50 protein-coding genes and 3 pseudogenes (1 of these 53 running past the window's edge) are annotated in these 57671 nt (G+C 41.3%); 27 read left to right on the plus strand and 26 right to left on the minus strand.

Annotation, left to right across the window (positions count from 1 at the left end; all coding sequences use genetic code 11):
* The first annotated feature begins 166 nt into the window (after window positions 1-166).
* The 5 genes from AC1F2U_RS24745 (at window position 167) to AC1F2U_RS24765 (ending at window position 6074) form a co-directional block, all read left to right on the plus strand.
* The gene (locus AC1F2U_RS24745) at window positions 167-1408 is read left to right on the plus strand and encodes a GAF domain-containing sensor histidine kinase (RefSeq protein ID WP_480263493.1); all 1242 of its coding nucleotides are present in this window, start codon (window positions 167-169) and stop codon (window positions 1406-1408) included.
* 167 nt (window positions 1409-1575) lie between these two features.
* Complete coding sequence (locus AC1F2U_RS24750; protein WP_480263494.1) at window positions 1576-2841, plus strand: M16 family metallopeptidase; 1266 nt, start codon at window positions 1576-1578, stop codon at window positions 2839-2841.
* Between the two features lie 87 nt (window positions 2842-2928).
* Window positions 2929-4200 (plus strand): M16 family metallopeptidase, encoded by a 1272-nt coding sequence (locus AC1F2U_RS24755; protein WP_480263495.1) that lies wholly within the window; start codon window positions 2929-2931, stop codon window positions 4198-4200.
* A gap of 110 nt (window positions 4201-4310) precedes the next feature.
* Complete coding sequence (locus tag AC1F2U_RS24760) at window positions 4311-5306, plus strand: peptidoglycan-binding domain-containing protein (RefSeq protein ID WP_480263496.1); 996 nt, start codon at window positions 4311-4313, stop codon at window positions 5304-5306.
* 414 nt (window positions 5307-5720) lie between these two features.
* Window positions 5721-6074: a phage holin family protein gene (locus AC1F2U_RS24765; RefSeq protein ID WP_094347683.1), complete on the plus strand. Its 354-nt coding sequence runs from the start codon at window positions 5721-5723 to the stop codon at window positions 6072-6074.
* A 4-nt stretch (window positions 6075-6078) separates the two neighbouring features.
* Here the strand turns inward: AC1F2U_RS24765 and AC1F2U_RS24770 are convergent, their stop codons facing one another.
* The 3 genes from AC1F2U_RS24770 to argS form a co-directional block, all read right to left on the minus strand.
* On the minus strand, window positions 6079-6549 hold the full coding sequence (locus AC1F2U_RS24770; RefSeq protein ID WP_480263497.1) for a cobalamin biosynthesis protein: 471 nt from the start codon (window positions 6547-6549) through the stop codon (window positions 6079-6081).
* 37 nt (window positions 6550-6586) lie between these two features.
* On the minus strand, window positions 6587-7150 hold the full coding sequence (locus tag AC1F2U_RS24775) for a Uma2 family endonuclease (RefSeq protein WP_412979695.1): 564 nt from the start codon (window positions 7148-7150) through the stop codon (window positions 6587-6589).
* Between the two features lie 126 nt (window positions 7151-7276).
* A complete protein-coding gene (gene argS / locus AC1F2U_RS24780) occupies window positions 7277-9040 on the minus strand; it encodes an arginine--tRNA ligase (RefSeq protein ID WP_480263498.1) in 1764 nt (587 codons plus the stop codon).
* 725 nt (window positions 9041-9765) lie between these two features.
* Here argS and AC1F2U_RS24785 point away from each other — a divergent pair.
* Entirely contained in the window at window positions 9766-10599 is an 834-nt protein-coding gene (locus AC1F2U_RS24785; RefSeq protein WP_480263499.1) for a DUF4114 domain-containing protein, read from the plus strand.
* A gap of 124 nt (window positions 10600-10723) precedes the next feature.
* Here the strand turns inward: AC1F2U_RS24785 and AC1F2U_RS24790 are convergent, their stop codons facing one another.
* The gene (locus AC1F2U_RS24790; protein ID WP_480263500.1) at window positions 10724-11992 is read right to left on the minus strand and encodes a tetratricopeptide repeat protein; all 1269 of its coding nucleotides are present in this window, start codon (window positions 11990-11992) and stop codon (window positions 10724-10726) included.
* A gap of 527 nt (window positions 11993-12519) precedes the next feature.
* On the minus strand, window positions 12520-13188 hold the full coding sequence (locus AC1F2U_RS24795) for a 2OG-Fe dioxygenase family protein (protein ID WP_480263501.1): 669 nt from the start codon (window positions 13186-13188) through the stop codon (window positions 12520-12522).
* Between the two features lie 239 nt (window positions 13189-13427).
* Here AC1F2U_RS24795 and sfsA point away from each other — a divergent pair, with 239 nt between their 5' ends.
* The gene (sfsA, locus tag AC1F2U_RS24800; RefSeq protein WP_480263541.1) at window positions 13428-14153 is read left to right on the plus strand and encodes a DNA/RNA nuclease SfsA; all 726 of its coding nucleotides are present in this window, start codon (window positions 13428-13430) and stop codon (window positions 14151-14153) included.
* A 192-nt stretch (window positions 14154-14345) separates the two neighbouring features.
* Here sfsA and AC1F2U_RS24805 read toward each other — a convergent pair whose 3' ends face one another.
* Window positions 14346-14747, minus strand: coding sequence for a fasciclin domain-containing protein (locus AC1F2U_RS24805; protein ID WP_480263502.1), 402 nt, complete (start codon window positions 14745-14747; stop codon window positions 14346-14348).
* A 340-nt stretch (window positions 14748-15087) separates the two neighbouring features.
* On the opposite strand from AC1F2U_RS24805, the gene AC1F2U_RS24810 reads away from it, so the two are divergent.
* Window positions 15088-15189 carry a PEP-CTERM sorting domain-containing protein gene (locus tag AC1F2U_RS24810; protein ID WP_480263503.1) on the plus strand — a complete coding sequence of 34 codons (102 nt, stop codon included), beginning with the start codon at window positions 15088-15090 and terminating at the stop codon, window positions 15187-15189.
* 50 nt (window positions 15190-15239) lie between these two features.
* Here AC1F2U_RS24810 and AC1F2U_RS24815 read toward each other — a convergent pair whose 3' ends face one another.
* The gene (locus AC1F2U_RS24815) at window positions 15240-15386 is read right to left on the minus strand and encodes a hypothetical protein (protein WP_480263504.1); all 147 of its coding nucleotides are present in this window, start codon (window positions 15384-15386) and stop codon (window positions 15240-15242) included.
* A gap of 332 nt (window positions 15387-15718) precedes the next feature.
* On the opposite strand from AC1F2U_RS24815, the gene AC1F2U_RS24820 reads away from it, so the two are divergent.
* From AC1F2U_RS24820 to AC1F2U_RS24835, 4 genes and pseudogenes are all read left to right on the plus strand, one after another.
* Window positions 15719-15931: a hypothetical protein gene (locus tag AC1F2U_RS24820; protein WP_480263505.1), complete on the plus strand. Its 213-nt coding sequence runs from the start codon at window positions 15719-15721 to the stop codon at window positions 15929-15931.
* 143 nt (window positions 15932-16074) lie between these two features.
* The gene (locus AC1F2U_RS24825; protein WP_480263506.1) at window positions 16075-18201 is read left to right on the plus strand and encodes an acylase; all 2127 of its coding nucleotides are present in this window, start codon (window positions 16075-16077) and stop codon (window positions 18199-18201) included.
* Window positions 18202-18434: 233 nt separating this feature from the next.
* Window positions 18435-18586, plus strand: a pseudogene (locus AC1F2U_RS24830) (iron chelate uptake ABC transporter family permease subunit); the annotation flags it as partial.
* Between the two features lie 337 nt (window positions 18587-18923).
* On the plus strand, window positions 18924-19745 hold the full coding sequence (locus AC1F2U_RS24835) for an ABC transporter ATP-binding protein (protein ID WP_480263507.1): 822 nt from the start codon (window positions 18924-18926) through the stop codon (window positions 19743-19745).
* A gap of 256 nt (window positions 19746-20001) precedes the next feature.
* Here AC1F2U_RS24835 and AC1F2U_RS24840 read toward each other — a convergent pair whose 3' ends face one another.
* Complete coding sequence (locus AC1F2U_RS24840; protein WP_480263508.1) at window positions 20002-22062, minus strand: vWA domain-containing protein; 2061 nt, start codon at window positions 22060-22062, stop codon at window positions 20002-20004.
* Between the two features lie 464 nt (window positions 22063-22526).
* Here AC1F2U_RS24840 and AC1F2U_RS24845 point away from each other — a divergent pair, with 464 nt between their 5' ends.
* Both AC1F2U_RS24845 and AC1F2U_RS24850 read left to right on the plus strand, forming a co-directional pair.
* Window positions 22527-23375, plus strand: coding sequence for an alpha/beta hydrolase (locus tag AC1F2U_RS24845; RefSeq protein WP_480263509.1), 849 nt, complete (start codon window positions 22527-22529; stop codon window positions 23373-23375).
* Between the two features lie 315 nt (window positions 23376-23690).
* The gene (locus tag AC1F2U_RS24850; RefSeq protein ID WP_480263510.1) at window positions 23691-23825 is read left to right on the plus strand and encodes a hypothetical protein; all 135 of its coding nucleotides are present in this window, start codon (window positions 23691-23693) and stop codon (window positions 23823-23825) included.
* Between the two features lie 188 nt (window positions 23826-24013).
* On the opposite strand, the gene AC1F2U_RS24855 is transcribed toward AC1F2U_RS24850, so the two are convergent.
* Window positions 24014-25411 carry an ATP-binding protein gene (locus AC1F2U_RS24855; RefSeq protein ID WP_480263511.1) on the minus strand — a complete coding sequence of 466 codons (1398 nt, stop codon included), beginning with the start codon at window positions 25409-25411 and terminating at the stop codon, window positions 24014-24016.
* Between the two features lie 215 nt (window positions 25412-25626).
* Entirely contained in the window at window positions 25627-26643 is a 1017-nt protein-coding gene (locus AC1F2U_RS24860) for a FecCD family ABC transporter permease (protein WP_480263512.1), read from the minus strand.
* Window positions 26644-26750: 107 nt separating this feature from the next.
* Between AC1F2U_RS24860 and AC1F2U_RS24865 the strand changes: the two genes are divergently transcribed.
* Window positions 26751-26993 (plus strand): hypothetical protein, encoded by a 243-nt coding sequence (locus tag AC1F2U_RS24865; RefSeq protein ID WP_480263513.1) that lies wholly within the window; start codon window positions 26751-26753, stop codon window positions 26991-26993.
* Window positions 26994-27066: 73 nt separating this feature from the next.
* Here the strand turns inward: AC1F2U_RS24865 and AC1F2U_RS24870 are convergent, their stop codons facing one another.
* Window positions 27067-27690, minus strand: a complete 624-nt coding sequence (locus AC1F2U_RS24870) for a 4Fe-4S single cluster domain-containing protein (RefSeq protein WP_480263514.1) — start codon at window positions 27688-27690, stop codon at window positions 27067-27069.
* A 92-nt stretch (window positions 27691-27782) separates the two neighbouring features.
* On the opposite strand from AC1F2U_RS24870, the gene AC1F2U_RS24875 reads away from it, so the two are divergent.
* The 3 genes from AC1F2U_RS24875 to AC1F2U_RS24885 all read left to right on the plus strand — a co-directional run bounded on the left by AC1F2U_RS24875 (window position 27783) and on the right by AC1F2U_RS24885 (window position 29674).
* Complete coding sequence (locus AC1F2U_RS24875) at window positions 27783-28073, plus strand: hypothetical protein (protein WP_480263515.1); 291 nt, start codon at window positions 27783-27785, stop codon at window positions 28071-28073.
* Window positions 28052-28279, plus strand: coding sequence for a hypothetical protein (locus tag AC1F2U_RS24880; RefSeq protein ID WP_480263516.1), 228 nt, complete (start codon window positions 28052-28054; stop codon window positions 28277-28279). Before AC1F2U_RS24875 ends, AC1F2U_RS24880 begins: the two co-directional genes overlap by 22 nt.
* 207 nt (window positions 28280-28486) lie before the next feature.
* Complete coding sequence (locus AC1F2U_RS24885; protein WP_480263517.1) at window positions 28487-29674, plus strand: glycosyltransferase family protein; 1188 nt, start codon at window positions 28487-28489, stop codon at window positions 29672-29674.
* Between the two features lie 208 nt (window positions 29675-29882).
* On the opposite strand, the gene AC1F2U_RS24890 is transcribed toward AC1F2U_RS24885, so the two are convergent.
* A complete protein-coding gene (locus tag AC1F2U_RS24890; protein ID WP_480263518.1) occupies window positions 29883-31124 on the minus strand; it encodes a peptidase in 1242 nt (413 codons plus the stop codon).
* Window positions 31125-31670: 546 nt separating this feature from the next.
* Here AC1F2U_RS24890 and AC1F2U_RS24895 point away from each other — a divergent pair.
* From AC1F2U_RS24895 to AC1F2U_RS24920, 6 genes and pseudogenes are all read left to right on the plus strand, one after another.
* Window positions 31671-33743, plus strand: a complete 2073-nt coding sequence (locus AC1F2U_RS24895) for a protein kinase domain-containing protein (protein ID WP_480263519.1) — start codon at window positions 31671-31673, stop codon at window positions 33741-33743.
* 256 nt (window positions 33744-33999) lie between these two features.
* Window positions 34000-35247 carry an O-antigen ligase family protein gene (locus AC1F2U_RS24900; protein ID WP_480263520.1) on the plus strand — a complete coding sequence of 416 codons (1248 nt, stop codon included), beginning with the start codon at window positions 34000-34002 and terminating at the stop codon, window positions 35245-35247.
* A 15-nt stretch (window positions 35248-35262) separates the two neighbouring features.
* A complete protein-coding gene (locus AC1F2U_RS24905; RefSeq protein ID WP_480263521.1) occupies window positions 35263-35517 on the plus strand; it encodes a hypothetical protein in 255 nt (84 codons plus the stop codon).
* Between the two features lie 26 nt (window positions 35518-35543).
* Window positions 35544-35735: pseudogene (locus tag AC1F2U_RS24910) on the plus strand (glycosyltransferase); the annotation flags it as partial.
* Window positions 35736-35891: 156 nt separating this feature from the next.
* Window positions 35892-36407 carry a glycosyltransferase gene (locus AC1F2U_RS24915; RefSeq protein WP_480263522.1) on the plus strand — a complete coding sequence of 172 codons (516 nt, stop codon included), beginning with the start codon at window positions 35892-35894 and terminating at the stop codon, window positions 36405-36407.
* A gap of 27 nt (window positions 36408-36434) precedes the next feature.
* Window positions 36435-36626, plus strand: coding sequence for a hypothetical protein (locus AC1F2U_RS24920; protein WP_322730244.1), 192 nt, complete (start codon window positions 36435-36437; stop codon window positions 36624-36626).
* Window positions 36627-36650: 24 nt separating this feature from the next.
* Here the strand turns inward: AC1F2U_RS24920 and AC1F2U_RS24925 are convergent, their stop codons facing one another.
* The 7 genes from AC1F2U_RS24925 to AC1F2U_RS24955 form a co-directional block, all read right to left on the minus strand.
* The gene (locus tag AC1F2U_RS24925; protein ID WP_480263523.1) at window positions 36651-39272 is read right to left on the minus strand and encodes a chloride channel protein; all 2622 of its coding nucleotides are present in this window, start codon (window positions 39270-39272) and stop codon (window positions 36651-36653) included.
* A 278-nt stretch (window positions 39273-39550) separates the two neighbouring features.
* Complete coding sequence (locus AC1F2U_RS24930) at window positions 39551-40864, minus strand: TldD/PmbA family protein (protein WP_480263524.1); 1314 nt, start codon at window positions 40862-40864, stop codon at window positions 39551-39553.
* A 383-nt stretch (window positions 40865-41247) separates the two neighbouring features.
* Window positions 41248-42108 (minus strand): Tab2 family RNA-binding protein, encoded by an 861-nt coding sequence (locus tag AC1F2U_RS24935; protein WP_480263525.1) that lies wholly within the window; start codon window positions 42106-42108, stop codon window positions 41248-41250.
* Between the two features lie 122 nt (window positions 42109-42230).
* Window positions 42231-42425, minus strand: a complete 195-nt coding sequence (locus tag AC1F2U_RS24940) for a DUF6887 family protein (protein ID WP_334899995.1) — start codon at window positions 42423-42425, stop codon at window positions 42231-42233.
* Window positions 42422-42604 (minus strand): DUF6888 family protein, encoded by a 183-nt coding sequence (locus AC1F2U_RS24945; RefSeq protein WP_442942837.1) that lies wholly within the window; start codon window positions 42602-42604, stop codon window positions 42422-42424. Before AC1F2U_RS24945 ends, AC1F2U_RS24940 begins: the two co-directional genes overlap by 4 nt.
* 296 nt (window positions 42605-42900) lie before the next feature.
* Window positions 42901-43545 (minus strand): HAD-IA family hydrolase, encoded by a 645-nt coding sequence (locus AC1F2U_RS24950; RefSeq protein ID WP_480263526.1) that lies wholly within the window; start codon window positions 43543-43545, stop codon window positions 42901-42903.
* Between the two features lie 413 nt (window positions 43546-43958).
* Entirely contained in the window at window positions 43959-45152 is a 1194-nt protein-coding gene (locus tag AC1F2U_RS24955) for an NAD(P)/FAD-dependent oxidoreductase (RefSeq protein WP_480263527.1), read from the minus strand.
* A 196-nt stretch (window positions 45153-45348) separates the two neighbouring features.
* On the opposite strand from AC1F2U_RS24955, the gene AC1F2U_RS24960 reads away from it, so the two are divergent.
* Window positions 45349-46335 carry a methyltransferase domain-containing protein gene (locus AC1F2U_RS24960; RefSeq protein ID WP_480263528.1) on the plus strand — a complete coding sequence of 329 codons (987 nt, stop codon included), beginning with the start codon at window positions 45349-45351 and terminating at the stop codon, window positions 46333-46335.
* A 141-nt stretch (window positions 46336-46476) separates the two neighbouring features.
* Here AC1F2U_RS24960 and AC1F2U_RS24965 read toward each other — a convergent pair whose 3' ends face one another.
* The 7 genes and pseudogenes from AC1F2U_RS24965 to AC1F2U_RS24995 all read right to left on the minus strand — a co-directional run bounded on the left by AC1F2U_RS24965 (window position 46477) and on the right by AC1F2U_RS24995 (window position 56177).
* Window positions 46477-46611, minus strand: coding sequence for a hypothetical protein (locus AC1F2U_RS24965; RefSeq protein ID WP_480263529.1), 135 nt, complete (start codon window positions 46609-46611; stop codon window positions 46477-46479).
* A 181-nt stretch (window positions 46612-46792) separates the two neighbouring features.
* Window positions 46793-48817 carry a protein kinase domain-containing protein gene (locus tag AC1F2U_RS24970; RefSeq protein WP_480263530.1) on the minus strand — a complete coding sequence of 675 codons (2025 nt, stop codon included), beginning with the start codon at window positions 48815-48817 and terminating at the stop codon, window positions 46793-46795.
* Between the two features lie 531 nt (window positions 48818-49348).
* The gene (locus AC1F2U_RS24975) at window positions 49349-50458 is read right to left on the minus strand and encodes a protein kinase domain-containing protein (RefSeq protein WP_480263531.1); all 1110 of its coding nucleotides are present in this window, start codon (window positions 50456-50458) and stop codon (window positions 49349-49351) included.
* 473 nt (window positions 50459-50931) lie between these two features.
* A complete protein-coding gene (locus tag AC1F2U_RS24980; protein WP_480263532.1) occupies window positions 50932-51492 on the minus strand; it encodes a hypothetical protein in 561 nt (186 codons plus the stop codon).
* A gap of 121 nt (window positions 51493-51613) precedes the next feature.
* Window positions 51614-52837, minus strand: coding sequence for a type II secretion system F family protein (locus AC1F2U_RS24985; RefSeq protein WP_480263533.1), 1224 nt, complete (start codon window positions 52835-52837; stop codon window positions 51614-51616).
* A gap of 81 nt (window positions 52838-52918) precedes the next feature.
* Window positions 52919-54049: pseudogene (locus tag AC1F2U_RS24990) on the minus strand (type IV pilus twitching motility protein PilT); the annotation flags it as partial.
* Window positions 54050-54170: 121 nt separating this feature from the next.
* Window positions 54171-56177 (minus strand): GspE/PulE family protein, encoded by a 2007-nt coding sequence (locus tag AC1F2U_RS24995; RefSeq protein WP_480263534.1) that lies wholly within the window; start codon window positions 56175-56177, stop codon window positions 54171-54173.
* 369 nt (window positions 56178-56546) lie between these two features.
* Here AC1F2U_RS24995 and grpE point away from each other — a divergent pair, with 369 nt between their 5' ends.
* A complete protein-coding gene (gene grpE, locus AC1F2U_RS25000; RefSeq protein WP_480263535.1) occupies window positions 56547-57293 on the plus strand; it encodes a nucleotide exchange factor GrpE in 747 nt (248 codons plus the stop codon).
* A gap of 226 nt (window positions 57294-57519) precedes the next feature.
* On the plus strand, window positions 57520-57671 hold the beginning of the coding sequence (gene dnaK, locus AC1F2U_RS25005) for a molecular chaperone DnaK (protein ID WP_480263542.1). Its footprint extends 1807 nt past the window's final position; the window shows 152 of its 1959 coding nt (coding positions 1-152); the start codon lies at window positions 57520-57522; the stop codon falls past the right edge of the window.

A 57671-nucleotide genomic window follows, 5' to 3' on the forward strand; every position in this document is an offset into this window, starting at 1 on the left:
CTCGCCAACGCAAACATCGCCTTCACCATGATCCAATTACCGCAATACAAGGTTTGGTCAATCAACATACAGAAATTCTCTCTGTGCTTGAGTCTCAAGCCCTAAAATACCAATTAGATAGCTAGGGCAAAAAGCTGCATTACTTGTACTTCAAAAAGACAACTTGGTGGTTGAAGCTGTAGCCACCATCAATGAAGGAGTCAGTCTGGTATCTGTACCATTGTCAACCAGCGAAGGCATTCCTGTCACACTGATGAACTATGTCAAACGCAGCTTAAAAACTGTTGTACTGGATGATGCAACAGCACAAACTGATTTTATCGCCGACTCATATTTCATGCAGCAACAACCTAAGAGTGTGTTGTGTACGCCGATGTTAAATCAAGGTAAACTCATCGGGCTGCTATATCTAGAAAATCCGCTGACAATTGGTGCATTTACAAGCGATCGCACCGAAGTTATCCAACTGCTATGCACTCAAGCCGCCATCTCTCTAGAAAATGCCCGTCTTTATCAAGAATCTCAAAATTATGCCCAAGAATTAGAGCGATCGCTGCAAGAACTTGAGCATACCCAATTACAAATGGTGCAAAATGAAAAAATGGCAACCTTGGGTAACTTGGTTGCTGGGGTGGCACATGAAATTAATAATCCGATTGGATTTCTTAAAGGCAGCCTTAACAATGCCGAAGAGTATATTCAAGACTTACTTGCCCATATCCAATGCTACCAACAACATCATCCCAATCCGGCGATCGCAGTCATTGAGCATAGCGAAGAAATTGACCTCGAATTCCTGACTGAAGACTTACCAAAGCTAGTAGACTCGATGAAGGTAGCTTCAGAAAGGATCAAAGATATTAGCATCAGTCTCCGCACCTTCTCCAGAGCCGATACAACCGAAAAAGTTGCTTGTAACCTCCATGAAGGGATTGAGAGTACCCTGTTGATTCTGAAGTATCGCCTCAAAGCTAACGAAAAACGTCCAGCGATCGAAGTTCTCACTGAATACGGAAATTTACCGCCTGTAAAGTGCTTTTTAGGACAGTTAAATCAAGTATTTATGAACATCCTCGCTAACGCCATTGATGCCTTAGATACGTCCTGTGAGGGGCTTTCTTTTGCTCAATCCCAAGCCAATCATCACCAAATACTGATTCATACCGAAGTATCCAATGAACAAAATATGGTAGTAATTCGCATCAAAGATAACGGTCAAGGGATACCAGAGGAGGTTAGAGCTAGGATCTTCGACCACCTATTTACAACGAAAGAGGTTGGGAAAGGAACAGGATTAGGACTCGCGATCGCTCGTCAAATTGTCGAAGAAACCCATAATGGGCGGTTGAGTTGCAATTCTGTGCTTGGCGAAGGAACAGAATTTGTCATTGAGATTCCAGTATTTTAAGTAATTTGCGATTTTCCTCGCAATGCATAACGCTTCTAATTTTTCGGTAATGTGGAGAACAGGAATAGCATAATTCTACTAAATCTGTATACCTTGATTCTAAATGAGGTAGCGTTCAGAGTTAAAATGACACAATTGCGTTAAATTGTGGTTAAAACTACAAAAAATTGTTAAAACAACTAACTAATACCGTATTTCCAGCCTCGGTCTTCCGACTAGAGAGTGGTTTAACTTTTATTCATCAAGAAATTCCCACTACTCCTGTAGTTGTGGCGGATGTTTGGGTGCGTGCTGGAGCCAGCTTAGAGCCAAAACCGTGGTTTGGCATGGCGCACTTTTTAGAACACATGATTTTTAAAGGTACGGCGACGCTACCCCCTGGAATGTTCGATTCCAAAGTTGAAAACCGGGGTGGCGTCAGTAATGCAGCGACAAGCTATGATTATGCTCATTATTCACTCACCACAGCTGCTCCTTATTTAAAAGATACTCTGCCCTACTTGGGAGAACTACTACTCAATGCGGCAATTCCAGAAGATGAATTTAGCCGCGAACGGGATGTAGTGCTAGAAGAAATTCGCTCTTGTCAAGACGATTCCGACTGGATAGGATTTCAAGCGCTGATTCAAAGCATCTATCCCCATCACCCTTACGGACGTTCGGTGTTGGGTACAGAGCAAGAACTGATGCAGCAATCACCAGAAGCAATGCGCTGTTTTCACCGCACTCACTATCAGCCGGAAAACATGACGGTGGTAATTGCAGGAGGTATAGCCCAGCAACCAGCTTGGGAAATGGTAAATAATTCATTTGCTGATTTTGCCGAACGCTCAAATTGTCCGCAGTTGGAGAAAGTGGCAAAGCCAGCGATCGCAGGAATTCATCGTCAAGAATTGTGTTTACCACGCATAGAGCAAGCGCGATTGTTGATGGCGTGGCTGGTACCCGGAGTAGAAGATATCCGTACTGGCTATGGTTTAGATTTCTTGTCAGTGTTATTGGCAGAAGGGCGGACTTCGCGTTTAGTGCGCGATTTGCGAGAAGATTTGCAATTGGTACAGGGAATTTGCAGTAGTTTTTCTCTACAACGAGAATCAAGTTTATTTACAATTACTGCTTGGTTAGAACCAGAAAATCTTGAGGAAGTTGAGTCTTTAATTTGCGTTCATTTGGATGATTTGCAAACTAAAGGAATTAGCGAACAAGAACTTGCTCGGACACGCAGGTTGCTATGTAACGAGTATGCGTTTTCTACCGAAACGCCAAATCAACTTACAGGGCTTTATGGATATTACAATACCATTGCCCAAGCTGAATTAGCTGTGACATATCCCCAGCAGATTCAGTCTTTTGATGCCAAAGAATTGCAAAAATTAGCTAAACAGTATCTCTCACCAGAGAATTACGCGGTTACTGTACTTAAACCGTGTTAGTCATTAGTCATTAGTCATTAACAAAAGACGAATGACAAAGGACAAATGACAAATGACAAATGACAAATGACAAAGGACAAATGATAAATGACAACCTTGCTGCAAAAATCGCCCATCCATCGCACTGTATTGAACAATGGCCTTGTCGTGCTGGTGGCGGAAAATCCAGCTGCGGACATTATTGCAGCGAGAATCTTTGTGCGTGCCGGTAGTTGTAACGAAAACCGGGAACAAGCAGGATTAGCACATTTGTTATCAGCAGTGATGACAAAGGGATGTGATGGACTTTCTAGCTTGGAAATTGCAGAAAAAGTCGAGTCTGTAGGGGCGAGTTTGAGTGCGGATGCTGGCACTGATTATTTTTTGCTATCTTTCAAGACGGTAACATCCGATTTTGGGGAAATATTAACATTGGCAGGACGGATTTTGCGATCGCCGACTTTTCCCGAAACTCAAGTGGAACTAGAACGACGTTTAGCACTCCAGGATATTCGTTCTCAAAAAGAGCAACCGTTTAATGTCGCCTTTGAACAAATGCGGCAGGTAATGTACCAAAATCATCCCTACTCCATGTCAGTGCTGGGAGATGAAACCACCATGAGCCGCTTAACTCGTGCAGATTTAGTGGAGTATCACCAAACTTATTTTCGTCCAGATAATGTAGTAATTAGTATTGCTGGTAGAGTCACACCCACAGATGCAGTAGCATTAGTGGAAGAAGTTTTTGCTGATTGGCAAGCGCCAGCCCAAGCACTGCCAATACTGAATTTACCTGAGATTAAGGTAGAACCGCAGGTAAGGCTAAAGCCAATACAGACACAACAATCAATCGTGATGCTGGGCTATTTGGGAACATCGGTGAGTTCTGTTGACTACGCCGCCTTGAAGTTATTGTGTACCTACTTGGGAAATGGGCTTTCTAGTCGCTTGTTTGTCGAATTGCGGGAAAAGCGCGGTTTAGCTTACGAAGTATCCGCCTTTTACTCCACAAGGCTATTTCCAGCGTCGTTTATAGTTTATATGGGTACAGCGCCAGAAAATACCAGCATCGCCCTAGAAGGACTGCGTACAGAAGTAGATTTGTTATGTACCACTGAAGTTTCCGAAAGCGCACTCCAAGCTGCTAAAAATAAGATCCTGGGGCAATACGCCTTGGGTAAACAAACCAACGGGCAAATTGCTCAGATATACGGTTGGTATGAAATTTTGGGCTTAGGAATTGATTTTGACACCAAGTTCCAAGAATTGATTGCAGCAGTGAGTGCCAAAGATGCGATCGCTTCAGCTTGTAAATATTTAAAAGAGCCTTACTTGTCTTTAGTTGGTCAAGAAGAAGCAATTAATCGCGCGATTGCGTAACTGAGAATGTGCCGCAACGACGCCCGTCGGAGATATTGTAAAATGCAGCAGCTGTTTTTTAGACCAAGCGGCTGTACCATTAGCATGAGAATATTCTGGGAGTGAATTCCATGCAAAGCAGCCTGACAGCAAGTATTTTGAGTTACTTAAAATTACTAGACCCAACTGTAAATCGCTGTAGAATGGAAAAACGGCAAAAAGATTGGTGGCCAAAGAGGTCTAAATCTTTATCAGCCATTAAAATACTCTTGTTTTCTGCTACGCCTCTGCTTATTACCTCAACAGCTGTAGTATCAATAGCAGCTCCACAAAAAATTGCCCAAGTAAATCCTGGAAATAGCATCAACCGTCCTAGCCTCAAAGTTGGCAGTCAAGGCGAACGTGTAGCTGAACTTCAGGCAGCTTTGAAACTTTTGGGTTTTTATTCTGGTGCAGTAGATGGTATTTATAGTGAAAATACAGCTAGTGCTGTTTCCCGATTTAAACAAGCAGCTGGCTTGAATCCAGATGGCATTGTTGATGCCAGCACTTGGCAACGACTTTTTCCTAATCAACCAGTAGCAGCATCAACCGCCCCTTCATCCCAGCCAAGATTTAACTCAGCTACAAATTTTCCTGTTCCAACCCAGGCTAGTAACCTCACCAACGTTGGAAATCCCAACCCCAACCCTCCCAGACAAGCTGTAACACAAGTTCCGACTAGACCAGAACCAAAACCTACTACCCCAAAAAAAGCTGTAACCCAAGTTACCAACAACCCTGAGCCAAGACCTGCTACTCCCAGAAAAACTACAACTTCTAGCACAAAGAAACCGCCTAAGCGTACTACATCAACTACTAGAACTCAGTCAAACACAACTACAAAACGAACTCCTGGTATTCAATACACCTCAGAAGGATTGCCAATTTTGCGTATAGGATTACGTGGTTCTGAAGTTGTTAAGTTGCAACAACAACTGAAAAAGCTTGGTTTCTTGAAAGGTGATGCCGATGGAGACTTTGGCGAGACAACCGAAGCAGCAGTGAAAGCTGCACAAAAGCGCTATGGTTTAGAACCTGACGGCGTAGTTGGTGGCTCTACTTGGGAGGTTCTTTTGCGGCGTTAGGCATAGTATGAGCATAGCCAGTATCTCCTTTGCGTGTAAGCAAAAGTTCTGAGAACCTATTTCTCCTTTGGAAATCCCCAAGTTACAGAGGTTTTTCAACTTCAATAAACCTCTGTAGGGGTTTTGCGCTTCACAGCATTTTTTATGAATTTAACTAAATCATCGTAAGTTACCCACTTAAATTGTACTCAGGTTGGTGTCGGTAGTTCACTGCGGTACATCCTGCAATACGATAAAGATATACCGATTAGAAGTATCTCTCTTTTCAGCACTGAAAAATTACATTGATTTTAGGCTGATAAAAGATGATGGCAACTTTAGGAGTCAAGCACAACAACACTCGATCGCGTTACAAATCACAACTGGCAATAGTGAAATTAATTAAACTTACTGCTAATTCCTCTAAAAAAACTTATGCAACACTTTTTATTAACTTGGCTCGGTACTGCGGTGGCGTTATTCATTACAGCTAATATCGTGCCGGGATTCTTTATCAAGAATTTTGTGACCGCCTTAATTGCTGCCTTTGTAATTGGTTTGGTTAATGCATTTATTAGACCAATTTTACAGATTTTGACGTTTCCAATTACCTTGCTTACCTTTGGTTTATTTACATTGGTGATTAACGCCTTAGCCCTTTGGCTGGCAAGTGTCCTAACTCCTGGTTCTGGTTTTGAGATTCAGGGATTTTTACCTGCTTTGTTAGGTTCAATTGTACTAGCAATTGTTTCTAGCATCATTAACTATTTTTTGAGAGTTGTTGACTAGAAAATTAAGGAACTTTTGTAATACTAATAATATTTAAAGCTTGGGCAACAGCAAGAGTTACCGCTCCTGGTTGCCCTTGTATTTGGAAAATTTGTTTAGGAACTAAAAACTTCACTCGCAATTCTTCTATGTTTGTAAAGGGGAAAACATTCAAAGATGTGAGTTGAGAGGCTGCAAGAATAGCAGCTGCCTCTGCTACGCTAGGTGTACCGACTTTATCGTTGGTAATTGTGGCAGGATTGGGGACACAGACAGAGCAAAGTATTTCCGCAGAAAAGGTTTTTAGGGGCAAATTGCGGAGGCGACAAAGTTTGACTAAGGCAACTTCCGAAGCTTTAGTATCAATGGTAGCAATACCTGCGATCGCACTTGGAAAAAGTTGATTTTCTCGAAAGACTTGCTCAATCGCCCCATCAATCAACTGCCATGATGTTCCCCGTTTACAACCGATTCCTACCCATAAAACCTGTTGCACTTGGTGTATTTCCTTACTCAATTCGTCAAAATTTGGTTTACTCCAACAGCCAACCAAATAAATCTCCTACTGTCAGCCTCAACTCACTTGCAAAATCTGGCACAGGGAGTAAAGCTTCTAGTTCATCCAACATGACTGGCTGTTGATTCCGGATGTACACAAATACCGTTTGTTCTTCTGGATCGATCAGCCAACCCATTTGTGTTTCATAATTCAAGCAATGCAGGATATTTTTTGTAACTTTCGTTTGCCTTTGGTCAGGCGATAGAATCTCAATAGTCCAATCAGGAGCTGCTTGGAATACGTTGGCAACTTCACCATTTTCATCACGAGGAATTCTTTGCCAAGTAAACACAGAAATATCTGGAACTATTGACCTTCCACCAAAAGTACACCGCAGTTCTGGAAAAGCACGAGCAATTCGCTTGGGCTTGACCGTTAAGTTAACAGTGCTAACCATTTCACCTTGAATTATACTGTGCTTTCCCTGTGGCATAGGTTTTTGAATAATTTGACCATCGATGTATTCACTAGCGGGCTTCGTTTCTGGTAGCATTAGAAACTCTGCCAAAGTTATGTTTTTTGATGGTGTCCGTACCATAAGCGATCGCCTCCAGTCCAGCAATTCTAATTAAAAAACCGCAAAGTACACAAAGAAAAAATCAGCTTCACTCTTACTCTGCGTACCTTTGCATTACCTTAGCGTACCTTTGCGTTAAAAAAAATATTACATCCTCTCCAATACCTGAATTCCCAACAAAGATAATCCCAGCTTCAGAGTTCTAGCAGTCAAATCACATAAAACTAAACGGGATGTGCGCTGCGGTTCTTCCGCCTCTAACACCTTAACTCCCTGATTGCGATCGTAAAACTGATTAAACTTTTTACTCAGTTCATACAAATACTCACATAAACGATTGGGCAGCAAGTCTTGCTCTACACTACTAATAACTTCATCCAGTTGAAGTAAATATTTTGCTAGCGCTAATTCTGTTTCATGCTCCAACAAAACAGCATTATTTCCCAACTCTTTAAAGTTAATATCACCCTTGCGGCTAATCCCCTGAATCCGCGCATAAGCGTACAGCATATAGGGCGCAGTATTACCTTTAAAATCCAGCATTTTGTCATAGCTGAAGATATAGTTACTAGTGCGATTTTGGCTTAAGTCTGCATACTTAACTGCGCTGATTCCAACTACCCTAGCAACTTCATTAATAAATTCTTCACTTTCTTGGCGTTCTTCTTCTTGTAATCTAGTTTTTAAGTCAGCATGGGCACGAGAAACAGCTTCATCTAATAAATCCCGCAACCGCACAGTATCCCCAGAACGGGTTTTGAATTTCTTACCATCTTCTCCTAACACCAACCCAAAGGGAACATGGACTAATTCCACATCGTCAGGAATCCATCTGGCTTTGCGTGCAACTTGAAAAAATTGGGCAAAGTGGTTTCCTTGTCCAGCATCTGTTACATAAATTATCCGCTTTGCTTCATCCTTCTGAATCCGATAACGGAGAGATGCTAAATCTGTTGTGGCATAGTTATAACCACCATCTGATTTCTGCACAATTAAAGGTAAGGGTTCACCTTCTCTATTTGTAAACCCTTCTAAGAAAACACATTTTGCCCCTTGGTTTTCTACCAGTAATCCAGATTTTTCTAAATCTTGCACAACACTTGGTAGTAAGGGATTGTAGAAAGATTCGCCTCGTTCAGTTAACTTGATATCCAGCAACTCATAAATTATTTGAAACTCCTGCCGCGACTGTTCGCACAGTAATCTCCAAGCATGGAGTGTATCTTCTGCACCTGCTTGTAATCTGACGACTTCTTGGCGTGCTGTTTCTTGAAAAATTTCATCTGTGTCAAACCGCAGTTTGGCTTTGCGATAAAAAGAGACTAAATCACCAATATCTAAAGCATTAGCGGTGGTAAGCGCGTCTGGGTAAACTTCCCGCAGATAGGCGATTAACATCCCAAACTGCGTACCCCAATCACCTACATGATTCAACCGCAGTACATCATGTCCAAGAAATTCTAAAATCCGGGCGATAGAATCACCAATAATCGTCGAACGCAAGTGTCCGACGTGCATTTCTTTGGCAATATTCGGACTGGAAAAATCCACAATTTCCCGCTTCGGCGTTTTCGCAGCTGGAACTCCTAGTCGGGAATCGGCTTGAATCGCGTTTAGTTGTCCTTCTAAGTATGCTGTTTTCAGTTTCAGATTGATAAATCCTGGCCCAGCGATTTCTGGTGGTTCGCAGATTTCGGATACATCTAGTTTCAGGGCGATCGCAGCTGCGATCGCTCTTGGTTGCAATCCTAACTTTTTACTCAGGGATAAAGCCACATTCGCCTGATAATCGCCAAATTTAGGATTGCTAGCAGGAACCAAAATTGGATCTACTCCAGCGAAGTCAGCGCCAAAAGCCGCGATTAAAGCCTGCTCTAAGAGAGCTTTTAGTTTTTCTTGTGTAGCGTTCATATATAGATTTTATTTGTGAAAGGGGGAATGTAGCTCTGGAAAAGCTTGATTATTTTAACCTTAAAGATATTCATCAAGTCTAAGCAAAGACTGTGATTTTAAGGTATAACCCCCTTAAATTGTCTTCCATCCTCGGCATAACTTCTAGATTCTGACGACACCGAAGTCGATTTTGACAGACTACTAGTTAATCAAGCCAACTAAAGCGTAGTACGTAGTAAACACTTTAGCGCTTAAAACAAAGACTAAACTTATTTACCCAAGTTTCATTGATTTGATAGATTACTACGTTTCCCAACGTAAGTACGGAGATCATCTCTATTTGTATAGCAGCGTATTAACTGAGCCAAGGCTTCGTTGATACGGATGACGGCACACGATTACTTATTTATCTCATTTAAATGAAAATTCTTATAGATTAAGCTTTTAGCATTTCACTATAGAAATTGCATATCTGATTTTCATAAAAAGTATATATTATTCATCAAGCTTTAATTATATATAATTTTAATTACTAAGTGCTAATAACAGTGTAATACCAGATTAAAAATATCTTTTTTCCGTAAAAACACTTTAGATAAAGCGCTATTTAAATATACTAGCAAAAGTAAATAGACAGATTGACGTTGCAGAAGTATAGCTGTTAGAAGTAAGACACAACTGAAGAGAGATAGCTGCTCAAAAAGCATTATCTAAATTGTCTTTCCTACTTAATGGCTCATAATATGAAACCTAATTTATTCACTGCCTTGATTGCCGCTACAGCTACATTAACCGGATTAGTTTCCAAAGTAGAAACTGCATCTGCTGCTGATTTTAATTGGAATAGTTCATGGACTCAACCAACTGTATATAATAAGTCTCAAACTGGTTTTAACGACGCTCCTTTTCAACAATTTGTCCAAGCAGAAAGTGCTGCCCTTCCAAACAGCGGACAATTTAAATTAGACCCCAGTAAATTAAACCTCAAATACGACCACGATGTTTCTGTTTACTTTATTAATGAGGGTGCAGGTTATAGAAACCAGTTAGCCTTTGAAGCTACAGGAACTACTAACAAGTCTGGGCTGCTTTTTAATGATATTTCTTGTGAAGGGACTGGATGTGTTGGCGGCTGGGGCGGTAACGCACTAAAACTAGGTGATGGGGTTAAAGTTGGTAATGTTACCGCAGGTACTCAACTAGATTTATGGTTGAGAGCTGATGGTTTGAACCGTGGTACCTCTGCCAATATCTTTGGTACTGACACTGCCTCTAACGCTGATGGACTACAGCACGCAGTTGCTTATGCTTACAACAACTACATCCTCCTAGCATTTGAGGATTTATACGGGGATTTATACGCTTCAGGGGTAGATTCTGCAACTGGTAAGTGGAATGAAAGTTCCGATCGCGACTTTAATGATGTTGTCGTCGTTCTTGATATCGGCGAGGCAAATGTTAAAGCGTTAATTGGTGCTACCGTTCCTGAACCATCTGTTACTCTATCAATGTTTGCGGTGGGAGCAGTTAGTATGTTTGGATTGCGCCGTCGCCGTCAAAGTCGCACTTCTAACTAAACTTTAAAACGATGCTAAATATAAGGTGCATTTAGTTTAATTACAAAATAACAAGCGCTCGATCGCATTTTCACCCGTATAAATAATGTACGGGTGATTTTACGTTTGTAGTGGCATTTATATTTTATCTATTGCGATCGCGTTCTAAATCATCAATCACTTTTTGCAAATACCACTCGTCTGACATCCCAGGATGATAATCTTTGTTTTGCTGAATCAATCGTTCGGCAATTTCCCAGTATCCCCCAACCATGCGTAAAAGTCGCTGACGTAGCAAGTGATATTTTTGCTTTTTTGACTCTGGACTAAATTTCTGAATTTTTTCTAGGCTATTTAAGACTTGTTGATAATTTTCCCAGTCTTCTTGTTCGCAAAAGATACTTCCCGCCCGTTGATAATCTTCCACGGCGTTTTGTATTTCTTCTAAGCAAGTATAGGCAATGCCGCGATTGTAGTAAGCTTGAGCCTCATCAGAATTGATTTGCAACGCTTGGGTGTAATCTTGAATTGCACCGAGATAATTGCCCATTGCCCGATAGACATTACCTCTGGCAATATAAACTAAGACATCTTCGGGTTGCATCTGGACTGCTTGGTTGAGATCCGCGATCGCCCCTTGATGATCTCCCAAGACAGAACGGGCTTTACCTCGGTTGCGGTAGACAATGGCATCTTGAAAATTTAGTCGTAATGCTTGATTAAAATCTGCGATCGCTTCTCGATAATTTCCCATTTTACAACGCACAACCCCACGACAGCAGTAAGCTTGGGCATCTTGCGGATCGGCTTTTAATACCCAGTTTAAATCGGCGAGTGCCTCTTGAGTATCTCCCTTTTCGGCTTTTTCTAATAATTGCGTGAAATAATCATTGGTAGATAAAATTGGCTTATTAGTGGAACGCGATTCCTCAAGGACAGGTAATTCTTTAGGTTGTAGCTGTTTAATTCGTTCCAAAGACAAACGACAATTCTCTTTATCTTGTTGCTCTAGATATAACCCAGCAGCTTTTTTAAAGTTAGCGATCGCATCTTGAATATAACCCTGTTTGCGCCGCACCATTCCCCGCAGATTATAAGCAGCAGCATAATTGAGATTGAGACGAATTGCGCGTTCAACATCATCTAGCGCCCCCGGTAAATTTTTCAGCGCTACCCTAGCCAATCCTCGACAATAATATGCCTCTACACTCTCAGGATTCAGCTTCAGGGCTTCGGTATAATCTGAAACAGCTTTCAGAATTGCACCTGAGTCATAATGTGCTAAACCCCGTTGCAAATAAGCTTCGCTAAAGTAAGGTGTCAGTTCTAAAGTATGGTTAAATTCCTCAATTGCTCCCGCATAATCTTTTCGCCTAGCTTTTTCCAATCCCCTATTGTAGAATTCGTCATTCATGGCATTTGTTTGGTTGATTCAGTTCATTGAATTCCAGCAGGCTTGTTTATAGCCTAACCTATGCACTCACCTTCATATTTTAAGTATATTTCATTGTTTTTGTGAAATAAAACCAACACACGACTCTAAGTTTTGATAAATGGAATATTGTACACATCCAGATTTTAGAGTTCAGTTTAGTAAAAATATCGCTAATCCAATTTATGATTTTATTTAACACTTTGTGGCTATGTCTTTTATAAAGTTAAGATTCCAGTTGATATAACGATAGTAAAATTACAAATTGATTAATTGATATGGGAACTTTAGCCATCAATTTGAAAAACTATTATCAGCTAGATTATGTCCAATATTCCATAAAAAATTGGGGAAATGACTACATTCAATTCCCCATATTTCATAGATTGTAAAATATTTACGGTTAAATAGAATTCAGAATTTAAGAAAAAGCAGAAAAATTGTGGAATCACTATACTAATAATACTGAATTTCTTCTGCTTTTGGAGTGCTGAATTCTCGCACTAAAATTATTCTGAAAGCAAGCTGGGAGAAGTCAGAACAAAAACATCCCAATTTCCTTGAGCCTCAGTTTGTGGTTTTATCGGATTGGCATAGTGGAAAAACTCATGGTCATTAACCAGTAGGAGTTCTCCCGGATTTAGAATTTTGCTAAATACAGGCTTTTCTTTTTTGGCAGTATACAGATGTGTTTCTCCACCTTGAATATTCTCTCTATCTACTGAGAATATGCCAATAAAATCAGTACCATCTTGATGGATACCTTCAGGTGCTGGATTACCAAAATTCTCTGGAGAACAACTAATTCTAATTTGATGAACTCCGATTTCAGCTTCAGGATGAAGTTTACAAGAATCACTAAATGCCAAAACAAGATTTTTGAAAATATCAAGTTCTATGAGTGCATCATCTAATTCTGCAAACTCTCTTTTAATGTCACCCGCTAATCGATTATATTCTTTACTTTGCAAGAAGACACCATGAGGTAATTTGATTAACTGATTTCCAGAGACTGTGAACCGAGATAATCTTCTGGAACGATAATTGCTTTTGATATAAGGGTCAAGAGGCATATTATTAAAAAATGCCTTAAAACCTTCTAGACTGATGGAATTTACCTTTCTAAGAGTAAACAGAAAAGCGTATTCTAATTCCGTTGCTGTCCACACTTTTTGCATAGGATTTACCTCCTTGCACGTTGAAATTTTCCCAGATTTTTATGGGAGGCTGGTAATACTTAGTATATGCTACTTTTTATTACTATGTTGTCAATTTAACTACAAAAATTGACAATCCATGATATATAAAGTTACTCAAATTCTGTTGCAGGGCGGAGTAGCTGCTGAAAAGATTTGCAGATATGGGTTCGGTGGGCAAAGAATCGACGTATATTTACAAACAGCAACAAGGTTCCATAATGATAGATTGGCTTTACTGTTACCCGCCTTTGTATCCCGGTATTTTACTCAAGCGTTACAAGCGGTTTTTTGCTGACGTTCAACTTACTTCTGGCGAAATAGTCACAGCACACTGTCCTAATACAGGGCCAATGATTGGAGTATCGACACCTCTAAGTGCGGTACAGCTTTCCAAAAGCGATAATCTTAACCGTAAATTGGCTTACACTTTAGAACTAATTCAGGTACATGACAATGAGCCGACTTGGGTAGGCATAAATACTTTTTTGCCCAATCGGGTGGTAAAGCTAGCTTTGGCGAAATACCTTTTCCCGGAATTGGGCAACTACAGCCAAATCAAGGGCGAGGTGGTTTATGGCTTAGATAAAAAAAGTCGAGTGGATTTTTTCTTGACGGGAAGTGATGAGGAACGTCCGATTTATTTAGAAGTGAAAAATACAACTTTGTCTGAAGGGAGATTAGCTTTATTTCCTGACACGGAGACTACAAGAGGACAAAAGCACTTGCGAGAACTGATGGCGCTGTTACCTTTGACTCGTGCGGTGATGCTTTACTTTATCAATCGGGGTGATTGTATCGACTTCTCCCCTGGCGATCGCACAGATCCTATATATGGTAAATTATTGCGGGATGCGATCGCTCTCGGTTTAGAAGTTTTACCTTGCCGTTTTGACATTTCCCCCGAAGGTATCCGTTATTTGGGTTTAGCAAAACTAAAAATTTGATTACAGCTAATTAAGAGAAGCTAGCAATTGCAACGTTTATACACGCATAAAACAATAAATCCATCTAGACAGAATCTAGATGGATTTGTTGGTAGTTGATGTTTACTAAAAAACATTCAACCAGATTGTAATGAAGAAACGACTATAGGTAGTCGCCACCCCAGAAATAGCGTTCGCTATTCTGACGTTTGCTTATGCAGGAATCAAAACTGTGTCAATGACGTGGATAACACCGTTATCAGCAGCAACGTCTGCTGTTGCAACTGTTGCATCATTGATCTTAACGCCATTAGAAGCGTCAATTTTTACATCTGAACCTTCAACTGTTTTAGCTGTCTTCAGCTTAACTACATCAGCAGCCAGTACCTTGCCTGAGACAACATGATAGGTCAAGATTTTCTTGAGCTTTGCAGTATCTTTCAGTAATGCGTCTACTGTACCTGCTGGAAGCTTGTTAAAAGCTTCATCAGTAGGTGCAAAGACGGTAAATGGCCCAGCCCCTTTCAGTGTATCTACCAAACCAGCCGCTTCGATTGCTGCAACTAGTGTCTTGAAAGAACCATTGTTAGTAGCAGTTTCAATTATGTTGGCCATGTGTTTTACCTAGTTCTGTGTAACTTGTTACAAATCTAAACTATTTGCTTAATAAAATCTATCTATCATTAGGCGTATGTCAAATCATTTTTGTTATTGATATCATAAAAATTTATATATATATTTTTATACAAGTAAAGAATTATACGTACATCGTCCAGGTGGATAAGTTATGGGCACTGCTGGATGCGTAGTTTACCGCCGCAGGCATCGCTCTTGTTTACACAGTGATAGAGGCGATGGGGCGATCGCATACCAATAAAGTTAGTTAAATAGATGATTAAAAATATTTAGTTGGTATAAATCAAGCTTTAAATATTTAAGATCGATACAAAAAAATGTGAGTGTAAAACCTGTACCTGAGCCATCAACTATTAGAGGAATAGTTGTTACTGCTGGTTTATTGGGAATATGGCTGAAGAAAAAGAAAGCAATTAGCTAGAAAGAACAGCCCTTTTTTTACCTTTTGGAAAAGAACAGATCGTAAATCCCTCAAACTACTGTGCGGTAGTTATGAGGGATTTGGTCATCTTCTACTAAAACGGCGATCGCTCTACTATATTGACGATCTAACTCTCGATCATTTAGAGTCGCTGCTTGTGTTTTACATCGATTGATACTATTGCTATTAATTTGCAATTATTCTTATGACTTTAAAGCAACTTAGCCAAGATAGTAAGTAATTTTTAATTAAAAACTATTATTATCTTTTACTCAAAACAATATACTAAAAATATATCAAAAGATAGATGACAAAACTCAATTTGAGTTAAATAACTTAGTTGCTGCTGTGCCAGTACCTTAAAAAGACTTATATATAAGGATTTATCGCACAACATTAGTCAGATTTATAAAATTCAGAAGTTTTGATAAATGCTTGCTCAGGTGTAGCCTTTATGATAATGTCTCCTAATAGTACTAGAGTTAGATGCAAATTAGTCGCAGATAGCTTTTGAGAATTTCTAGAACTAGTGTCAAGCATTATTGATAATAAAAAATCGCTGGTCTATTCGGCATCTGTGGGATTGATGCTACTTCAAAAGCATTATTACCACGCTAGTAGTATGGAATTTTATCAACGTTCCCAACTCTTGGAGACGCACTCGCGTTCGGTCACAGCTAGAGGACTGTTGCAACATTCCCAACTGAGTCTCCTGCCTCCTGCCCTCTGCCTTTCTGGATAAACAAAGGTGCTGGGATGCCACTGTGATACGTTCTATGTTCTTTATGTATGTTGCTAGTGGGTGTGGATTTAATGTCCGTTTGTTACGGAATATAGACGAAAGTCACTAAATTTTTCCAGTCAAATTAATTTAATCGAACCATCATGTTGAATATTGGAATTTATTTGTGGCAATTCGATCGGTCAATACTGAAAAGAAAATTTTCTAGATTTTTAGCTTTTATCCTCAGTGCCATTTTAGTTGTAATTTTGGCAAATAACAGTTTTGCGACTGCACCCAAAACTACAGAGATATTATGGGATACTTACGGCATACCGCATATATATGGTAAAGATACTCCAAGCGCTTTCCAGGCATTTGGTTGGGCACAAATGCAGAGTCACGCTAACTTGCTGTTGCGCCTCTATGGTCAAGCTAGGGGAAAAGCAGCCGAATACTGGGGAGAAGAGTATTTAGAATCTGATAAATGGGTACTGACGATGGGAGTATCCGCTCGTGCTAATTCTTGGTATCGGGCACAAAGTCCAGCTTTTCGTAGTTATATAAATGCTTTTGCCAGCGGGATAAATACTTATGCCAAAGCCCATCCCGATTTAATTGACGAGCAAGTAAAAATAGTATTACCTGTAAAACCAGAAGATGTGTTGGCGCATTTGCAAAGAGTGCTGTATTTTACTTTTGTCGTCAACCAAGAACAGGTAGCAGATATGACTCATACTCAATCGGAAGCTGGTTCTAACGGTTGGGCGATCGCACCTAAACATTCTGCCAGTGGTAAGGCGATGTTGCTGGCAAATCCCCACTTGTTATGGTCGGATTTATTTGTCTGGTACGAAGCACAAATTACTGCCCCAAGAATGAATGCTTCTGGAGCAGCGCTGGTGGGAATTCCAGTTTTAGCGATCGCTTTTAACGATTATTTGGGTTGGACTCATACCGTCAATACTCATGATGGTTGGGATGTATACAAGTTGAAATTGGCTGATGATGGTTATCTTTTTGATGGCAAAGTCCGTCCTTTTACGACATCAAAGTTTTTGTTAAAAGTTAAGCAAAAAAATGGCTCGTTAGTCGAACAACCATTATTAGTCAAAAGTTCCGTCCACGGTGCAGTCGTTCAAGAAAAAGATGGGTTTGCTGTGGCACTGCGGGTTGTCGGTGCAGACCGTCCCGGTGTGTTGGAACAGTGGTGGGATATGGCGCGTTCCCAAAACTTAACCCAATTTCAAAAGGTATTGAAACGCTTGCAACTACCAATGTTTACCGTCATGTATGCAGACCGAGAAGGACATATCATGCACTTATTCAACGGTCTGGTGCCGATTCGTCAACAGGGAGACTTTCAATACTGGGAAGGTTTAATTCCTGGCGACACATCTAAGACTTTGTGGACAAAAATGCACCCATACAAAGATTTACCGCGTGTAATTGACCCGCCTAGCGGTTGGTTGCAAAATGCTAATGATGCACCTTGGACAACTACTTTCCCCCCTGTCATCAAAGCAGATGATTATCCTGCTTATATGGCTCCACGAGGAGAGATGTCTTTCCGGGCACAAAGTTCTGCAAAAATGCTGGCTGAAGATCCAAAAATCTCTTTTGAGAAAATGATTGAGTACAAACATTCCACCAAAATGGAACTTGCAGAACGCATCCTCGATGATTTAATTCCCGCAGCTCAAAAATATGGCGATGAATTAGCCCGTCGTGCTGCTGATATTTTAGCTGCTTGGAATCGGAATGCTAATGCTGATAGTCGAGGCACGGTATTGTTTTCTTTTTGGTGGCAAGAAATGGATAAAAACCAAACCTTCAGTATTCCTTGGAGTGAGAACTCGCCGCGCACCACACCCGATGGTTTAAAAAACCCAGAGAGTGCGGCGAAAGCGCTACAAATAGCAGCAACAAAAGTCGAAAAAGCTTATGGAAAGCTAGATGTTGCTTGGGGTGAAGTCTTCCGAGTGCATAGCGGAAACTTACATTTACCTGCCAATGGTGGCGATGGGGATCTAGGAATATTCCGCGTCCTCAATTTTGCTCCAGATAAAGATGAACGCTTTCAAGCTGTCGCTGGTGATAGTTATGTTGCAACCATTGAGTTTTCACAGCCAGTAAAAGCAATGGCTCTCATCAGCTACGGTAACGCTACTCAACCCGGTTCGCCCCACATTACCGACCAACTACCACTGTTTACTCGCAAGCAATTGCGTTCTGTTTGGCGAACTCGTACAGAAGTACTAGCACATTTGGAGGAACGCAAAACTTTTTGAGAGCTGCGCTAACCATGAGTTATGCATCAAAAGCCTGCCTGTATAGTTTGAAGATTGTTCTTTTGATAACGCTTGTTAGTATTTCTTGACCAGCGTTGTCAGAAAACAAACAACTGAATAATGATGAACCAAAAATTCTTCAGACTGAGATTAGCGATCGCGATTCGAGTTAGTCAAATGGCGAATTCTGACTATGTTGCAGCTGCAACGGAAATGCTAAATACAAACGCACGCGATCGCTTTTGGCAATATTGGTGGGTGCAGCAATGTCTACACTGGTGCAATTATGCAGGATGTGACTCGTAACCCATTGGCCGATCCTGGTATTTTGGGGGTGAATGCAGGTGCAGCTTTTGCTGTAGCAATTAGTATTGTTCTATTTGGCATAGTGTGATATATCATGTCTAGCTAATTAGTTATGATTCTCATAGTACTTGCACCCTACGCACCAGTTGCTCATGCCATGACCGCGCTGGCTACCTTTAATCCCCTATAGCAATCCTAAATCATTTGTGAAATTCTCTGTTTCTTTTCTTGGCGATCTTGGCGACTTGGCGGTTCGATAGTTTTCATAACTCAAATAGGATTGCTATATCTACCTGCGGGAAGGGGAAGCAAAGCGCTGAGTTCGTGGGGTGGGGTTCTTTGGGTTTAATTAAGTAATCAAGCAGATATAATATTACATACTTACAAAAGTATCAAAGATTCTCTTAAGTTTAATTATGTCAATGTCATTATTGAGCGATAATTTACATTACCAATTGTCAGCGAAGAATTTGACTTTGGGTTATGACAATATAACTATTATTAAAGATTTAGATTTAGATATACCACCAGGAAAAATAACTGCTTTAGTTGGTGCAAATGGTTCTGGAAAATCCACTTTATTACGGGGTTTAGCAAGATTACTAAAACCTCGCGTTGGCACAATTTATTTAGATACAACAGATGTATTTAAGCTATCAACAAAAGATGTTGCTAAAAAATTAGGAATTCTTACCCAAGGCCCCGTCGCACCAGAAGGATTAACCGTTCGAAATTTGGTAGCTTGTGGAAGGTTTCCTTATCAAAATTGGTTACAGCAGCGGACAAAAGAAGATAAAGAAGTAGTAGAACTAGCGTTAGAAATTACTGGGATTAAATATTTAGCAGAACGCCAGTTAGATACTCTTTCCGGTGGACAGCGACAACGTGCTTGGATTGCAATGGCATTAGCTCAAGATACAGATATTTTATTGTTAGATGAACCAACTACTTTTTTAGATTTGGCGCACCAAATAGAAGTTTTAGATTTATTGTATGATTTGAACCAAAATCAGCAACGAACGATTGTCATGGTGTTACATGATTTGAATCACGCCTGTCGTTATGCTGATTATTTAGTAGCGGTGAAAGAAGGTCAAATTTTTGCTGTTGGCGAACCTAATTTGGTGATTACTGAGAAGATGGTAAGGGAGGTGTTTGGATTGGAATGTCGGATTATCCCAGACCCGGTTTCCGGTACACCGATGTGTATACCAGTGGGAAGAAAGGGGAGAACATAGAAACAAATAAAAGCATTTCTTCCTTCTGGTCTTGCAGAGTAGGGAATAATTTTTCTGACTAGCAGCGATCGCAAAACATCTCGCAGATATGCAATGCCCTCTTCTGAAATTAAATTGCTATATTTATTGCAGATATCTAATACAGTGGAGAGCGATCGCTCTTTTGTAGATTGTGAATCTCTCCAAGAGATTACAGCGGTTTTCAAGTAATTCAACTACACCACTCCCTACTTGCCGTCTCATTTATAGTCTAAAATCATTTTCTTGTAATCAACCCTCTAGATTGCTCCACTAGACGAATAAACTCACCCCGATAGCCCTCCTGGTCTTCCCCCTTCCCTTGGGTTGCCAATTTCATCACCAAATCATAACTAGCATCTCCCTTATACTCAGAGTCACGCAGCACCATCCCAAAGGTAGCTACCGCAGCAGCAAATCTCAGGTTTGTGGAGGGTATCTGGTCAGTTCTCAAATCATCATCTTGGATGGTTTGGGTAATTAGTTGACTGGTGCTGTCCTGGGGCGACTTATAGCGCAGTTTCACCTGCATCAACTCATTACCAGCAGCATCCGAGACAGTTTCACCAGAACGCTGATACCGCAAAGGGTCTATCTCTGGGAGTTTCACATCGCTTTTTGTACCAGTGGGAATTATTTCATAAAGCGCTGTCACAGAATGACCAGCCCCAATATCGCCTGCATCTTTCTTGTCATCATTGAAATCCTGGTTTTGCAGCAGACGGTTTTCGTAACCAATCAAGCGATATGCCTGAACTTTCGTCGGATTAAATTCCACCTGAATTTTCACATCCTTGGCAATAGTAAATAGAGTTCCCCTGAGATCGTTAACTAAAACCTTTTTGGCTTCCAATAGGGTATCAATGTAAGCGTAGTTGCCGTTACCCTTATCAGCCAGTTGCTCCATTTTTCCATCCTTATAATTGCCGGTGCCAAATCCCAACACCGTCAGGAAAATTCCCTGCTCTCGCTTTTGTTCAATTAATCGCGTCAAGTCGCCATCACTGGAAACCCCGACGTTAAAATCTCCATCGGTAGCTAAAATGACTCTGTTATTACCAGACTTAAGGAAGCTTTGTTTGGCTATCTTGTAAGCTAGTTCTATGCCCTGACCGCCAGCAGTGGAGCCTCCAGCCTTTAAGCGGTCAATCGCCGCCAGAATTATTGATTTTTGACTACCAGCAGTAGCCGGTAACACCAATCCAGCATTCCCCGCATAGACTACTAAACTTACCCGGTCTTCAGGACGCAGTTGATTCACCAACAATTTGAGCGACTGTTGCACTAAGGGTAATTTATCCGGGTCATCCATAGAACCGGAAACATCAATCAGAAATACTAAGTTGCTGGGTGGTAAGGTTTTGCTTTCTAGGCGTTTACCTTGCAAACCTACCTGTACCAACTTGTGTTGAGGATTCCAGGGAGCAGCAGCAACTTCAGTGGTGACGGAAAAAGGGCGTTCGCCTTTTGGTTGGGGATAATTATAGGTAAAATAATTGATTAATTCCTCAATTCGCACTGCATCCTTGGGTGGTAATTCTCCTTGAGTAATAAACCGTCGCACGTTGCTGTAAGATGCTGTATCTACATCAATGGAAAAGGTGGAAAGGGGATCGTTACCAACGCGATGAAAGGGATTATCTTCAATCCGGTTGTAGTTTTCTGTATTGAATCCGCTACTTATTTGTGGTTCCGGGGCAACCCTTCCAATACTGCCACGAGTTTGGAGTTTAGGCATATTCGCACGGTTAACAACTCGATTCTGCACAGATGAGCCAGACGGAATACTAAGAGGTAGAGCTGTGGGTAAGGGTTGAGTCTTTTGGTTAGACTCAGTTTGAGTCCGTTCTCTGGTAGGCTGATTCGGAGTGCGAGCTTCCAATTCCTCTATCGGACTTTTTAGGGTTGCTAACTCCGGTGCAAATTCTGACTGCAAGCGTTGCAGAATTTTCATATCTGCTGGGGTAACTATCTTGGGATCGGTCGCTATTAGCTCATTGCTACGATTCACACAGGCATTCAATACTGTGGCAAACTCAGTTCGGGTTACAGGAAGAGTGCCAAAATTTTGGACGGGAACGACACAACTATACTGTTTTACCAATGTCTGGAGTGCTTGGTAGTCAGGGTGATTGGGTAGAATGGAAGTTTGTGGAGTAGAACTGGCAGGAGTCTGATTGGCTGGAATCGCAACCGTAGCAGACTGGCGTAAAACGGCAATTCCTATTGAGGGTATCAATAAAAACAATATTACAATACTGACTTGCTGCCACATTTTGGATGGAATCGGGTAAGACATGGCTAAATCCTCACACTAAATTTTTTCTGTCACATTTGACTATTTACCCAGAATAGTCCTGAACAGCTTGGGATTTGATGAGCGTTTCAGTTTTGGTAACTGTAATTTATACAACACTAACCATTCCCATCTAGCATTAGAGGATGTTTGAAAAGTCCTCTTGTCGGTATCAAAAATTTTAGATCCCCCTAAATCCCCCTTAAAAAGGGGGACTTTGATTCCGGTTCCCCCCTTTTTAAGGGGGGTTAGGGGGGATCTAAAAGTGCCTAAAAAGTCACAGCGAAACACTTTTCAAACAACCTCTTAGGGAATATAGCAGTGTTTGTTGGTATAATCGCTTAACTCCAGATACTCATTTGTGACAAAGTTGGCGTGAAGTTTGATGAAGTTGTATTAGTTGTAGTTAGGAAACATCAGAAATCGGGAAACCTGGAAATAAAGTTTTACCCGATAAATAAAAACTAATGGATAAACAGCAAGTTATAAAACTGCTAATTGGTGATTTGACTTGGCAACGGCTGCTTAAATCTTTAATCTTTATCTATATATTTTTTGCTGTATTTGTATATTTTCGGGCAGATAGCATGATTTTTTTGTCTCAACCTTCTAGCTATCAGGACGACCCACAAATTCTGAAGTTAAGGAGTGGAAAAGATACTAATATCTCAGCAATATATTTATTCAACAATCAAGCTAAATATACTATTCTTTATTCTCATGGTAATTCTGAAGATTTAGGAGATATCAAACCGATCCTAGAAAAATTACACGCATGGGGTTTTAGTGTCTTTGCCTTTGATTATCGCGGTTATGGTACGAGTCAAGGAAAGCCGACAGAAAGTCATGCATACGAAGATATGAATAGCGCTTACAATTATTTGACCCAAAATTTAAAAATTCCACCTGAAAAAATTATAGTTTTGGGGCGTTCGGTTGGCGGTGGTTCTGCGGTCAATTTAGCAATGCAAAAACCAGTAGCTGGTTTAATTATTGAAAGCTCATTTATTTCCGCTTTTCAAGTAATAGTACCTTTTCGGATTTTACCTTTTGATAAGTTTCCCAATCTGAACAAGATCAAAAAAGTCAAATGTCCGATATTGGTGATTCATGGGAAAGCAGATAGCATAATTCCTTTTACTCATGGAGAAAAGTTGTTTAATGCTGCAACATCCCCAAAACTTTATTTATGGGTTGAAGAGGCAAATCATAACGATTTATTCTCGATAGCTGAAGAAAAGTATCGTCGAACTTTGCAGGAGTTCACTAACCTTGTCAAGGCAAATCAGCAATTATCCCGTCCCAGTAATTCATAATTGCCCTTTATGAAGTCGTGATTGAAACCTAAATAAATTCGGGTGAAGTCAGGATGTGTAACAAAAGTAACATATCCTAGCATCGGAGATTTCTGACAGAAATCTGTAAAATCAAAGATTCTACAAAGGCGATCGCATGACTAATGGCGTAATAATGCAGTATTACCATTGGTACATCTCCAATGATCGTAGATATAGTATTCAACGTAGAATGGAGCAAAATTTTCAACAGGTTTACGGAATTGCGATGACATCGTTTGAAGTAATAATCATCAAACAGCCAAATAATTAAAGCTATTAAGGAGATAAATTAACATGAGCGATAATAAACCACAACCCACAAGCGATAATAAACCACAACCCCCTACAACAATAGGAATACCACCAAAAACTGAATTCACTAACTCCGAACAACGACCCAAAACACCAAAACTATCAAATATTAATTGACTAGGAGTAATCCCAATACTACTCGGTTAAGAAAATTTGTCGGTTGCTTGAATGGAGGAAAATCCAACAAAAGCCTGAAAATGTTGGGTATAAGAAACTAGAAGTCTAATATAAATATTCACATTGCTGCTAGATTTTGGGAACCATTGGTTCCCATTTTTTCATCTCTAATCCCATCGCTTATTGATTCATTTATTTGATAAAGGTAGGCAAATAGTGAAACAAGTTCTGCCTGACTGCGACTCAAATGAAAGCGTACCGTGATGGCGATTTTCTACAATCCGGCGAACGGTTTCTAAACCAAGTCCTGAACCATGCCCCACTGATTTGGTGGTGAAGAAAGGTTCAAAAATACGGGTTTTAATTTCAGGTGGAATTCCACTGCCAGAATCGATGATGTCAATATGGGCAAAGCGATCGCAATGGTGTGTTGTAATTTCTAGCAGTCCTTTACCATCCATTGCATCAATGGCGTTGTCAATTAAGTTTGTCCACACCTGATTCAGTTCGCTGCCATAGGCAAGGATTTTTGGAAGACTTCGATCGTAATTGCGTTGCACTTGGACACCGCACTTGAGTTTATGAGCAAACAATCGCAAGGTATCTTCCAAGCCTTGATGTATATCTACTTCTTGCTGAGTGCCTTGATCGAGGTAAGAATAAGACTTCATCGATTGCACAAGTTCGGAAATCCTCTCAGATCCTCGCAAACCATGTTTAATCATCGACATAACTTCAAAGGAAAGCGCTAGCCAGTGCAATCCCATTTCTCGCAATTCTGTGTCGTCGTTGCGCCAACGTTCCATGAGTTGCTTTAGGGTTTCAACCTCAACACCGCCTTCTGCTAAAGGTTCTGCCAATTTCCAGGCTTGGTTTACACCATAGTCTTCTAACCATTCCAGCAATATCTCTTCGCGATCGCTTAGTGTCACCGGATCTAGGCGATTATTCAAAATCGCATCATAGCCTAGATCGCGTACTCTCAACCAGTGTTGAGTATGGGCTTCCTCAACATTACGTTGCCCATAAACTAAGTTCATTCGTTGTAACTCTAAGATGGCGGCTGGCATTTCTTTTAAAGTCCGAACCAAGGCTGCGGCTGGGTTGTTGAGTTCATGAGCTAGACCGGCGGCAAGTGTCCCTAAAGCTGCCATCTTTTCTCGCCCACGAATGAAAGACTCTAGCCCCCGGACACGACGTTGCATAATTCGGAAGACCATCCGCTCAAAATCACGACATTCATGCAGCAGTTTGCGGAAGTCTTCTCCTTTCATCTCATAGATGTGGCAATTTGAAAATGCCCGCATTGTCACAGGTGCAGGTTCATCTGTGAGTACTGGAATTTCACCAAAAAAGGATGGGGCTTCGTGTTGCCCGATGGGAATGTCCACTCCTTCACTGCGGCGGGTGATGTTGATTTTACCTTTGACTAAGATAAATAAGCGACATACAGGGTCTCCCTCATGGGATAACACTTCTCCGGGGGAAAGTTCAACTGTTTGAGCGCGATCGCAAACCCACTGCAATCGTTCTTTGGGAAGTTGTTGAAATGGGTCTAAGTTGATTAATTCCTCAACACATAACATCGATTAACCTCCTTGAGGGGGCAGGGGGGCAGGGGGGCAGGGGAGCAGGGGAGCAGGGGAGCAGGAGGGATAAGAAGGAAGTAGGGTTATATAGGTGTGTTTCCCTGTGGAGAATTTTGGCTTAAATAGTTGAATAAGACTTGAGTCTCAGTTTATCAGAATGCGCAAAAAACCCGATCCGTATATAGGGTGGGGATGGATAGCAGTTCGATCGCTTAAAATTTATTAAACCCAGCAGAACGACGATAAAGTAACCAGATAAACACGGGTGAACCCAGCAAGGCAGTGACGGAACCTACTGGTAGTTCAACTGCTCCTAGTCTAGAGAGTAAATCTGCAAAAGTGAGTAACCATGCACCTGCAAGGGCAGAAAGTGGTAAAACAAAGCGATTATCTGTACCAACAATCAGGCGGACACCGTGAGGGACAACAAGACCGACAAATCCAACCAAGCCGCTGATGCTGACTGCACCTGCGGCTAATAGAGTGGCGACACCACCAATTAACAGACGCGATCGCGTCAATGAAAGCCCTAAACTCACAGCTAAATCATCTCCTAAAGCCAGTATGTTTAGCGATCGCGCTAGCAAGCATCCCCCAATCAATGCAAGGATGATATAAGGGCCAGTTGTAGCAATTTCTTGCCAACCCCGTCCATTAAGACTACCTACCAGAAAACTGAGCGCAACTTGAATTTGCCCATCTTCAGCTAAAAGCAGCAATGTACTTTGTACAGCACCAAATAAAGAACTCACCGCCACTCCGCCTAAAATCAACCGCTCAACAGAAATTCCCGACCCCGAACGACCGAGTAAAATAACGATCGCGGCAGTTAAAATTGCTCCTATCCATGCTGCTAAAGGAATTGCGATCGGGAATATGTGGCACACAATCATCAGAATTACAAGTAGTCCCGCACCCGCTGAAATGCCCAAAATAAATGGATCGGCGAGACTATTACGTAACATTCCTTGCAGCAACGCTCCTGACATTCCCAAAGCTGCGCCAACAATAATCGCAGCAGTAATGCGCGGGAGACGTAAATCCCAGAGAATTGTCTGTTTAACTGGATCGCCTTTGTGGAGAATGGCTTGCCAAAATTCCGACATATTTAAAGGTACTGCTCCTTGAGAAAGCGACAGCGCTAGCGTTACCACCAGTGCTATACCAAAAAGTAAAACAGCCCAAAATACGCGGTGTTCAGTAAAAATTTTCTGAAATGGTCTAGTCAAATTTATGATATGTATTTTTTTTAAATATAATCTGTCCCAAACAAAGCTGCATTTTAAAGATAGCTTCTCAATGAGGAAGAGAAATCTAAAAATTTGACCCTCAGAAGGTGGAAGTTGACCTTCAGAAGGTGGAAGTTGACCTTCAGAAGGTGGAAGTTGACCCTCAGAAGCTCAATGTTGACCCTCAGAAGGTGAACGTTGACCCTCAGAAGCTCAATGTTGACCCTCAGAAGCTCAATGTTGACCCTCAGAAGCTCAATGTTGACCCTCAGAAGCTCAATGTTGACCCTCAGAAGCTCAATGTTGACCCTCAGAAGCTCAATGTTGACCTTCAAAAGCTCAATTTTTAAGTTTTAACTCCCTCTTCTTCCCCTGCTCCCCTGCTCCCCTGCTCCCCTGCTCTGCTCCCCCGCTCCCCTGCCCCTACGTTAGTTCTAGTCCACCTTGATAGCCAGTGACAATGCGTCCACCATCCTTGAGGATGTGGATTTCTATCTGGTCGCTAGCCCAAGTAATTTTGTCTTGGAAAGCCGGGTTCAACACCCGAACCCGTTGATTGCTGGAAGAAACTGGAGAATTGGGAGAATTAATTGCCAGAGATTGTACAAAAGGCCCGTCAATCAAAATATCGAGTTGTTCTAACAATGCTTGGGAACCTGGCGGCGCAGATTGGGACTGTAGCTGCTTAAGAGTGAACCCAGAAAAAGACATTACATTTAAACCAGCAGCTTTTACCTTCCGGGCTAAAGATGCCAGTGCAGCTGCTTGCCAAAAGGGTTCTCCACCAGAGAATGTTACACCCGTGTTGCGGGGATTGCTGAGAATATTTTCGGCAAGAGCATCAACAGCAATTAATTGGTTAGCCTCAAAAGACCAGGAGTTAGTATTAAAGCAGCCAGGACACTCACGCAGACAACCTTGTACCCAGACAACTGCACGACAACCAGGGCCATTAACTTCTGACTGATCGACGTAACCCATAATATTGAGATAGCCTGGGGGAATTTCTATGAGTGCTAGCGATGGGTCAGTTGGCTTAATTTCCATCTCTTTAACTCCTTTTAGCCGTTAACTGTTAAATATAGCGAATCTCCAGTTAGATAACCGTGACAATAGTTATATAACTGGAGATTTAATTGATGATTAATCTCTCAAAAACTTTGGGGGTTTGTAAAAGTCCGCTCTTACCGCCAATGGTTGCCCGTAAGGTGCAGTTTTGTCGCTACATCCGCAAACAACTAGGGCGTAAAAGTCCAAATCTCATCCGTAGTGAGTTGCGATTAAATCCAGAAGAACAACTCATTTTAGTTACGCCGGGTGGTGGGGAATATGGTTACAGGTTAATTGACACATATTTATCGAGTTTGGTATTGTTACCTGCGTCCCATAAATTACGAAGTTTAATTATATGTGGCTCAGAATGCCTCTAGAACACCAACCTGCACTGAAACTGAAAGCTGCTGTATATCCCCAAGTGCAGATAGACGAATTTACCGATGATTTAATGAGTTACATCGCCGCCGCAGATTCCGTAGTCGCAATGGAGCAATTCATCCAAAGATCTGACTCCAGATATATTACTGCGATCGCTGTTACAAAAACTCCAAACTCCGCAGATTTCCCAACCGAAAATTAATCTCAATGGTTTGCCCAAAATAAGCCAAGACATCTCTACCTTACTAGCAAAAAAAGAGCGTGATTCCATTTTGCTATAACCCAACTGTACAATTACCGGAATTAGCGATGATTGCCAAAATTGTTTAAGTAAAAAGTAAGAAAAATATTTATTTTATCTTTCGTTTGCCTTATTCCAACCATCAAAACTGACAGAGGTAAAATTTTTATGAAACGTATTATGTTTTACTGCCAACATATTTTAGGTATGGGGCATTTGGTTCGCAGCCGCGAAATTGTGCGAGGTTTAACCAAAGACTTCCAAGTTTGCTTTATTAATGGTGGTGAAATAATTCAAGGATTTGAAATTCCTGCTGGTGTGGAAGTTATCAATCTGCCTGCAATTAAAACTGACCCAGAATTTGCTGAACTACAAGTAGTAGATGATGCCTTTAGCCTTAGCGAAGTCCAAGAAATTAGAAAAAATCGACTTCTGGAAATCTTTAAGCAATTCCAGCCTGATATTTTGATTGTTGAGTTATTTCCTTTTGGGAGAAGACGTTTTTCTTTTGAATTAATTCCATTATTAGAATTAGCAAAATCAAATAAAGGCTCAACTAAAATAGTTTCTAGCTTGCGAGATATTGTAGTTGTTAAACCGGAAAAACAAGTAAAAAACGAAGAAAAAGTATGTAACTTAATCAAGAAATATTTTGATATACTGTTGGTTCACAGCGACCCAGAATTAGTCCCACTAGAAGCAAGCTTTTCTAGAGTCAATGACCTCAAGTGCCAAGTATATTACACCGGATATGTCGTACAAGACCCACCAAAAAATCCTATTTTAACTGATGAAGATCGGGAAATCATTAAATCAGACAAACCCCTGATTTTAGCCAGTGTAGGAGGTGGTAGATTTGGTCATGAGTTGCTTGAATGTGTAGTTAATACAGCCCCTTTTTTAGATAAATTATTGCCACATCAGATTCAGGTTTTTACTGGGCCATTCATCCCAAATTCAAAATTTAAACAACTGCAAGAAATGGCAAAATTTAGTAAAAACATCTATATTCGACGCTATACTCCTTACTTGTTAAATTACATGAAAAAAGCAGACCTTTCAATAAATATGTCTGGCTATAATACCACAATGAATATTTTAACTACAGGTGTACGAGCGATGATTCTCCCCTTTACAGGTAATCAGGATCGAGAACAAACAATTAGAGCCAAAAAATTAAGCGATTTAGGAATTGTCAAATTTATCAATCATAATTATTTGCAACCTGATTACCTGGCTATTAATATTATTAATTATCTCAAAGAGCAGCCTAATAAAATTAACTTTAATTCTGGGGGAGTTGAAAAAACTGCAAATATCTTAAAAGCTTTAGCAGTCAAGCAAAAAATTGCCTAGTTTGACAAAGATAGTAAGGTATATTCATTTTTTATCCAAAATATAAAAAATAATAGTATCTCACCTTTGGGCAAAATCCCCTGTGACTGGAAAAAATAGCGATCGCTACTTTGTGAAATGGTATCGAGACTATTACGGTAAATAAAAAAACATTCCGGGCTATATCCTACTCATAGCAATAGTCTCGATACCAGAATTGGTAATTACTTCAGAAAATAGTCAATCTATATTTACCGCGTTCCTGTGGATTTTTGGAAGTAATAACTATATAGTATGTATCATCTTCAGGCAACCTAGCTCGGTCAATTAAAGCACTATAGACACCACTTTTATCTTTGTCTTTATCGATTGCGATCGTCTGTCCTTTAGAATTTAGCAAAGCTACATAAGGAGAAAACTCTTCATCAACACTATCAACACGAATACTTATCAGCTGATTTTTTCTACCTTGAAAATTAGAAACATTGTAAGCGCCTCCATTTTGTTTCAAGGTTGAGCTTTTGGCAGTTAGTTGATCTGATTCATCTAAAGTATAGCTAGCTCTATCATTCCTAAGAGCCAAACTATAGCGGCCTGTATCTCCAGGATATTGACTAGTAACAGCAATCTTATAAATGCCATTCTTAGGCAGTCGCGCAAAAATGAATGCATCATCGCCACCACTGCTTTTATCCAAAGCGCCTTTTTTGACGATGATATTGTTATCAGGATCGTGCAGAAACAACAAGGGTTTTAAACTCAAGTTATTGGATCTGCGTGTATCATTACTGCCAATCAGTCTAATTTGAACTAATTGATTTTCTCTGCCCTCAAACTCATAGAAATGAAAATATCTACCTTCAGATTGAAAGTCACCTTTACTCAGAATACCTAATGCAACATCTACAAAGTTAATCTCTTTGTAAGTTGGTGTTGCAGGTGAAGAAATCGCTGAATTATCGAAATTTTGGTTCCTATTTGTAGCGACATTATAACTTGGCTTGCGAACTCTCCCAGAGCCACCATTAGAACGATTGGCGTTTGAGTTAGCAATTCTAGCTCTAGACGATCTAGATGCAGAGCTACCACCATTAGAACGATTAGAATTTGAATTAGAAGTCCTACGTCTAGATGCTCTAGGAGTAGAGCTATTATCTGAAACCCTGGAAGTTCGCTGAGAATTTTCTCTATGAGAAGATACACGAGGAGCCTTTTGTATTGGTGACTCAATAGATATCTTCCGTCTTGGAGATATTGATGCCTGAGAAGCAGGAATTTGCTCAATTCCTTTTTTTACTGCTTCTGGTTGTCTCTCGTCTGGGGATTTAGCAATTATGAAATCTTGATAACTGTGAGATTTCACCAAAGCACTTATAGGCAGCACATTACTTGTGATTAACAAACTACTACTCACGCAACCAATTAAAACATGACTTAATTTGCGACGATAGTTTTTGTTGTCTAATAGCATAATTACGCTCCTAAGTTTACCGATCATTTTGTCTATTCTTGAAAGACAAAATTAATACTAGTTGCTGTTTTAACCGCAGCAGTTATTTAAATTGAAAAGGAAATTTAGCGTATATACCTTAGCGGCTTGCTAAAGGCATCGCCTGTAATCAAATGAATTCGTATATCCTACATACCCAAATGTTTGTCACAATCCAATCGGAAAAATTGTATTTTCAATTTAGACTACTAGAGGAAATCCCAATTTCGTAGGTATATACTGAGCTACAAACTTAAATTGCTGCTTTTCGGAATTTTGCCCAGATATTTTTGTAAACCTGACTAAATTGCTCATACAGATGTAATATACAAGCAGAACTGACGCCCATCAATTCATCAAAAGGCATCGTTCAAACACAATTTTTTGCAATTTATCTAAATTGTTCAAAACCTGATGAGGTAAGGAAATTGGAGATTTGTATAGTGTCTCAGTGATATTTACTAACAAGAGAGATTATACTGCATGACTTAAGATGAATATATACCCCAACTGAAATGGATTCCCAGTATGCTCTGTTGTGTGAATCCCGATTGCCAAAAACCCTTAAATCCTGATAAAAACAACTATTGCCACAGTTGTAGAGCGGAATTGATACCCCTGCTAGGAGGTCGCTATCGTCCCACTCAGGTTTTATCAGACGAGGGCGGATTTGGTAGAACCTATCTAGCCAAAGATGTACACAAACTGAGCGAATGCTGTGTTGTTAAGCAATTCGCGCCAAAACTTCAGGGAACTGGGCCGCTAACCAAGGCCGTTGAACTATTTAAACAAGAAGCGAGTCGGCTGCAAGAACTGGCAGAACATCCGCAAATTCCAACTTTATTGGCTTATTTTGAGCAAAATAGCTATCTCTTTTTGGTGCAGCAGTTTATCGATGGGCAAAACTTGCTCAAAGAATCGGAAACGCGGGCAAACTATAACGAAACGGAGATTCGCCAACTTTTGCTAGATTTACTGCCAGTACTGAAGTTTATCCATCTGCGGGGAGTGATTCACCGAGATATCAAGCCACAGAATATTATTCGCCGTCAAAGTGACGGGCGATTAATCCTCATTGATTTTGGAGCTTCCAAGCTGCTGACAGCAACAGTGCAGACTAGAATGGGCACTGTTATTGGCTCACACGGTTACACTGCACTTGAACAGATGCAAGATGGAAAAGCTTACCCAGCCAGTGATTTATTCAGTTTGGGAGCTACTTGTTTTCATCTTCTGACTGGGGTTCGCCCATCTCAACTGTGGATATACCAGGGTTATGGTTGGGTTGGATCTTGGCGGCAATATTTAACCAATTCAGGTAGGGACGAGATTTCTATATCTGTAGAGTTGGGTGAAGTTTTGGATAAGCTGTTGCAACTAGATATCCAAAAGCGTTATCAATCGGCTGATGAAGTCATCAATGACTTGACACCCCAAATACCATCATTGTCATCAGTGCCCCCAACTATACTGACTCCAACATTTGCAGCTTCCCCAGCAAACAAGGTGCCAGTTTCACCAAAATCAAATAACAATCTGAAAAGTCAACTGCTGTTAGGTTCTAGCATTTTAGTGTTGGGATTAGGGGGAGTTTGGTATTTTCAGTCTCGTCCTCAGACAGTCAGCGAGGCTCCTCAACCTATTTCTCAGCCTATTTCTCAGCCTATTCAGCCCCAAAAAAACGTCTCAGAAAATTCTTATTCACCCAAACCCTTCAAGGGGCATTCTAGTGACGTGAATTCCGTAGCTTTCAGTCCTGATGGTACAACCCTTGGCAGCGCCAGTGATGATAAGACAATCAAGCTATGGAATCTGACAGGTGGACAGGAAATCCGCACTTTAGAAGGGCATTCCAATTGGATTTGGACTATAGCTTTCAGTCCTGATAGCAAAATCCTCGCTAGTGGCAGTGCGGACAAGACAATCAAACTGTGGAATCTGGAAACAGGAAAGTTAATTCGCACCTTGCAGGGAAATAGCGATGGAGTTACTTCTGTAGGTTTCAGTCCTGATGGCAAAACCCTTGCGAGTGGCAATGCTAGTAAGGATATGAAAATCAAACTGTGGAATCTGGAGACAGGAAAGTTAATCCGCACCTTAGAGGGACATACCAGTGGTATTGCATCTGTAGTTTTCAGTCCTGATGGTAAAACCCTTGCCAGCGGTAGCTGGGATAAAACAATTAAATTGTGGAATCTGGGAACAGGAAAGTTAATCCGCACCTTAGAGGGAAATCCAGAGTCGATTCTCTCAGTTGCTTTTGCTCCCGATGGCGTCATCCTTGCCAGTGGCAGTAAAGACAAGACAATTAAATTGTGGAATCTGAAAACAGGAAAGTTAATCCACACTTTGAAGGGACATAATGATAAGGTTAATTCTGTCGCCTTTTTGCCAAGCGTAAGTTCAAATGGTATTACCCTTGTAAGTGGTAGTAGTGACAAGACAATCAAACTTTGGAACCCAGTCACAGGAAAGGAAATCCGCACTTTGGAGACAGGTTCTGGATATATTTATGCTGTTGCCATTAGCCCAGATGGACAAACCATTGCTGGCGGTGGAAGTGGTGAGAACATTCTCAAAATTTGGCAGATGATTAATTAAAAATATCTGATAGTGTACATTTATCGGGATAGATTGCGACTTTTTCGGGTTCTACCTCAGAATATTTAGCTGTGCAAAAATCTTAGATTAATCCTAGCTTTAAAAGATGATATTAGCGAAGACTGTAATATGATAATATTCTTGACGTGCTCAGGATTATAGCTTGAAAAAAATATCAAAATCTATCCATAAACCTACTTTCGTAGGTTTATATAGGTTTTTTATTGTCAAAAAAAATATCTCTAAATAAAAGTTTATGATTAATAATATATTTTTCCTGCTCGTACTATTTTCTTCACTTTTAGGGCGAGTTAAATTTCCAGGAATAAATATTGGTATTCATTATTTATTACTTCCTGTATTTAGCTTGGGAATCATTGGTTTCTCTTTAAAAGAGATACCAGAAGTTGTTAAGAAGCATAAAATAATTTTGATATCTATAAGTTTAATGTATATATGGATGTGGCTGTCCTCATTAATGAGCGAGTTTCCAAATATTGCTATTACTTATAGTCTTAAATATTCAAGTTATTATATATTGTTTTTTGCTTTTTTAATATTAACTTTTAAGAAGATAGCAACACCATCTTTAACATTTTATTATCGTTGCATATTCTACTTACTACAGATAATTGCAGTTTTGGGTTTTTTAGAAGTTTTCCTTCCCAACAACTGGATATTTAAATTATTAAAGTTCCCTAGCTTTTATCCTGAGATTGGTTCAATTATGCAAAACCCTAATCAGTTTGGGGTCATAGTCGCCATTGGATTATGTTTAAGTCTGATTTTAGAAAAACATAATAAAATTTCTAAAATTGAATTACATTTAAGCGAATTAATTTTTACAATTTCCTTAGCTTTGTCTGCTAGCGGAAATGGTTGGTTAATTTTTCTAATTGGTATGTTTCTTTTGCTGATATATAAAATTATTAGTTTAGGAAAAATGATTTATCTAATAAGCTTGTTGTTTTTATGCATTGTAACTGTACCAGTTTCTACACAGAGACTTGGTTTGGCAGATAGTAAAATATTCCCATTAATTAATGTATTTTTAGAAAATTCAAATTCAGTAAATCCAAACGGAAAAAAGCCTCATACTCTTGTAGTAACAGGTTTGTCAAGGTTTCAAATCTGGCAAGCAGCTATTAATGAAACTATTAAAAGACCACTTACTGGTATAGGTATAGGGGTTTTTCCAGACCAGATAGGAGTGAAAGTTTGGGGAAAAAAAGGTTATCACGCACACAATATATTTTTAAATGTGTCAGCAGAACAAGGAATTCCTGGATTATTACTATTTACTAACTTTTTAGCAAAAATAGCATTTAAAGTGAAATATGCTAATCCTTTAATTACTGTTCCAATTATTCTGTTTTTAGTGTCTCAAAGTATAGATTTTTTTACTGAAGACTATACTTTTACAACTATTGAGTTTTATTTTATAGCAGCAGCTATCAATTATCGAAAAGATGTTGTTATGCAATTAAAACCTGAAATTATTTAAAATGATAAAAAACCTATGATTGCTAAACCTCATTTTTACTTAATATTTCCGAATATATTTGATTTCAAGGGAGGTATTCAAGTTTACTCAAAATTTTTGCTGAAAGCTTTACAAGATATATATCCTGAAGCTAATTATGACGTGTTCCTCAAGTATGACAAGTATAATTTAAAACAGCCAGATAAATTGCAGTTTTTAAGTTCAACAAGATTTCATTATTTTGGAGATTTACCAAAATTATTGCAAACAATTTTTTTACCACGAAAATAATTATTTTAGCTATTTTTCAAAATCCCATTATAGTAATTTCCACTCATGTTAACTATGCGATTGTTTGTTATATTCTAAAATTTTTCACTGGAATTCCTTACTGGGTTGTTGCTCATGGGTTAGAAGTTTGGGATATTGACAACAAGGCAACAAAATTCGCTTTAGAAAAAGCAGATAAAATCATTAGCGTTAGTAATTATACTCGCCAACGCTTGCTTCAAAATACAAATATTGATTCCGAAAAAATAGTTATTTTACCTAATACATTTGATGCTAGTAAGTTTATAATAAGTTCTAAACCTACCTACTTACTCAAGCGATATAATTTAACAGCCGAACAGCCTGTAATTTTAACAGTAACGCGGCTGGGAAGCATGGCAAAATACAAGGGTTATGACCAAATCTTGCACGCTTTAGTTAAAGTGCGATCGCCTCTCCCTAATGTTCACTTTATTCTTGCAGGTAAAGGAGATGATATACCTCGAATTAAAACTTTAGTTACCAACTTAAATCTACAAGATTGTGTGACAATTGCCGGATTTGTTCCAGATAAAGAATTGTGCGATCATTACAATCTCTGCGATGTTTTTGCTCTGCCTAGTAAAGGAGAAGGATTTGGGATTGTTTTTCTAGAAGCTTTAGCTTGTGGTAAACCTGTATTAGCGGGTAATCAAGATGGTTCTATAGATCCCTTAGCTGACGGGAAGTTGGGATGTTTGGTCGATCCTGATAATGTTGAAGAAATTGCCGATAATCTAATTCAAATCCTGCAAGGTAATTGCTCTAATCCAGTAATTTACCAGCAAGAATACTTACAACAAAAAACTATTGAAGCTTTTGATTTTAGGCAGTTTCGTGCAAGTTTAGCAAAGTTAGTTAGTAGTAATTAGTTACAATTTAACAAAATTTGGAAAAAAATGGACGACTCAGTATTTGTTATATTTCTTGCCTTTGGATTTCTTTGGGTTTTGATGGGAGTTGTCGGTTGGATTGCGTTTCTCAAATCTGAGGGTGAGGAAATTAAGTTTGGTAAGTGGGGACTTATAGTTGCTATTCCAATCTTAATACCAATTATTGTTACTCTGATTATTGGTGTATTTTATCATTAAAAAACTCACTAAAATCTATGTTTTTTATTTTTGAATCGCACCTCTAACCAAAATCACTGTACTCTCGACACCAGAGGCGATCGCTTCGGGAATATTACCTTGAATCGCTTGCTGTAACAATCCCTCGCGGGATGCTCCCAAAACTACAACGTCATAACCTTCGGTTTTCACTAGGTTAATCACACCTTCGGCGACTGAATTAGCTTGCACGGGGAGAGCAACTACAGTACTGGACAATTTGCGGCGACGCATCAAATGACGGATGGCTTGTTCTGAAATTGACATATCTGGCTTGAGTTCAGATGGCTTAAACACCTGTGTCAGGCGAATTTTTGGATCGTTTCCTAATGTAATTAAAGCCGGTAGCAATTTAATTGCCAGTGGGGAATTGGGGCCACCAGCCACTGGAACTAGCCAACGGTTAAACTGGGGACTGGAAATTGGGGATTGAATAGTGCCTAATTTTACTAATACGACTTCGCAGGTGGCTTGGCGAATTATGGTGTCAACAACGCTGCCAAAAATCCGACCAGGGGTAGATGTGTTACCTTTCCATCCCATTAAGATTAGGTCGATGTGTTGTTCGTTGATTGTCTCCAAAATTGCCTGTGCCACATCGTGGGTAACTCGAATCTGCGTGTGTAAAGGAATTTTCCACTTTTTTGCTAAGACTTCTGCCTGTCGTAGCAAGCGGCGGCTTTTTGCCGTTCTTACCTGTGTTTCTGATGGGGAACTGTGGCGGGGTATCAGCATCACTTGCACGCAATCTATTTCATAATGGCGATCGCGGGCAATAGCTGCTGCCATTTGTAATAAAATACCTGCTGTTTCGGGATTTGCTACGGGTACTAATAATCTACCTCTACCAATGCTGGGCGATCGCGTCTGGTAAACTATGTATGAAGGTTCTGGTCGCAGTTTCGGTGTCGCATTCTCACAATTGAGATGATCTGCTTCCGCCCGAATAATATCTGCACGGGTAATAATCCCAATCAGTTTTCGTCTATCTACCACCGGTAAGCGACTGATTTGATAGCGATCGAGTAAATACAGTACATTACTTAGGGTGTGAATTGGTGATACTGTCATCGGGACAGATGTCATAATTTCTTTTAAGAAAATATCGGCTAGATTGCGATCGCGAAATGTGTGGTTTGTACTCTCGCGGATTTTTAACAAATCTGATTGCGTTACAATCCCCACTAACTTGCTATCTTCTACCACAGGGAAACCGCGATGATGGGAACGAGCAAAAGCTTGCATTGCTTCTTCCAAGCTCATCTCTGCATCTAGAGTTTCTACCCGTTCTTGCATCACATCTTTTGCAGTTAACTTGGTTAATGCTCCTTCCATCGCAACTTCTTTGGTGAGAGTAATACCTTTTAACTCCAAAAGCTTCTCATAAAGCGAACCAGGCATTACCTTATCCGCAACCAGGTAAGCTGTGACAGAAACAATCATCAAAGGTAGCACCAGGTTGAAATCTGTAGTCATCTCAAAGACAATCACAATTGCTGTGATTGGCACTTTGGAAACAGCGCTAAAAAATCCACCCATACCCGCTAGGGCGTAAGTCGTAGGAGAACCAACTCCGGTGATATATAACTCAGATACACCGATGATGTGTCCTAAGCAAGAACCTAAAATCAGACTGGGAGCGAATAATCCCCCCGGCGCTCCCGAACCAAATGCAATCAGTGTGAGGATGAACTGGGCCGCAAAGGCGATCGCTGCGACGCTAGGATGGGAATCTCCAGTAATTAATGACTCTCTTAATCCCGTATTATCACGGAAGGATGGGGGAAGCAGTGCCACGACAACACCAGAGATAAATCCAGCTAAAGCTACCTGCAAGGGTAAGCTGATGTGTAATCTTCTGTAAAATTTAATACTAAATATAATGCCGCGATTAAATAATGCACCAAACAAGCCTGCCAAAATACCCAACAGTATGAAAAAGGGAATTTCTGGGATGGAGAATTGGCTGGAAGATTTTACTAATTGCAAGTTAAGGTCAAAAGAGCCACCACCTAAAAGTCGGGATATCACGCCACCAATAAAGGAGGCGATAATGGCAGTTCCGAGAGTCAATCCTGATAAATCTTGGAGTAATTCTTCAACGATAAATAATACACCTGCGATCGGGGCATTGAAAGCAGCAGCCAAACCCGCACCCGCACCAGCTGCAATCATCTGCCGTCGATGATCTGGGGAAGTGGGAACCCAACGACTCATCCCTGCTGCCAAACCTGCCCCCACTTGGACAGTAGGGCCTTGCCGTCCCAGAGTCATGCCGGAACCGATGGCGATGATGGCACTGAGTAACTTCACACCTGCTACCCGCCAAGATAATGTCACAGGCACATTGGCCAGAGATGCTTTGACTTGGGGAATACCGCTACCAGAAGCCTCTGGTGCTAATCTATCCACCAACCATCCAGCCAGAAATCCCAGGATAAGACCAATTGCAGGTAGTACCAGCCATGCCGGCAAAAGCTGGGTAGTATGCACTCGCCATGTCCCCAACCATCCCGATCCGACTTTCAGGAATACCGCAGATAGGGCAGCAACCAGACCGATAATACAGGCTTCGGCGATCGCTAAACCCCTTCTAGGCTGCCACCAGGTGCGAAAACGCTGATTCATACCAGTTTTGGATTTTAGATTTTGGACTTCGACTTCTCTACGAGACGCACTCGCGTTCGCTCAGTCCTTCCCTGCGGGACGCTACGCGTAGCTTGCTTCCACGAAGTGGTACGACTACGCTCAGGAACCATCGAACGATTTTTTATTACAAATCTTGACTAAAAAGCTGTTCGGTGGAATCTTCAGAGGATGTTTTAAAAGTCATTGGCAAAATACAATTCGCTACTACACAGGCACTGTCCCCAATTACGAATTACGAATTACGAATTACGAATTACTTAATTGCTTCTTCCCGTAGTAGATAGCCCTTCTACGATCAGAGACGGAGTATAACAAGAACCATTCCAATCAACATCGTTGCCTAGTGTAACCAATTGCTTCAGGGCTGTGTAAACATTACCTGCAACCATCGTATCCTTAACGCGCCCAATTACTTGACCATTTTGGACGCGGTAGCCTAAATCAATGTTGATCGAAAAATCTCCAGAAATACTGCCGCCACCACCCAACATTTGATCGACAATCAAGCCATTATCTAGTTGTTGAATCAAATCTGGTAGCGATGCCGAACCTGGCTGGATGAGAAAATTAAATAAACCAGGGGTAGGATAGCTACCTAAACCAGGGCGAAAACCATTTCCAGTGGTGTTAGTACCCAGTTGGGAGCCGCTAGTGCGATCGCTATAGAAATGCTGTAAAGTCCCGTTTTGGATAAATACTAGAGATTGAGTCGGAGTGCCTTCATCATCAAAAGGGCAACTGTAAGGGCCAGCTTCTGGATCTTGGTAGATGGTGAGACTAGGTGCAACTACTTCCTTACCCAAACGTTCTGCCCAAGGTGAAGCTGCTTCTAAAACTCGCTTGCCATTCAAAGCGGCTTGTACAGTACCCCAAAGCATATCGGCGGCTTTAGAAGTAAACAAAATCGGCACACGACCAGTAGGAGGTGAAATATTTTCACTCGACCAAATTAACCGTTGTAAAATTTGGTTAGCTAATCTCTGTGGATCGAGTTCTCCCCGCTTGGTTTGACCATCGGCAACACTTAAAAAATCATCACCACGCACCCATTCTGCTGATATGTAGCAGCTGAGGGTAGTGTCTGTATAATGACAATCTAAACCTTTAGTGTTGACTAGTCTGGTGGTTTCAATATCACATTCCCAGTCACCATTGCATACAACATCCGGATAGGCATCACGGATAAGTGCGATCGCTTCTTTGCCCCAGTCCACCAAAACCTCTATCGGGAAACTTTCTCCTAAATTGGGGTAGTCAGGCTGAAAGTTAGAGCCTAATTCTACAGTTTCCGGTTGATTTAGTTGACTCAGAGCCAGAGCTTTTTCCACCATTACTTCGGCTAAGACAGAACCGTAAGCTACCGTCAGTCCCGGACGCCCGTTTCGCCAAAGCCGTAGTGCTGTGCCTTCAGATTGATTAGTTTCTAGCTGTTTGAGTCGGTTTGCTTCAAAAAACACGGGACGAGAAAGCGATCGCGACTGATACACTTCAGCAGCTTCTGCTCCAGATTTTATAGCTAGTTCCAGCAACTGTTCGGCTAGTGTATCTTGTGACAAATTTTCAGAACCCATGACCCTTAGTGAATTGTGGATTTTGAACCGCATATCAACGCTGTCTCAACAGAAGTGCGATGTCTACGACGGGCTACGCCTACGCACTTTCCAGTGATGAACGCAGATAACTATCCAAAAATCATCAATGTTTCTTTACAGTTACGATTTAAAACCGCAGATCGACACTGATGGACGCAGTTAATTATCCCAAATCATTGTCATGTCTCAACGGATCTAGTCATTTGTCATTTGTCATTGGTCATTTGTCATTTGTCATTGGGCACAAGATACAGAGGGGCAGAGGGAAAAACTTACTGCAACTTCTCCTCTGCTCCCCTACCCCCCTGCTCCCCTGCTCCCCTGCTCCCCTGCTCCCCTGCTCCCCTGCCCCCTGCCCATTTTCACAAATTAACCTCTTGCAACAGCCAAAAACCAGCAAAAGATTCTGCTTTGGGATCGGACTGTACGCCGATAAAATGTACTCCATTAGCTTTTTGCTTGGCTGCTTCAAAACCTTTGGCTTCTGCTAAGATTTGAGGTTTTTTGATATTTGCCACAATCCAGCTTTCAGTTACACCAGTTTCTAAAAGTAATCTTGCCTCTTCGCTGGTATCAAATTTTAAAAAAGCCAACTCCAAACCAGACATCCACCCAGCCAAGGGTAGCGCTCTCGATGAGAAAATCAAAATACCAGGAATACGAGCTTCAGGTGAAACTTTCGCCAACTCTAAAGGGAAAGCTTCACCAAAGCCAATTTCCCACTCTGGCATATCAGCAAAATCCGCAGCATCTAAAGTAACAAATACCCACTGCTGTCCTTCCAAGGCATCTGGTAAACGTTGCGGCAAAGGTTTCTCTAAGCGGACTGAGGGATTAGTCCCTCCTTGATACCCTTCCTCTTGAGGATAGACTTCTTGCATCCGCTTTTCTAACCATTGGTTGAGAACCAAAGTGCGACGGCTAGGCTGGGCGGGAATGCCCAAATCTTGGCAAGCTTTAGTAATCATATTGTTCATTTGGCGGCGGAAAAAGCGGATTTTAATTGGTGCTTTTCCAGCTTGGTCAATAGCTTCCTGCAATGCTGTCCGCAACCAGCCCGAATTTACCTGGGTACTGGGACAATATTGAGCATAACGAAACAAAGAGTCTACTTTTGTGCCGATATCCAACGGGCTTTCGCAGACTAAGACTTCCCAAACTTTTTTTTGATTAGCGTCCAAAATCGGACGAGAGTAAAAATCGATTTCCCAAATACTGCCCATGTTTTGCGGTAAAAATCTGGCTGTTATGTTTTCCTGATATCTCGATCATACGAGTGTTGGGGCAGTAGGGGAATAAGGGAGTGGGGAGTGGGGGAGAAAGAGAGGTAGATTAATGAGAACACTTAAGTTTGTTGAGGTGAAGAATTAATTCGCTTTTGCAATTCTGCTTCAAACTCTTCATCGGTGGTACAAAGCACACTGGGGCGAGAGCGAATAATGTTCAAGTAGTGCTGGAATGCATCTTCATCTTGAGGATTTCGTCGCACGTAATCGCGTAATTCTTGTTCTGTCAATGATTCATAATTTGGTGTAGTCATTCGATTAGTACCTCTCCGTTTGGAAGTATCTCTATTTGTATTGTGTCTCCAATTAGCATGACTATTCGATTGGTGCGAGAGTCCAGGCGAACTAAGTTAATAGGTAATAGTAGTGCGGTAACTCTTACCGATCTTTGGTAGAGCGATTTTAACTGCTCTAGTGTTGGTTCCAATTTCACCTCTATTTAGTTATCTAGGTTTGAACCCAAGAAGGCGAGGAAATGGCGCCTGAAGGTATTTATTCTGTAGGGCATTTGTGCCAGTGGTTAATGATAACAAGGCAGCCTACGCTGTTAAGATTCCTTTGGCTTGGATGGGTACGACTCGCAAATGTCGTTACCAAACCAAGTGCAATTTGCGTTTTAGGGTGTAGGCGTAGCCCAACCCAGGTATCGCTCTTAACAAACCCTGTTAGCCTTATAATTAACCTCGGCTGAAACCATGATTTTTCAGAAAGTTTGTAAAAGTTTGCGAGCTAGTGACGGTTAATCCAAACTCCTCTGAGTCCAGCTGCTTTAGCTGCATGATAATCTTCTACAATGCTATCGCCGATATGCCACGCCGCCTCAGGGGAACATTTATGTTTGTCTAAGGCAATGGCAAAAATTTGCGGGTCGGGTTTAGCTGCACGTACCTGCGTAGAAATGGTGACGGAGGTAAAAAACTCTCTCAATCCCAAACTTTGCAATACTGAGTAAATCCGAGAATCAAAATTGGACAGCACCCCCAGGCTAACTCCCAACCGCCGCCAGTTGATTAAAGCTGGTAAAACATCGGGATAGACAAACCACGGTTCGCCAGTGCCAAAGTGAATGTAAAGTTCGCTAAAAAAAGCCGAAAAGTCAGAAAATTCCTTGAGAACACCTGCCCTTTCAAAAGTGTTCAGAGCAATTATCCGCCACCAATCAAACTCACGCTGGGGAATATCTTGCAGTTCTGCATCTGGAAATATCGGCGGCGGCGCTGCTTTAAAGCTTTGGATGAAGGCTGTATTTAATGTTTCGGCTGAAACTGTAACGCCAAATTCCTGGGCTATCTGACTATAAACTTCGCCCACACCACCTTTGACATCGAAGAGTGTACCCACAGCATCTAAAAAAATAACTTTCGGTTGTTCCATCAAAGTTTGAAAATTTTGAATGTTGAATTTTAGATTTTGGCTTGTTAAGAGCTTCTGTGGGTAGAGTCTAGCATCTGCTAAGTAGATTGGCGGAAATAAAACAAATCATCGTAAATGTATTGGTTTTTTACCAAAGAAAGGCAGGAGGCAGAAGGCAGGAGGAAGAAAATATATTTTTTGCCTTCTGCCACTTTCTTTTAGATCGAGTAAATTTATTTATGTTCGCGTAGCGTGTCACAGACAAGAAAGAATAAAATATGTATTTAGAGTGGAAAGTGTCACAAAAAATACTGCATTCTTATTGAAACCCCGTTTGGCTGACGTTCACAGAACGGCTAAATTTATTTATGGGGTTTACCTCCTGCCTCCTGCCTCCTGCCCCCTGCCTCCTCATCAATTCCCAACCTTGAAAGTTATCGAGAAAGCGTTTCTATAATCGGACGGAATAGCCAATTAAAACCAACTTTCAGCTGATGCTCTAAAGTTGGCAATCTATATAAATAAGCAGCACGACGGGCGATGTATGCCAAGGGGCCATCTAGTTTAATTCCCAAACCAGTGAGAGTAGCATTGTCTATTCCTAGCGCCATCATTTCTCCTAACTGTTGGTAGTGGAAGGGAAGGAGGGGGCGATTAGTCAGAGTTGCCCAGATATTCCAAGCAGTATAATCGGCTTGTTGAAAAGCCGCTTGTGCCGTAGCGGGGACTTGCTGCCCTTCAGCATCATGACAGTCTGCTAAATCTCCCAAGGCAAAGATTTCTGGACGATCGAGGACTTGCAGATTGGATGTAGTGATGATTTGACCGCGCTGATTTTGCTTGAGAGGAAGAGATTTTACTACGGGCGCAACCCTAGTTCCTACAGTCCAAATTACCAAATCCACGGGAATCGTGTCTAACTGGTTTTTGTACTCTAGGGAAATGCTATTTTGCTCGATTGATTCTACTTTTGTTTCTAAGTCAAGAAATACACCACGGGCATCTATTGCTTTCTTTGCTGCTTCCCGATTAAACTCTGGGGAAGTTCGCAAAATTTGGTCGGCGATTTCAACGATCCGAAAGCGTCCTCTTTCGCCTAGTCTGTCGGCTAACTTACAAGCTAACTCTACACCACTGTAGCCAGCCCCAACGATCGCTACCCGAATTTTATCAGCATCCGATTCTTCTAAAAATCGCAGGCGTTCTTCTAAACGATAAGCATCAGAGATTGTGCGGAATGTATAGGCGTAGGCTGCTGCACCAGGGACTAAATCTAGCGGTGTCTCACCTCCTAGCGCCAGCACTAATCGGTCGTAAGGGATTTCCGGGCCTTCTTGAATATTTACCCGTTGCTGGTCGATGTCAATTCCAGACACAACACCTTGATAAAAACGCACCCCTGTGCCTTGTAAAATTTCTTCAAAGGGTGGGGCAATTTCCCAGGTTTGCAGTTCGCCAGTGAGTAATTCGTAAAGTAAAGGAGAGAATAGGAAGCGATCGCTTTGATCTACCAGAACAATTTCGGGTTTTTGCGTAGATTCCCAAGGTAATTGGCTTAACCGCAGGGCTGTGTAGAGACCACCAAAGCCTCCACCAAGGATACAAATTCTAGAAGTTTGTTCAGTCATCTATTCTATGTTATGGAAGAATCAATATTAATTAGGCAACTAACTTCAGGGTAACTGAAAGTTTAGGTTTCAAAACCCTCCATTTGTATGAATGGTTTTAACATCGCTAGCTCAAAACTGCTTCGGTGAGAAATTTGGACAGCTTGCATTCTAACAATTGGATAAACTTGTTAGAAAAGATTAAGGTTTTATTTCCATGAGTTGGTTTTTTTCGACGCTGGGAGTTTTCTTGGCACTAATGACGATCTTGCTAGCGTTGTATCTAATCACTGCCAGGACTTATCAATCATCTAACTCCGTAGCCAATTCCTATGACGAGTGGACTGAAGACGGGATTTTGGAATTCTACTGGGGCGAACATATCCACTTAGGTCATTATGGTTCGCCACCACAACGAAAGGATTTTCTGACTGCTAAATCTGACTTTGTGCATGAAATGGTACGTTGGGGTGGTTTAGATAAATTACCCCCTAGCACCACTGTCTTAGATGTTGGCTGTGGAATTGGTGGTAGCAGTCGCATCTTGGCACGAGATTACGGTTTTGCAGTCACAGGTATTACCATTAGTCCCCAACAAGTCCAACGCGCCCAGCAGTTAACCCAAGAGGAACTTGATGTGCAGTTTCTTGTGGATGATGCGATGGCACTTTCTTTCCCAGATGCCAGTTTTGATGTAGTGTGGTCGATTGAAGCTGGGCCACACATGCCAGATAAAGCCATTTTTGCCAGAGAGTTGATACGGGTGCTAAAACCCGGTGGAGTGATGGTTTTAGCCGACTGGAATCAGAGAGACGATCGCCAAAAACCGCTCAATTTTTGGGAGAAACGGGTAATGCGGCAACTATTAGATCAGTGGTCGCATCCGGCTTTTTCCAGTATTGAAGGCTTTTCCGAGCTTTTGGTAGCAACGGGATTAGTCGAAGGGGAAGTGATAACGACAGACTGGACGAAACAAACACTTCCCTCTTGGCTAGATTCCATCTGGCAAGGAGTGACTCGACCAGAGGGATTGGTGCGTTTTGGTCTATCTGGTTTCATTAAATCTCTGCGAGAAGTACCTACTCTCTTACTGATGCGGCTAGCATTCGGTGCTGGTCTGTGCCGATTCGGAATGTTCCGCGCAATCAGAGCTAACTCGTTGCAGAAATCAACTAAACAATATAGCTTGGTTAGCAGTTCCTGATAGCCTCGTTAGTTTTAGAGGTTATTTCTAAATCAATATGGTTTAGATAAGCACTCTTTACTTTTCTCGTATTCTGGGAAAAGGTTAAGCGGTAAGGGGTAAAGAATATATTTAAAACCTTTTCCCTTTCCCCTTTCGCCTTTAACCGAACCGTATTGGGGCATAAGCACTCATCCGGGTGCGTGCTTCTCCAAATATTTGCTGCCAACCTGAAAACAGCTTCGTTATTTTAATCCCAAACCTGCGATCGCGGCGATGGTTGGTGATGCTGCTCATTTTTACCCCTCCCAATTTGAGACAGTTTATCGTAATTGGGGATCGTGGGCTGGAGACTGGAGAATGGTTTGAGATTAAAAGGTGGATTCATCCAGTTCAAAGGTGGATGAACGGAGTTCTGAGGTGGATGAACGAGATTCTAACTCTCCTTCATCCCCAATCCCCAATCCTTAATTTCCACTCACTGAGACAACCGCCAAATCTTAATCGTGTTATCTTCACTACCGCTAACAAGGGTTTTGCCATCGGGAGTGAAGGTAACAGATGTTACGGTGTTGGTGTGCCCCGCCAATGTGAGAATTTCTTCTCCTGTAGCTGTATTCCACAGTTTAATAGTGCGATCGCGGCTACCACTAGCAATAATTTTACCATCGGCACTGAAGGCTACGGATGTGACAGTATTGCCATGCCCTGCTAAGGTGCGAAGTTCTCTTCCGGTAGCTAAATTCCAAAGTTTGATGGTGCGATCGCGGCTAGCACTGGCTAAAGTTTTACCATTTGGGCTAATAGCCACAGTTGTCACTGTTTGAGAATTTCCTTCTAGTGTGCGGATTGGGTATCCTTTTGCTAGATTCCAGATTTTAATCGTCTTATCAAAACTGCCACTGGCCAGAATCACACCATTAGGACTGATAGCTACTGACCGCACCCAGAATGTATGCCCTGCTAGTGTCCGAATTTGCTCTCCTGTTGCCAAATCCCAGATTTTAATCGTGTTGTCATCACTGCCAGTAACTAGAGTCTCGCTATCAGCACTGATGGCTAGGGCATGAACTGAGTCAGAATGCCCTATAAGAGTGCGAATTTGTTTTCGCGTTGCCAAATTCCAGATTTTAATGGTGTTGTCATCACTAGCACTAACTAGAAGTTTGCCATCTGGACTAATTACTACGACATTCACCTGCTGAAAATGCCCGTTGAGTGAAGCGATTAGTTTTCCGGTTGCGAGATTCCAAAGTTTGATTGTGCGATCGCCACTGCTGGCTATGGTTTTACCATCAGGGCTGATGGCGACAGATAAAACTGAGTTTTCGTGTCCTTGGAGGGTGTTAGCTAAGGAAACCTTACCCAAGCTAATCTGACTCAAAATCGCGTCATTTTTACTAGGACTATTTTGTTGAATCAACCTAGAGACCAAACTGGTTTGAATCCGGCGAAAATTTTTATACCAAGATTCGCTGAATCCAAATAACAGAATGAAAGCACTTACCAAGATTAAAATTCTCAGTAAGGGATAGCTTTTTGGTAAAGCTGGTGCTTTAGTTGGTGGTAATTTCCCAGATGACTTACCCGCAGGTGGCAGTGCGAGGAGTTGTTTGGGAGTCAAGTCTCTCAGGACTTCTTCGGCTGACTGGTAACGTTCCTGGATATCTTTTTTTAAAAGCTTGTCGATGACAAAATCCAATTCAGGATTTAACGGACTCCGCAAATATTCTCGCCAATTACTTACCCAGGCGTACCCAGATTCCATCCACAACTGAAACGGGGAATTTCCCGTTAGCAGATGAAAGCAGGTAGCCCCCACACCGAACAAGTCGCTGGCGGGGAAAGCTTTCCCATCTCTAATTTGTTCTAGGGGAGAATAACCATGCGAACCAATGGATGTGCCAGATTTCTGCTGAACTTTAGCGGTAAATTGCTTTGAGGAGCCAAAATCAATCAGGCATAATCGCCCATCATTTTTATTGCGGATAATATTTTCTGGCTTGATGTCTCGATGAATAACTTTGCGATCGTGGATAAATTTTAGAATGGGTAGTAAATCTAGCAAAATAGATTGAATGTCTCTCGCGTTATAAGCCTTGCGCTGTTGCAACTCCTTTAACAAATTATCTCCATTAATAAACTGCTGTACCAAATATAGGCAGCCATCTTGCTCAAAGTAAGCTATCAAAGTCGGAATTTGAGGATGTTCCCCAAGGTCTTGTAGTCGCTGCGCTTCTTGGGCAAACAACTCCATCGCCTTTTTTTGCGACCAAGTTCCTTGGAATTTTGGAGCTAATTGCTTGATAACACAGCGTTCATAGAGTTTATCTACGTCTTCTGATAGATAGGTTCTGCCAAATCCCCCCTCATCTGAAAGGACTCGGATGACACGAAAGCGATTTCTTAAAAGTGACACCAGCGGGGTGCTACAACTTTGGCAAAACTTCTTTCCATTGGGATTCAGGGGATTTGAGCAATCGGGATTTAAGCAGCAGATCATGATCTGACAGGCGCGACTGCATGACAACTTAGGCTAAGTTTGCCCCGAACTTTCCCTTAAGATAATTGACTCTCGCTTACTTGTGGTAGATAAACCCTGTTCTGGGGATTGGGGAATTACTTATATAGTTAGCTTTTGTAAATAGTAGTCAGTCTTCCTCATCTGTGGAAAACTACGAGAGCCATAAGATTAATTATTCTATCGATTATATAATAATCTGAATAAAAATATTTTTAGGAACTTTTAAACCTAGTAATTTTGCTTGTATCTTAGCAAGCGGCAACTTACTAAGTATTGAAGAAAAACCCCGATCAATGAATCATTACTGACTATCAAATATAGTTAAAATGCTTACTAAATTTGTTTTAGCTATTTTAAATTGCCCATAATTAATTATTCATTTGATACTCAGCTAAAAAAGGCTGCAACTTACAGCAGATTTGAAGTTGGTGCGATACACAAGCTAAGTCTGTTACCCAGATACAAAGCATGTTTTACTCCTGAATTCTGAATTCTGAATTCTGCTGTATGTTATCTTGTTTCCTTGAATCTTGCTCTCCATTTCCGAATGGCACTAGCAGTTCTAGCTACAGGTGGCATGTATACATCATAATTTTCGTGTTGTGTAATTTCATGTTGTGTAATTTCGTGTTGTGTAATTTCGTGTTGTGTAATTTCGTGTTGTGTAATACTTTTATTATTTAATTTTTGGGTAGTTAGACAGTTAGCCAAAGTAGGCAAATAACTTTCACTACTTAAAGCTTTTATCACATCATCGGCAGTCTTAAACCGATCCTCTAAGGTGATTTTCACCATTTTTCCTAAAATCTGGGCGAAACTGTTGCTGATATTTACCTGTTTTTGCCAAGATATTTCACCAGTATTTGGGTCGTAGTCCAATTCTAAAGGACTTTTAGCAGTCAACATATAAATACAAGTTACACCCAGTGCATAAATATCACTGGCATAAACTGGACGTAGAGAAAACTGTTCTGGTGGTGCAAATCCCCTAGTCCCGATAAAGTTGGTCTTTGCTGCTTGATTGATTGAGTTTTCACAAGCGTCAACTAATTTCTCTTTCACCGCACCAAAATCAATCAGCACTATGCGCCCATCATATTCACACCGCAATAAATTTTGAGGCTTAATATCCCGATGAATCACATGATGTTTATGAAGATACTGTAATACAGGTAATAATTCCTGTAAGAACTGCTTAACTGAGGATTCACTTTTGGGCCCAGTTTGCCGCACTTCACGCGCCAAAGTCAAACCCGGCACATATTCTTGAATTAAAAAGAACTCCCCATTCGCCTGAAAGTAGTCTAATAACATGGGAATTTGCGAATGACTTCCGAGTTGGCCCAAAGTTCTTGCTTCTTTTTCAAAGCGCATACATGCCCTTTGCCAACTTTGGGGACTAGTCACTTTTGGACAAAGCTGTTTAATCACACACAGTGGATTCCCAGGTAATACGGCATTTTTGGCTAAAAATGTTACACCAAAACCACCTCTACCTAAAACTTGCAGTATTTCATAGCGATCGCGAAATAGCCGTTTGGAACCACACATCTGACTCAACTGAGTTTGTGGTGAAATGCTCTCTTGAGAATTCGTTGTTTTTTGAGGAAAACGATTCATTAGTATAAAATATCTGCTCTTAAATGTCTCTAATTTTATGACAATTCTTTATTGGCAACAGTAAGATTACTGAATCTTTGCCAAATCCTCATTACTCTTCAAAAAGTAACAATAAATTTTTCTAGAACTGGCCCTTTCACGGATGTGTGACGAGCTAATTTGTAGTTTTGTAGAGGTGAAAGTCTGTTGCGTGGGTATTTATAACAATTTTGTATGAAGAAGCACATAATAAAACCCCTCTAGTTTAGCAAAAGGGGGACGGCGTAGCCGGGGGTAAAATATGTAATTTCACACTTAGTACATTTATAGGGATGTAAATCCTTGCATTCTGACGTTCGCGGAGCGTCCCGCAGGGATGGGATGTTTTTCTGACTATACAGCAGATTTCAAACTGGTGAGGTACACAAAGATTCGTCTGTTAACCAGCTATAAAGCGTTTTTTACTCTCGAATTCTGAATTCTGCTGTAAGTCCCTAAGCTGGTGGAGTTTGTGAAGAGAAAATATCTGTGAAATTATCCTCAACCAGCAAATCCGGTGTTTGCATAATAAATGGGAGTTCGGCTCCGACAAGACCTCTTTGGATGCGTTCTAAAGTATCACTAAAAACGATAAACAGAGGATATACAGTATTAGCTCCCTCACTCAAAATATGACTGTGACGGAGAGGCATCAACCACTCATAATCATTATCTAGATAAACTTGGGTTTGTCGCCAACGTCCTAACAAATCAGAAAAATCTTCGTGAGCGCGATGAATAAAGACTAAAATTTCTGCTCCAGTTTTGATTTTCCACTCTGGATCGCACATCAAAATAGCCACATCACAGGGTAAGCAAATCGTTTGTGGGGCTGTTGTAGCAGTATTGCGAAGCCGGACAATTGGCAAAGGTATAGTGATGACACTTTCATCAGGACGGCGCAGACTGGGAATCATCTCCAAGTAGGGCCGATATTGCTTTAGTAAGGCGATCGCAGCTAGATGATTGCTATACTCTGCCAAACTCGCTTCGTACTGAGATTTTTGCACAGTCATAGTTTATTAAATAGTGAGGAGTTAGGAGTTAAGAATAAAATTAATCAGTTAGAAGTTAAAAGTTAGGAATAAAATGTTTCTATTTTTAACTCATAACTTCTAGCTCTTAACTATTAATCTTTTATCCCAGCTTTTCAAATACCGCAAACATCGGCAGATACATTGCTAGCAAAATGGTTCCAACCATTCCTCCTAAAACTACAATCATCACCGGTTCCAAAATACTAGTCATTGCTTTTACTGCTTGCTCGACTTCATCTTCATAGAAATCGGCAACTTTCATCAACATTCCATCTAACTCTCCAGTTTCTTCTCCGATACTAATCATCTGAATTGCCATAGCCGGAAAAACGGCATCTTTTTGTAAAGCAATGCTAATCATTCCTCCTTGTTGAATTTCCATGCGGGCTGCATCTATGGCATTGGCAATTACTTGGTTTCCTGATGTATCTCGGACAATTTCTAAGCAAGTTAAAATTGGTACACCTGAACGAGTCAAAGAACCAAAAGTCCGGCTAAAGCGGGCAACTGAAGATTTTTGAATTAAGTCACCAAACAATGGCATCTTCAGGGAAAGACGATCGATTGTGATGCGACCAACAGGAGTTTTAGAGTATTGTGTAAAAGCAACTTTCAGTCCTATAAGAGCGCCAAGAAGGACTAAAGCACCCGGACTTCTCAGAAATTTACTAGCATCCATCAAGAATTGCGTTAGAGGTGGTAATGTGATTCCAAGTTGTACAAAAATCGTGGCGAAAATTGGAATAAGAAAAATAGTCATGCCGAGAAAGATAGCAACTGCGATAAAACCCACAACAGTTGGATAAGACATTGCTGATTTAATTTGGTTTTGTAATCGGGCAACATCTTCTAACAACTTGGCTAAACGATTCAATACTTCGTCTAGAACACCACCAACTTCGCCAGCTTGAATCATACTCACGTATAATCCATCAAAACAGTCAGGATGCTTCCGCATTGCCTCTGAAAGATTCATTCCGCTTTGAACATCGGTGCTAATGTCTACAAGGGCTTGTTTTAATTTAGTATTACTACACTGTTCGGAAAGCACCCCCAGACTTCTAACGATCGCAACACCCGCATTCATCAAAACGGCAAATTGACGCGAAAAAACGGCTTTGTCTTTCACAGAAACCTTAACTAAGGAATTCTGAAAATTTTTAAAGGCAACATCTGGCTGAAATCCCTGAGATTGCTTGAGTTCTTGGATTACAAAACCTTGATCTCTGAGATTAGTACGAGCTTGTACCAAGGATTCAGCAACGATTTTTTCTGTTCGAGATTTTCCTTGCGAATCCCGAACACGGGCAACGAAGTTTGGCATAAATAAATTCAAATTCAAATTTCAAAATTCAAAATAGTCAAGGAGATGAAGCATATTTCATCTCCCCTATCCCCAGTTTCTTTAATGTGCTTTGGCAGCCGCACCAGGTTTCGCACCTGCTGCCTGCGGTGGTACAGAAGTACCGATGAGACGTTGAATTTCATCAGGCTTAGAAGTTTTAGACATCGCGGCTTCAAAAGAAATCGTTCCTGCTTTGTAAAAATCAGCTAAAACCTTCTCCAGAGTTTGCATTCCCAATTTACCGCCAGTTTGAATCGCTGAGTAAATTTGAGATGTTTTACCTTCTCGAATCAAGTTAGAAATAGCAGGAGTTACAATCAGAATTTCTTGAGCCATCACCCGACCATACTCACCAGGTTTAGGACTTTTCTTGGACACCAAGGTTTGGCTAAATACCGCCACTAACGAGTTAGACAACTGCACCCGCACTTGGGTTTGTCTTTCATGGGGGAAAACGTCGATAATCCGGTCAACTGTTTGTGCAGCGGAACTGGTGTGTAGGGTGCCAAATACCAAGTGTCCTGTTTCTGCGGCGGAAATTGCCAAAGAAATCGTTTCTAAATCGCGCATTTCCCCCACCAGAACAATATCTGGATCTTCCCGCAAAGCTGCTTTCAAAGCATTAGCAAAGCTCTTAGTATCTTCACCTAGTTGCCGCTGGTGAACCAAGCTTTTAATTGGTTCGTAGACAAATTCAATTGGGTCTTCCACCGTCAAAATATGCTCTGCCTTGGTGCGGTTAATCAAGTCAATCATTGCCGCTAAGGTAGTTGTCTTGCCGGAACCTGTAGGGCCTGTCACCAGAATTAGCCCTCTGGGCTTATCTGTCATTTCCCGCACGATATCTGGCAAACCTAATTTTTCAAAGTTAGGAATCTTAGAACTTAATGCCCGTAAGCAAGCAGCATAAGAACCACGCTCTTTATAGACATTGACCCGGAAGCGAGCCAAACCTTTAACACCATAAGAACAATCCAACTCCCAGTTTTGCTCTAAGGTTTTACGCTGGGTGTTGTTGAGCATACTAAAAATCAGCCTTTGACATTGATCGGCTGTCAATACATGCTCACCGATGGGGGTGAGTTTACCACTGATACGGAAGTAGGGAGGCAAACCTGCGGATAAATGCATATCCGAGCCACCCAATTCAATCAACTGCTCCATCAGGTCTTCAATCATCATTTCCATAGTTCTGCTTCCTTTTAATGTTTGTTATTTGTCCTTTGTCTTTTGTCAGTTGTTTAAAGTTATTAAGCATTGACCAATGACTAATGACCAATGACCAATGACCAATGACTAATGACTAATAGTTTTAAAACCGAGGTGTCATACAGTAAGGACAATCCAGCCATTCTTGTTTCAATGTGGCATCGCAACTTCGGCAGGTAAGACCAGTCTTGCGTTTGGCTTTTAACTCTGCTTCCAAACCAGTATCAGTAAACGTCACTCGTTCTACTTCTTCTAGAGTGGTGGAACCTTCACGCACTAAGTCCAAACTGTAAGCCAGCAAGGTTTTCATGCCCTCTTCTATTGCCACTTCTTTGATGCGTTCTGTGGGTGCATCTTCGTTGATCAGAGTTTGTAGGTTTTCGGTGACTCGCATGACTTCATAAACACCACAACGCCCTTTGTAGCCGATACCATTACATTTTGGGCAAAGGTGATTTTTGGCTTTGGCATCTGCGATCGCATCTAATGTCAAGGTGTTAGCTTTGTAGAAGGTGACTCCCACATCTGAAGAAGCTGATAGACCATAACGAGCTAGTTCCTCGGTTGTAGGAGTGTAGGGAACACGACATTCAGAACATACACGCCGCACCAGACGTTGAGCTAGAACGCCAATTAAGGAACTAGAAACCATGAAAGGCTCAATCCCCATTTCTCCCAAACGAGCGATCGCTCCTGGGGCATCATTGGTATGTAAGGTAGTTAATACTAAGTGACCGGTCAAGGCAGCTTCAATCGCTGTTTTTGCCGTTTCCTTGTCCCGCGTTTCACCCACCAGCAGCACATCTGGATCTTGTCGTAAGAAAGCCCGTAGAGCGGTAGCAAAATCTAGTCCTTTTTCCCGAATTACCTGTACTTGAGTAATCCCTGGAAGACTGTACTCAATTGGGTCTTCTACAGTACTGATGTTAATTCCGGGATCGTTCTTTTCTGAAAGTGCAGAATACAGCGAAGTTGTTTTCCCGGAACCAGTTGGCCCAGTTACCAAAATTAACCCAAAGGGACGGCTAACCATATCCTTGACAATATTCAAAGTCTCTGGATCGGTAATTAACTTATCCAATCCCAGTTGGGTAGAGGAGTTATCCAAAATCCGCAGTACCACCTTTTCCCCGTAGCGACTGGGTAAGGTATTCACCCGGAAGTCCACCTTACGTCCCTCAAATAGCCGCCGGATGCGTCCATCTTGGGGTAGACGACGTTCAGCAATGTCTAGATTGGAGATGATTTTAAATCGGGCTGTCACCGCTGGGATGATTTTTTTCGGCATTGGGGGGAAAGCTTCACGCAGTACGCCATCTTTCCGAAAGCGAATGCGTAAGTTTTCTTCTTGCGGTTCGATATGAATGTCAGAAACGCCCTCATGCAAAGCTTTAGCCAGGATTCTGTTGACTAGGTTGATGACTGGGGCATCCTCCGCACCCTTCATTGCTGCCCCTAGATCGGCCTCCATTTCTTCAGGAGCATCCGAAATATCGAGATTTCCGAGATTTTCTAAATCCTGACTAATATCTGTAGAGTTTTCTCGTTCCAGGTGCTTTTGCTTAACAGCCATTTCATCCAGGTATTGGTTGATTAGCTGTTGGTAGTCTTCCTGGGTAATCACCATGCGCTGCAAAGCCAAGCCTTGGGGGCGCAAGATGCGGTTCAGGTCATCAGAAGCCTCTAGATTATCTGGAGCGACCATCGCCACTAAAACTGAGGGCGGGGTTTGGTCTTCGTGTTTCGAGAGCGGTACTAAACGATGGCGACGGCAGATATCGACTGGGATGAGGGTTTCAATCAGGTTCCCCATCATCGTGTTGCCAACGGAATTGACTTCTGGATCGAGGAATTCAACTCCGTATAGTATTTTCAGTTCAAATAGCTGCTGTTTTTTGTATTGCCTGAGCAACTCAGGCGATAGTTGTTGCCCAGTAATTGACTCTAATACTTCCGTTAAGGGTCTGCCAGATTTGCGGCTTTCAATTAATGCCTGCCTCATCTGTTCGGTATTGACATAGCCAGATTGCACTAGCTTGTTGCCGAAGGGCGAAAACTCTGTTCTGGTAGTTAGAGCGGTACTGCGCCGTTGTGGTGACGAGTAAGTCATAAATGAGCGAATGAGTAGGGGGAACCTCTGCTTAAAGTATTCCCCTACTGTGAGATAGAATTCTCATTTCCCAAAAAAGTCCTGAGTCACGTCGCTTTGCTCCGAATTCAAAATTCAAAATTAAAGATATTTTCAAATAACATAAGGGGCAAATCGCATTCAGCGCTACGATTACAAATTACTCGTTCGGGTTCCCACCTTAGTAACGTCTGGGCTAACGTGTTCACCATTTGTCACAATAAGAGGACGGTTATATCACTTCCAGGAACTTGTCGGCAATAAAATCAGCCTCAGTTGCAAGTCGTGGATGACGACGGTTGCAAGCTGTGGAGATACACTGCCATAAATAGGATCTGGAATGAATAGACAATGATCGATGAAAATAAACAGATAAACAATACAAGCCAGCAATTGGGTGAACCAACAGAGGTAAAGCAAGCAATGAAGAGTGACTTCCCAGCCCAAACTAATTTCAATGAATCTGGCAGCGAGGTGACAGAGCAAGTGGCAGCCCAAACAAATATATCAGGCGATACTGCTGTCAATTCAGAAAATAGCGTCGCTGCAACTGAGAAAACTGGAGTGGAAACAGTAGCTTTGGCAGAACTGACTCAACAAATCGAGTCCGTCAAAACGCAACTAGAAGAGCGTAGTACTCAATATATGCGGATTGCCGCTGATTTTGAGAATTACCGGAAACGCACTAGCAAAGAAAAAGAAGACCTAGAGTTGCAGGTGAAGCGGAATACGATTTTGGAATTGCTACCAATAGTCGATAATTTTGAGCGGGCGCGATCGCACCTCAAACCGCAATCTGATGGCGAAATGACCATGCACAAAAGTTACCAAGGTGTTTACAAACAATTAGTAGATAGCCTGAAACGCTTGGGTGTATCACCAATGCGTCCCGAAGGTCAAGAATTCGATCCTAACCTGCACGAAGCAGTAATGCGGGAACCTACGGATGAACATCCTGAAGGAACAGTGTTAGAAGAGTTAGTGCGCGGATATTACTTGGGCGATCGCGTGCTACGCCATGCAATGGTCAAAGTAGCTGCTGCCAAAGAAGATACACCTTTTGCACCAGAAGATCAGTCGAGTTCAGCCAGCAGTTAAGCTGTAGTCGCTCGTCTCGCTGACCTCAAGTGCCTGGGTTATAGCAAAGACGAGCATCGCGAACCTAAAACTTGGACAAGGCTTTGGATAACTCTCTGTGTTTCAACTTCTTTCTTGCTACCAGCAACAGGGGTTGCACAGACGTTATCCGCTAGCCTTTGTTCTTAGTAAAAAAGTTAGTCCGCGACATATTACAGCAGAAATTTCAGTAAAAATACTGACAAATATGGGAAAAGTTATTGGGATCGACTTAGGCACTACTAACAGTTGCGTCGCAGTTTTGGAGGGTGGTCAACCACTTGTGATCTCCAATTCTGAAGGTGGACGAACTACTCCAAGTATTGTGGGATTTGGGAAGAGTGGCGATCGCTTGGTTGG

This window comes from Nostoc sp. LEGE 12454 (assembly GCF_056620565.1).

Coding starts and splice junctions, on each gene's coding strand:
- AC1F2U_RS24855 (WP_480263511.1), bottom strand. CDS start 25,411: ATGTTATGTGTTGAGGAATTAATCAACTTAGACCCATTTCAACAACTT.
- argS (WP_480263498.1), bottom strand. CDS start 9,040: ATGAACGCTACACAAGAAAAACTAAAAGCTCTCTTAGAGCAGGCTTTA.
- AC1F2U_RS24760 (WP_480263496.1), top strand. CDS start 4,311: ATGCAAAGCAGCCTGACAGCAAGTATTTTGAGTTACTTAAAATTACTA.
- AC1F2U_RS24915 (WP_480263522.1), top strand. CDS start 35,892: ATGGCAAAATACAAGGGTTATGACCAAATCTTGCACGCTTTAGTTAAA.
- AC1F2U_RS24925 (WP_480263523.1), bottom strand. CDS start 39,272: ATGAATCAGCGTTTTCGCACCTGGTGGCAGCCTAGAAGGGGTTTAGCG.
- AC1F2U_RS24895 (WP_480263519.1), top strand. CDS start 31,671: ATGCTCTGTTGTGTGAATCCCGATTGCCAAAAACCCTTAAATCCTGAT.
- AC1F2U_RS24825 (WP_480263506.1), top strand. CDS start 16,075: ATGTTGAATATTGGAATTTATTTGTGGCAATTCGATCGGTCAATACTG.
- AC1F2U_RS24880 (WP_480263516.1), top strand. CDS start 28,052: ATGTGGCTCAGAATGCCTCTAGAACACCAACCTGCACTGAAACTGAAA.
- AC1F2U_RS24950 (WP_480263526.1), bottom strand. CDS start 43,545: ATGGAACAACCGAAAGTTATTTTTTTAGATGCTGTGGGTACACTCTTC.
- AC1F2U_RS24755 (WP_480263495.1), top strand. CDS start 2,929: ATGACAACCTTGCTGCAAAAATCGCCCATCCATCGCACTGTATTGAAC.
- AC1F2U_RS24870 (WP_480263514.1), bottom strand. CDS start 27,690: ATGGAAATTAAGCCAACTGACCCATCGCTAGCACTCATAGAAATTCCC.
- AC1F2U_RS24955 (WP_480263527.1), bottom strand. CDS start 45,152: ATGACTGAACAAACTTCTAGAATTTGTATCCTTGGTGGAGGCTTTGGT.
- AC1F2U_RS24900 (WP_480263520.1), top strand. CDS start 34,000: ATGATTAATAATATATTTTTCCTGCTCGTACTATTTTCTTCACTTTTA.
- AC1F2U_RS24980 (WP_480263532.1), bottom strand. CDS start 51,492: ATGACTGTGCAAAAATCTCAGTACGAAGCGAGTTTGGCAGAGTATAGC.
- AC1F2U_RS24920 (WP_322730244.1), top strand. CDS start 36,435: ATGGACGACTCAGTATTTGTTATATTTCTTGCCTTTGGATTTCTTTGG.
- AC1F2U_RS24840 (WP_480263508.1), bottom strand. CDS start 22,062: ATGTCTTACCCGATTCCATCCAAAATGTGGCAGCAAGTCAGTATTGTA.
- AC1F2U_RS24835 (WP_480263507.1), top strand. CDS start 18,924: ATGTCAATGTCATTATTGAGCGATAATTTACATTACCAATTGTCAGCG.
- AC1F2U_RS24940 (WP_334899995.1), bottom strand. CDS start 42,425: ATGACTACACCAAATTATGAATCATTGACAGAACAAGAATTACGCGAT.
- AC1F2U_RS24975 (WP_480263531.1), bottom strand. CDS start 50,458: ATGAATCGTTTTCCTCAAAAAACAACGAATTCTCAAGAGAGCATTTCA.
- AC1F2U_RS24765 (WP_094347683.1), top strand. CDS start 5,721: ATGCAACACTTTTTATTAACTTGGCTCGGTACTGCGGTGGCGTTATTC.
- AC1F2U_RS24995 (WP_480263534.1), bottom strand. CDS start 56,177: ATGACTTACTCGTCACCACAACGGCGCAGTACCGCTCTAACTACCAGA.
- AC1F2U_RS24960 (WP_480263528.1), top strand. CDS start 45,349: ATGAGTTGGTTTTTTTCGACGCTGGGAGTTTTCTTGGCACTAATGACG.
- AC1F2U_RS24930 (WP_480263524.1), bottom strand. CDS start 40,864: ATGGGTTCTGAAAATTTGTCACAAGATACACTAGCCGAACAGTTGCTG.
- AC1F2U_RS24935 (WP_480263525.1), bottom strand. CDS start 42,108: ATGGGCAGTATTTGGGAAATCGATTTTTACTCTCGTCCGATTTTGGAC.
- AC1F2U_RS24875 (WP_480263515.1), top strand. CDS start 27,783: ATGATTAATCTCTCAAAAACTTTGGGGGTTTGTAAAAGTCCGCTCTTA.
- sfsA (WP_480263541.1), top strand. CDS start 13,428: ATGATAGATTGGCTTTACTGTTACCCGCCTTTGTATCCCGGTATTTTA.
- AC1F2U_RS24985 (WP_480263533.1), bottom strand. CDS start 52,837: ATGCCAAACTTCGTTGCCCGTGTTCGGGATTCGCAAGGAAAATCTCGA.
- AC1F2U_RS24845 (WP_480263509.1), top strand. CDS start 22,527: ATGGATAAACAGCAAGTTATAAAACTGCTAATTGGTGATTTGACTTGG.
- AC1F2U_RS24965 (WP_480263529.1), bottom strand. CDS start 46,611: ATGAGCAGCATCACCAACCATCGCCGCGATCGCAGGTTTGGGATTAAA.
- AC1F2U_RS24890 (WP_480263518.1), bottom strand. CDS start 31,124: ATGCTATTAGACAACAAAAACTATCGTCGCAAATTAAGTCATGTTTTA.
- AC1F2U_RS24850 (WP_480263510.1), top strand. CDS start 23,691: ATGAGCGATAATAAACCACAACCCACAAGCGATAATAAACCACAACCC.
- AC1F2U_RS24970 (WP_480263530.1), bottom strand. CDS start 48,817: ATGATCTGCTGCTTAAATCCCGATTGCTCAAATCCCCTGAATCCCAAT.
- AC1F2U_RS24775 (WP_412979695.1), bottom strand. CDS start 7,150: ATGGTACGGACACCATCAAAAAACATAACTTTGGCAGAGTTTCTAATG.
- AC1F2U_RS24805 (WP_480263502.1), bottom strand. CDS start 14,747: ATGGCCAACATAATTGAAACTGCTACTAACAATGGTTCTTTCAAGACA.
- grpE (WP_480263535.1), top strand. CDS start 56,547: ATGATCGATGAAAATAAACAGATAAACAATACAAGCCAGCAATTGGGT.
- AC1F2U_RS24885 (WP_480263517.1), top strand. CDS start 28,487: ATGAAACGTATTATGTTTTACTGCCAACATATTTTAGGTATGGGGCAT.
- AC1F2U_RS24790 (WP_480263500.1), bottom strand. CDS start 11,992: ATGAATGACGAATTCTACAATAGGGGATTGGAAAAAGCTAGGCGAAAA.
- AC1F2U_RS24905 (WP_480263521.1), top strand. CDS start 35,263: ATGATTGCTAAACCTCATTTTTACTTAATATTTCCGAATATATTTGAT.
- AC1F2U_RS24785 (WP_480263499.1), top strand. CDS start 9,766: ATGAAACCTAATTTATTCACTGCCTTGATTGCCGCTACAGCTACATTA.
- AC1F2U_RS24795 (WP_480263501.1), bottom strand. CDS start 13,188: ATGCAAAAAGTGTGGACAGCAACGGAATTAGAATACGCTTTTCTGTTT.